49 protein-coding genes and 1 pseudogene are annotated in these 56,982 nt (G+C 70.1%); 32 read left to right on the top strand and 18 right to left on the bottom strand.

Translation table 11 applies throughout. From position 1 onward, the window contains the following. Window positions 1-293 precede the first annotated feature (293 nt). Entirely contained in the window at window positions 294-1,145 is an 852-nt protein-coding gene (locus ACH4DZ_RS10660) for a serine protease (protein ID WP_398286648.1), read from the top strand. Window positions 1,146-1,180: 35 nt separating this feature from the next. On the opposite strand, the gene ACH4DZ_RS10665 is transcribed toward ACH4DZ_RS10660, so the two are convergent. Next, window positions 1,181-2,806: an amidohydrolase family protein gene (locus ACH4DZ_RS10665; RefSeq protein ID WP_398286649.1), complete on the bottom strand. Its 1,626-nt coding sequence runs from the start codon at window positions 2,804-2,806 to the stop codon at window positions 1,181-1,183. A gap of 9 nt (window positions 2,807-2,815) precedes the next feature. Then, window positions 2,816-4,123 (bottom strand): amino acid deaminase, encoded by a 1,308-nt coding sequence (locus tag ACH4DZ_RS10670; protein WP_398286650.1) that lies wholly within the window; start codon window positions 4,121-4,123, stop codon window positions 2,816-2,818. A 221-nt stretch (window positions 4,124-4,344) separates the two neighbouring features. Between ACH4DZ_RS10670 and ACH4DZ_RS10675 the strand changes: the two genes are divergently transcribed. The 5 genes from ACH4DZ_RS10675 to ACH4DZ_RS10695 all read left to right on the top strand — a co-directional run bounded on the left by ACH4DZ_RS10675 (window position 4,345) and on the right by ACH4DZ_RS10695 (window position 9,112). Beyond that, window positions 4,345-5,580: a sugar kinase gene (locus tag ACH4DZ_RS10675; RefSeq protein WP_398287066.1), complete on the top strand. Its 1,236-nt coding sequence runs from the start codon at window positions 4,345-4,347 to the stop codon at window positions 5,578-5,580. Beyond that, complete coding sequence (locus tag ACH4DZ_RS10680) at window positions 5,577-6,341, top strand: IclR family transcriptional regulator (protein ID WP_398286651.1); 765 nt, start codon at window positions 5,577-5,579, stop codon at window positions 6,339-6,341. Before ACH4DZ_RS10675 ends, ACH4DZ_RS10680 begins: the two co-directional genes overlap by 4 nt. Continuing rightward, window positions 6,338-6,751 carry a RidA family protein gene (locus ACH4DZ_RS10685; protein WP_398286653.1) on the top strand — a complete coding sequence of 138 codons (414 nt, stop codon included), beginning with the start codon at window positions 6,338-6,340 and terminating at the stop codon, window positions 6,749-6,751. Before ACH4DZ_RS10680 ends, ACH4DZ_RS10685 begins: the two co-directional genes overlap by 4 nt. A gap of 120 nt (window positions 6,752-6,871) precedes the next feature. Then, window positions 6,872-8,431: a GntP family permease gene (locus tag ACH4DZ_RS10690; RefSeq protein ID WP_398286654.1), complete on the top strand. Its 1,560-nt coding sequence runs from the start codon at window positions 6,872-6,874 to the stop codon at window positions 8,429-8,431. Window positions 8,432-8,497: 66 nt separating this feature from the next. Next, a complete protein-coding gene (locus ACH4DZ_RS10695; protein ID WP_398286655.1) occupies window positions 8,498-9,112 on the top strand; it encodes a hypothetical protein in 615 nt (204 codons plus the stop codon). A 69-nt stretch (window positions 9,113-9,181) separates the two neighbouring features. Here ACH4DZ_RS10695 and ACH4DZ_RS10700 read toward each other — a convergent pair whose 3' ends face one another. Next, window positions 9,182-10,519, bottom strand: a complete 1,338-nt coding sequence (locus ACH4DZ_RS10700; RefSeq protein WP_398286656.1) for a M14 family metallopeptidase — start codon at window positions 10,517-10,519, stop codon at window positions 9,182-9,184. Between the two features lie 321 nt (window positions 10,520-10,840). Between ACH4DZ_RS10700 and ACH4DZ_RS10705 the strand changes: the two genes are divergently transcribed. Then, entirely contained in the window at window positions 10,841-12,265 is a 1,425-nt protein-coding gene (locus ACH4DZ_RS10705; protein WP_398286657.1) for an Nramp family divalent metal transporter, read from the top strand. 70 nt (window positions 12,266-12,335) lie between these two features. On the opposite strand, the gene ACH4DZ_RS10710 is transcribed toward ACH4DZ_RS10705, so the two are convergent. Beyond that, window positions 12,336-14,024, bottom strand: a complete 1,689-nt coding sequence (locus tag ACH4DZ_RS10710) for a chitinase (protein WP_398286658.1) — start codon at window positions 14,022-14,024, stop codon at window positions 12,336-12,338. Between the two features lie 423 nt (window positions 14,025-14,447). Here ACH4DZ_RS10710 and ACH4DZ_RS10715 point away from each other — a divergent pair, with 423 nt between their 5' ends. The 16 genes from ACH4DZ_RS10715 to ACH4DZ_RS10790 all read left to right on the top strand — a co-directional run bounded on the left by ACH4DZ_RS10715 (window position 14,448) and on the right by ACH4DZ_RS10790 (window position 28,380). Then, complete coding sequence (locus tag ACH4DZ_RS10715; RefSeq protein WP_398286659.1) at window positions 14,448-15,326, top strand: hypothetical protein; 879 nt, start codon at window positions 14,448-14,450, stop codon at window positions 15,324-15,326. Window positions 15,327-15,436: 110 nt separating this feature from the next. Then, complete coding sequence (gene cpaB / locus ACH4DZ_RS10720) at window positions 15,437-16,150, top strand: Flp pilus assembly protein CpaB (RefSeq protein ID WP_398286660.1); 714 nt, start codon at window positions 15,437-15,439, stop codon at window positions 16,148-16,150. A gap of 53 nt (window positions 16,151-16,203) precedes the next feature. Then, entirely contained in the window at window positions 16,204-17,826 is a 1,623-nt protein-coding gene (locus tag ACH4DZ_RS10725; RefSeq protein ID WP_398286661.1) for a CpaE family protein, read from the top strand. After that, the gene (locus ACH4DZ_RS10730; RefSeq protein WP_398286662.1) at window positions 17,826-18,206 is read left to right on the top strand and encodes a TadE family protein; all 381 of its coding nucleotides are present in this window, start codon (window positions 17,826-17,828) and stop codon (window positions 18,204-18,206) included. Before ACH4DZ_RS10725 ends, ACH4DZ_RS10730 begins: the two co-directional genes overlap by 1 nt. A 66-nt stretch (window positions 18,207-18,272) precedes the next feature. Beyond that, window positions 18,273-19,619, top strand: coding sequence for a CpaF family protein (locus tag ACH4DZ_RS10735; RefSeq protein ID WP_398286664.1), 1,347 nt, complete (start codon window positions 18,273-18,275; stop codon window positions 19,617-19,619). 154 nt (window positions 19,620-19,773) lie between these two features. After that, a complete protein-coding gene (locus ACH4DZ_RS10740; RefSeq protein ID WP_398287067.1) occupies window positions 19,774-20,679 on the top strand; it encodes a type II secretion system F family protein in 906 nt (301 codons plus the stop codon). 64 nt (window positions 20,680-20,743) lie between these two features. After that, window positions 20,744-21,634 (top strand): DUF5936 domain-containing protein, encoded by an 891-nt coding sequence (locus ACH4DZ_RS10745; protein ID WP_398286665.1) that lies wholly within the window; start codon window positions 20,744-20,746, stop codon window positions 21,632-21,634. 52 nt (window positions 21,635-21,686) lie between these two features. Continuing rightward, window positions 21,687-23,036, top strand: a complete 1,350-nt coding sequence (locus ACH4DZ_RS10750) for a sensor histidine kinase (RefSeq protein WP_398286666.1) — start codon at window positions 21,687-21,689, stop codon at window positions 23,034-23,036. Continuing rightward, on the top strand, window positions 23,029-23,781 hold the full coding sequence (locus ACH4DZ_RS10755; protein ID WP_398286667.1) for a response regulator: 753 nt from the start codon (window positions 23,029-23,031) through the stop codon (window positions 23,779-23,781). Before ACH4DZ_RS10750 ends, ACH4DZ_RS10755 begins: the two co-directional genes overlap by 8 nt. 105 nt (window positions 23,782-23,886) lie before the next feature. Next, window positions 23,887-24,129, top strand: a complete 243-nt coding sequence (locus tag ACH4DZ_RS10760) for a hypothetical protein (protein ID WP_398286668.1) — start codon at window positions 23,887-23,889, stop codon at window positions 24,127-24,129. After that, on the top strand, window positions 24,126-24,731 hold the full coding sequence (locus tag ACH4DZ_RS10765) for a pilus assembly protein TadG-related protein (protein WP_398287068.1): 606 nt from the start codon (window positions 24,126-24,128) through the stop codon (window positions 24,729-24,731). Before ACH4DZ_RS10760 ends, ACH4DZ_RS10765 begins: the two co-directional genes overlap by 4 nt. Before the next feature lie 15 nt (window positions 24,732-24,746). Further along, on the top strand, window positions 24,747-25,340 hold the full coding sequence (locus tag ACH4DZ_RS10770) for a hypothetical protein (RefSeq protein WP_398286669.1): 594 nt from the start codon (window positions 24,747-24,749) through the stop codon (window positions 25,338-25,340). A gap of 2 nt (window positions 25,341-25,342) precedes the next feature. Then, window positions 25,343-25,966 carry an OmpA family protein gene (locus ACH4DZ_RS10775; protein WP_398286670.1) on the top strand — a complete coding sequence of 208 codons (624 nt, stop codon included), beginning with the start codon at window positions 25,343-25,345 and terminating at the stop codon, window positions 25,964-25,966. A 137-nt stretch (window positions 25,967-26,103) separates the two neighbouring features. Further along, entirely contained in the window at window positions 26,104-26,979 is an 876-nt protein-coding gene (locus ACH4DZ_RS10780; RefSeq protein WP_398286671.1) for an LLM class flavin-dependent oxidoreductase, read from the top strand. A gap of 62 nt (window positions 26,980-27,041) precedes the next feature. Then, window positions 27,042-27,566, top strand: coding sequence for a GNAT family N-acetyltransferase (locus ACH4DZ_RS10785; RefSeq protein WP_398286672.1), 525 nt, complete (start codon window positions 27,042-27,044; stop codon window positions 27,564-27,566). A gap of 52 nt (window positions 27,567-27,618) precedes the next feature. Further along, window positions 27,619-28,380, top strand: a complete 762-nt coding sequence (locus tag ACH4DZ_RS10790) for a class I SAM-dependent methyltransferase (RefSeq protein ID WP_398286673.1) — start codon at window positions 27,619-27,621, stop codon at window positions 28,378-28,380. 43 nt (window positions 28,381-28,423) lie between these two features. On the opposite strand, the gene ACH4DZ_RS10795 is transcribed toward ACH4DZ_RS10790, so the two are convergent. Beyond that, window positions 28,424-28,774, bottom strand: coding sequence for an ArsR/SmtB family transcription factor (locus ACH4DZ_RS10795; RefSeq protein ID WP_398286674.1), 351 nt, complete (start codon window positions 28,772-28,774; stop codon window positions 28,424-28,426). A gap of 66 nt (window positions 28,775-28,840) precedes the next feature. Between ACH4DZ_RS10795 and ACH4DZ_RS10800 the strand changes: the two genes are divergently transcribed. Next, on the top strand, window positions 28,841-30,754 hold the full coding sequence (locus ACH4DZ_RS10800; protein ID WP_398286675.1) for a heavy metal translocating P-type ATPase: 1,914 nt from the start codon (window positions 28,841-28,843) through the stop codon (window positions 30,752-30,754). Between the two features lie 47 nt (window positions 30,755-30,801). On the opposite strand, the gene ACH4DZ_RS10805 is transcribed toward ACH4DZ_RS10800, so the two are convergent. Then, entirely contained in the window at window positions 30,802-31,959 is a 1,158-nt protein-coding gene (locus ACH4DZ_RS10805) for a winged helix DNA-binding domain-containing protein (RefSeq protein WP_398286676.1), read from the bottom strand. Window positions 31,960-32,826: 867 nt separating this feature from the next. On the opposite strand from ACH4DZ_RS10805, the gene ACH4DZ_RS10810 reads away from it, so the two are divergent. The 4 genes from ACH4DZ_RS10810 to ACH4DZ_RS10825 all read left to right on the top strand — a co-directional run bounded on the left by ACH4DZ_RS10810 (window position 32,827) and on the right by ACH4DZ_RS10825 (window position 37,869). Further along, complete coding sequence (locus ACH4DZ_RS10810; RefSeq protein WP_398286677.1) at window positions 32,827-33,600, top strand: isoprenyl transferase; 774 nt, start codon at window positions 32,827-32,829, stop codon at window positions 33,598-33,600. 339 nt (window positions 33,601-33,939) lie between these two features. Beyond that, window positions 33,940-35,265, top strand: coding sequence for a PhoH family protein (locus ACH4DZ_RS10815; RefSeq protein ID WP_107020261.1), 1,326 nt, complete (start codon window positions 33,940-33,942; stop codon window positions 35,263-35,265). Between the two features lie 418 nt (window positions 35,266-35,683). Further along, on the top strand, window positions 35,684-36,409 hold the full coding sequence (locus tag ACH4DZ_RS10820) for a lytic transglycosylase domain-containing protein (protein ID WP_398286678.1): 726 nt from the start codon (window positions 35,684-35,686) through the stop codon (window positions 36,407-36,409). A gap of 134 nt (window positions 36,410-36,543) precedes the next feature. Beyond that, a complete protein-coding gene (locus ACH4DZ_RS10825; protein WP_398286679.1) occupies window positions 36,544-37,869 on the top strand; it encodes an AI-2E family transporter in 1,326 nt (441 codons plus the stop codon). A 193-nt stretch (window positions 37,870-38,062) separates the two neighbouring features. Here ACH4DZ_RS10825 and ACH4DZ_RS10830 read toward each other — a convergent pair whose 3' ends face one another. Continuing rightward, window positions 38,063-38,596, bottom strand: a complete 534-nt coding sequence (locus ACH4DZ_RS10830; protein WP_398286680.1) for an alkyl hydroperoxide reductase — start codon at window positions 38,594-38,596, stop codon at window positions 38,063-38,065. A 3-nt stretch (window positions 38,597-38,599) separates the two neighbouring features. Further along, entirely contained in the window at window positions 38,600-38,848 is a 249-nt protein-coding gene (locus ACH4DZ_RS10835; RefSeq protein ID WP_398286681.1) for a hypothetical protein, read from the bottom strand. Between the two features lie 48 nt (window positions 38,849-38,896). On the opposite strand from ACH4DZ_RS10835, the pseudogene ACH4DZ_RS10840 reads away from it, so the two are divergent. Continuing rightward, window positions 38,897-39,067: pseudogene (locus ACH4DZ_RS10840) on the top strand (LysR family transcriptional regulator); the annotation flags it as partial. A 197-nt stretch (window positions 39,068-39,264) separates the two neighbouring features. Here ACH4DZ_RS10840 and ACH4DZ_RS10845 read toward each other — a convergent pair. The 5 genes from ACH4DZ_RS10845 to ACH4DZ_RS10865 all read right to left on the bottom strand — a co-directional run bounded on the left by ACH4DZ_RS10845 (window position 39,265) and on the right by ACH4DZ_RS10865 (window position 44,429). Next, window positions 39,265-41,595: an ABC transporter permease gene (locus ACH4DZ_RS10845; protein ID WP_398287069.1), complete on the bottom strand. Its 2,331-nt coding sequence runs from the start codon at window positions 41,593-41,595 to the stop codon at window positions 39,265-39,267. An 83-nt stretch (window positions 41,596-41,678) separates the two neighbouring features. Next, window positions 41,679-42,365 carry an ABC transporter ATP-binding protein gene (locus ACH4DZ_RS10850; protein ID WP_398286682.1) on the bottom strand — a complete coding sequence of 229 codons (687 nt, stop codon included), beginning with the start codon at window positions 42,363-42,365 and terminating at the stop codon, window positions 41,679-41,681. Continuing rightward, a complete protein-coding gene (locus ACH4DZ_RS10855; RefSeq protein WP_107020256.1) occupies window positions 42,362-42,886 on the bottom strand; it encodes a PadR family transcriptional regulator in 525 nt (174 codons plus the stop codon). The genes ACH4DZ_RS10850 and ACH4DZ_RS10855 overlap by 4 nt, the downstream gene beginning before the upstream one ends. A gap of 314 nt (window positions 42,887-43,200) precedes the next feature. After that, the gene (locus tag ACH4DZ_RS10860; protein WP_398286683.1) at window positions 43,201-43,485 is read right to left on the bottom strand and encodes a hypothetical protein; all 285 of its coding nucleotides are present in this window, start codon (window positions 43,483-43,485) and stop codon (window positions 43,201-43,203) included. Further along, the gene (locus tag ACH4DZ_RS10865) at window positions 43,482-44,429 is read right to left on the bottom strand and encodes an SPFH domain-containing protein (protein WP_398286684.1); all 948 of its coding nucleotides are present in this window, start codon (window positions 44,427-44,429) and stop codon (window positions 43,482-43,484) included. Before ACH4DZ_RS10865 ends, ACH4DZ_RS10860 begins: the two co-directional genes overlap by 4 nt. Before the next feature lie 278 nt (window positions 44,430-44,707). On the opposite strand from ACH4DZ_RS10865, the gene ACH4DZ_RS10870 reads away from it, so the two are divergent. Beyond that, window positions 44,708-46,999, top strand: coding sequence for a transglycosylase domain-containing protein (locus tag ACH4DZ_RS10870; protein ID WP_398286685.1), 2,292 nt, complete (start codon window positions 44,708-44,710; stop codon window positions 46,997-46,999). A 124-nt stretch (window positions 47,000-47,123) separates the two neighbouring features. On the opposite strand, the gene ACH4DZ_RS10875 is transcribed toward ACH4DZ_RS10870, so the two are convergent. From ACH4DZ_RS10875 to ACH4DZ_RS10895, 5 genes are all read right to left on the bottom strand, one after another. Beyond that, a complete protein-coding gene (locus ACH4DZ_RS10875) occupies window positions 47,124-48,587 on the bottom strand; it encodes a catalase (protein ID WP_398286686.1) in 1,464 nt (487 codons plus the stop codon). 169 nt (window positions 48,588-48,756) lie between these two features. After that, window positions 48,757-50,898 (bottom strand): SpoIIE family protein phosphatase, encoded by a 2,142-nt coding sequence (locus ACH4DZ_RS10880; protein ID WP_398286687.1) that lies wholly within the window; start codon window positions 50,896-50,898, stop codon window positions 48,757-48,759. A gap of 375 nt (window positions 50,899-51,273) precedes the next feature. Further along, window positions 51,274-51,966, bottom strand: a complete 693-nt coding sequence (locus ACH4DZ_RS10885; protein ID WP_398286688.1) for a DUF402 domain-containing protein — start codon at window positions 51,964-51,966, stop codon at window positions 51,274-51,276. Between the two features lie 72 nt (window positions 51,967-52,038). After that, entirely contained in the window at window positions 52,039-53,424 is a 1,386-nt protein-coding gene (locus ACH4DZ_RS10890) for a class II fumarate hydratase (RefSeq protein WP_398286689.1), read from the bottom strand. Between the two features lie 189 nt (window positions 53,425-53,613). Further along, entirely contained in the window at window positions 53,614-55,302 is a 1,689-nt protein-coding gene (locus ACH4DZ_RS10895) for a fumarate hydratase (RefSeq protein WP_398286690.1), read from the bottom strand. 154 nt (window positions 55,303-55,456) lie between these two features. Between ACH4DZ_RS10895 and ACH4DZ_RS10900 the strand changes: the two genes are divergently transcribed. Together ACH4DZ_RS10900 and ACH4DZ_RS10905 are read left to right on the top strand one after the other, a co-directional pair. Continuing rightward, entirely contained in the window at window positions 55,457-56,152 is a 696-nt protein-coding gene (locus ACH4DZ_RS10900) for a DUF1707 domain-containing protein (protein WP_398286691.1), read from the top strand. A gap of 172 nt (window positions 56,153-56,324) precedes the next feature. Then, the gene (locus ACH4DZ_RS10905; RefSeq protein ID WP_210880556.1) at window positions 56,325-56,702 is read left to right on the top strand and encodes a WhiB family transcriptional regulator; all 378 of its coding nucleotides are present in this window, start codon (window positions 56,325-56,327) and stop codon (window positions 56,700-56,702) included. Window positions 56,703-56,982: the final 280 nt, after the last annotated feature.

The following is a 56,982-nucleotide window of genomic DNA, read 5'->3' on the forward strand; positions in this document are numbered from 1 at the left end:
CGGCCAGGGAGTATGAACCTCAGCCCGGTGATGGCTGGCGTCAAAGATTGCGCAGTTCCCCGCGCCCCTAAAGGCCGAAAGCCGGCCCCGCCAGGGGCGCGGGGAACTGCGCGGGCAACCCCCACCCGGCCGCAGGCATGCGCACCCCGCACCCCGCCGCCGTCATCGACGTTCGGTGCGGCTGGAAATGGGTTCTTGTCGGGGTGGGGGAGGGGCCTAAGAATGCGCATGACAAAAACGGGAAGTGGCCGGAAGATCTTCGGCCGCTCACGTCACACGAGGGGACCCCCCACATGAAAAAGCCTCTCCTTGCCGCGCTCGGCGCCCTGATGATCACAGGGACGGGCCTGGCAGCACCGGCGGTGGCCGCCACAGAGACGAAGACCGACACCGACGCACCCGCGGCCGTCCAGGCCGTCACCTTCGCCGGCACCGTCTCGCTCAGCAACTGCTCCGGCTCCGTCGTGCGCTTCCCCGACTCCGAGGACGACGACCCGGCGCTGGTGATGTCGAACGGCCACTGCCTCGAAACCGGCTTCCCCGCGGCCGGCGAGGTCATCGTCGACCGGGCCTCCACCCGCACCTTCGGCCTGCTGAACTCCGCCGGCACCCGTGTCGCCACCCTGCGCGCCAGCAAGATCACATACGCCACCATGACCGACACGGACGTCTCGCTCTACCAGCTCACCACCACCTACGGGGCGATCAAGACCTCGTACGGCATCAGCCCGCTGACCCTCAACGACACGCACCCCGTCGCCGGAACCGCCATCACGGTCGTCTCCGGCTACTGGAAGCGCACGTACGCCTGCAACGTCGACGGCTTCGCCTACCGCCTCAAGGAGGGTGCCTGGACCTGGAAGGACTCGGTCCGCTACACCTCCGCCTGCCAGACCATCGGCGGCACCTCGGGCTCACCCGTGATCGACAACGCCACCGGCAACGTCGTCGCCGTCAACAACACCGGCAACGAGGACGGCGGACGCTGCACCGACAACAACCCGTGCGAGGTGGACGCGAACGGCACGGTCACCGTCCGCGCGGGCATCAACTACGGCCAGGAGACCTACCAGATACCCGCCTGCTTCGGCCTCGACAGCAAACTCGACCTGAGCGCCGCCGGCTGCACCCTGCCCAAGCCGTAACCGGCCCAAGCTGTAACCGGTCGGTCGGCGGGCGGTCAGCTGGTGGTCCGGCGGACCGCCCGCCCCGCCAGCACATCCGTCCGCCGCCCGTCCTCGACGACGAACCGCCCGTCGATGAGGACATGCGGGATGCCGGTCGGCAGCGCCCGCGGGACCTCGAAGGTCGAACCGGCGGCCACCGTCCGCGGATCGAAGAGAACCAGGTCCGCCCGGTACCCCTCCCGCACCAGCCCGCGGTCGGCCAGCCGCAGCCGCGCCGCCGGCCGCGACGTCAGATGGGCGACACACTCCTCCAAACTCAGCACACCCAACTCCCGCACATACCGCCCGAGGTACTGCGGAAAGGTGCCGTACGCCCGCGGATGCGGCTTGTCACCCCGCAGAATGCCGTCCGAGCCGCCGGTGTGGACGCGGTGCCGCATGATCGTCTGCACGTTCTCCTCGTGCCCCACGTGCTGCAGGATCGTCGAGCCGAGACCGTCGTCGAGCAGCAGCCGACGCGCCGTGGTCCAAGGCGCCTCGCCACGCGCGTCCGCGGACTCCTGGACCGTCCGCCCCACATAGGACCCGAGCGCCGGATCGGCGACACCGGAAATCTCGATGGTGTCCCATTCGATGGGCACGCCATGACACCCGTCCGACCCCACCACCTCCATGTGGTGGCGGATCCGCCCGGCGTTCTCCTCGTCCCCCAGCCGGGCCAGGGTGGCCTCCGGCCCGCCCTCACTCGCCCAACTGGGCAGCATCGCCACAAGCGTCGTACAACCAGGCGTGTACGGGTACGTATCGAGACTGATGTCCGCCCCACCGGCCAGCGCCTCATCGAGGAGGGTCAACAGCTCGTGGCCCTTCCCCTTGTTCACGCCGAAGTTCATGGTGGCGTGCGCGAGATGGAGTGAGCACCCGGCCTCCCGCGTCAGCTCCACCATCTCCCGGTACGCCTCCAGGGCACCGGCGCCGTACGACCGGTGATGCGGGCAGTAGTAGCCGCCGTACTCGGCCACCACCCGGCACAGTTCGGTCAGCTCGGCGTCCTTGGCGTACATACCGGGGGTGTACGTGAGCCCCGACGACATGCCGACCGCGCCCTCACGCATCCCGTCGGCGACCAACTGCCGCATCCGCCGCAGCTCGTCAGGTGTCGCCTCCCGGTCGTCCCAGCCGACGGCGAGCATCCGCACAGCGCCCTGCGGAATCAGATAGGCGGCGTTGACGGCGATGCCCTCACCACCGAACCCATGGTCCAGACGATCCAGGTACTCACCCACGGACCGCCAGCTGAAGTCGATGTCGTCCCCGCTGCCGTTCCAGCCGGTGATCGCGCGGCGCACCTCGGCCAGCGTGCGGTCGTCCACGGGGGCGTACGACAGCCCGTCCTGCCCGATGACCTCCAGCGTGACCCCCTGGGCCACCTTCGCGCTGTGATCGGGGTCCCGCAAAAGGGCGAGATCGCTGTGCGCGTGCATGTCGATGAACCCGGGAGCCAGCACGAGCCCCTCGGCATCCACCACCCGACGGGCGACGGGCCGCAGACATCCCGCGGCAGCCGCCTCCTGCACCACGGTCGTGATCCTGCCGCCCTCGATACCCACGTCGGCCCGGAAGGACGGATCTCCGCTGCCGTCGACGACGTCCACGTCACGGATGACGAGATCCAGCATGGCGAGCTCCTAGAAATAGGTGCGGACGTAGTCGACGACAGTGCCGTCCTGCTCCACCACGGGGATCAACTGCCACTTGTCGAACGAGGTACAGGGATGAGAGAGCCCCATCCCCACCCAGTCACCGACCTGGAGCTCAACCCCCGCGCCCGTACGAATCCAGGCATGCTGATCGGACAGCGAGCTAATGCTGACGCCATCCGCCCGCAGCTCCCCACCCTCCCCGCCCTCTCCCCGCACCACCTGCACGACGGGCAGATCCAGATCGTAGGCGGCATCGCGCTTGCCGGCGTTGGCGAAGGCCTGCTCGGCCGAGGGCCGGGAGACGATTTGAGCCCAGAGTCGGAAGGCAGGCTGCAGAGCACCCTCCTCCGGAACCCGGACGAAGGGCGTCACCTCCCGGTAGTGCCCGTCGTCATGGGAGACGTAGGCACCCGAGCGCAGCAACTTCAGCGCAGGAAGCGACAGTTCGGGCAGCTCGGCGAACACGTCGGCCACAGCGTCGAACCATGCACTGCCCCCCGCGCTCACCACGATCTCGTCCAGCCCCGCCCCGGCGAACCGCCCCGCCTTGTCGAACTCCACGGCCAGGGCGGTGAGCCGCCGCAGCCAGGCCCGCACCCGCTCGGGGTCGGCGTCCGGCACCTCACCCTCGTACCCCGCGACCCCCACCAGCCGAAGCGTCTCCACACCGGCCACGGCGTCGGCGACGACCCCGCACTCGGCCTCGGTCCGCACCCCGGTCCGAGCACCCTCACCCGCCGCAAGCTCGACGACGACGTCCACGGGCGGCGAGGAGACCCCCCGCAGCGCGGCGTCCATCAGCTCGACACCCCGCACGGAGTCGACATAACAGACGAACCGGAACTCAGGATCGGCGGCCAGCTGGGCGGAAACCCACGCGAGGGCGGCCGAATCGACCAACTCGTTGGCCAGAAAGACACGCTGGACACCGAAAGCGCGGGCCACCCGCACCTGATGCGGCACGGCAAGCGTGATGCCCCAAGCCCCATGCTCGATCTGCCGCCAAAAGAGCTGGGGAGCCATGGACGTCTTGCCGTGCGGAGCGAAAACGAGACCATGACGCTCCGCGTACGTCTCCATGAGCCGCAGATTGTGCTCAAGCCGCTCGGCGGAGAGGGCGAGCAACGGCGTGGTGAACCCACCGCTGAACAGATTGCGGCGCTCGGCGGCCAGCTCACCGACGGTCAGCCCCTCGGCATCGGGCGGCAGACCCTTGAACCGATGGTCGACAGGCTCATCGGCGAGCGAGGCAAGACGTTCCCTGCCACGAGCAGAGACGGAGTCGGCGGCCATAGAGCGAGCCTCCTTCATAGAGGCCATTGCATCCTCCGCAACAGCCATTGCGTATCGCGCTTACTGCTGTCTAACATCTCGGCCAACGCCGGGTCAACGGAGCCGCCCAGACCCACGGCAGAGACAGGAGCCCCGCCGCCGTGACCCGCACCGGACCGCCCGAACACGACGACCCCCAGCGCCCTCCGGCCGCAGCGGAGGTCGTCACCCTCGGCGAGTCCATGGTCACGTTCCTGCCCTCCCGCCCAGGCCGCCTCGCCGACGTACCGTCCTTCGAGCGCGCGATCGGCGGCGCCGAATCCAACGTGGCGTGCGTACTGGCAGCCGCGGGCCACAGCACGCGATGGGTCAGCAGGGTCGGCGCGGACGGCTTCGGCGACCACCTCCTGGAGACGATCGCGTCCTACGGCGTGGACACCTCCGCCGTACAACGCGACCCCACCCGCCCCACCGGCATTTACTTCCGCACGGCCGGCGACAGAGCGACAGACGCCCACGAGGTGGCGTACTACCGCACGGGCTCCGCAGCCTCGGCGATGTCCCCCACCACCGTCGACCTCAAGGCCCTGTACGCGGCGGACATCCTCCACCTCTCCGGCATCACGGCAGCCCTCTCCCCCACCTGCCTCTCCCTCCTGACAACCCTCACAACGCCCCAGCCCCCCCACCAACCCCACCCCACCAGCCCCCGTACTCCCACCCCCACCCCCACGCCCACCCCCACCCGCCCTCCCACCCCCGCCCGCCCCTTGATCTCCTTCGACGTCAACTACCGGGAGGGGCTCTGGCCGGACGCCAGCACGGCGGGTGCCACCCTCCTCACCCTGGCCCGCGGCGCGGACCTGGTCTTCGTGGGCGAGGACGAGGCCGAGGAGGCCTGGGGCATCACAGGCGGCCCGACGGCCATCCGCGCGGCACTCCCGGAACCCCAGGTCCTGGTGATCAAAAACGGCAGCCGAGGCGCCACGGTCTTCGAGTCATCGCCGCACCCGCACCCGCACCCGCGCACGGACGCGAGGGGGCGTACCGGGGGGTGTTCGCCCGCAGGCGCCGGTGCGTCAACCGCCCTCCCCTCCAAAGCCCCCTGTTCCGCACCGGACCGAGGACGGACACCCCCCGGTACGCCCCCGCCCCACCCCGCACGCGAGGGCGACACCGTGACCGCCGCCCCCGCCCTCAACGTGGACGTAGTAGCCCCAGTGGGAGCAGGCGACGCCTTCGCGGCAGGCTTCCTCTCGGCAACCCTCCGCGGCCTCCCGCCCAAACACCGCCTCCGCCACGGCCACCTCATGGCCGCCGCGGCCCTCACCGTCCCCGGAGACCTGGGCACACCCCCCTCCCGCGCCTACGCCGACCGCCTCGCAGCCCTGGACGACACCGCGTGGGGGAGACTTCGTCTCGGCCCCGGCTGGACGAACACCGCAGACCGGGCCCAGGAGGAGGTACCGACCCCATGAGCCAGACAGTCGACCGAGCGCTGAGCATCCTGCCGCTGCTCGCCGAGGGCCCCGCCGACCTGGGCCAGGTCGCCGACCGCCTAGGTGTCCACAAGTCAACCGCCCTGCGACTCCTCCGCACGCTCCACGAACACGGCCTGGTGTACCGCCAGTCCGACCAGCGCTACCGCCTGGGCGCCCGCCTCTTCGCGCTGGCCCAGGAAGCCGTGGAGAACCTGGACGTCCGCGAGATCGCCCACCCCCACCTCGTACGCCTCAACGAGAACTGCGGCCACACCGTCCACCTGGCCGTGCACGAGGACGGCGAAGTCCTCTACATCGACAAGGTTGACAGCCGCTACCCGGTCCGCATGTACTCCCGCATCGGCAAACCGGTCGCCATCACGGTCGCAGCCGTCGCCAAGCTGCTCCTCGCCGACCTCCCCGAACCCGAGCGCCGCACCTTCGCGGAGAAGCTCGACTACCCCATGTACACGTCCCGTTCGACCCCCAGCGCCCCCGCCTTCCTGCGGGAGCTGGACAAGGTCAGGGAACAGGGCTGGGCCACCGACCTCGGAGGCCACGAGGAGTCCATCAACTGCGTGGCCGCCCCCATCCGGGGCACCGACGGACGCGTAACCGCAGCCATGTCCGTCTCCGCCCCGAACGTCGTGGTCACCGCGGACGAACTCCTCACACTGCTCCCCCTGGTCCGCCGCACCGCGGAGGCCATCAGCGCCGAATACTCAGGCAAGAACCCGACGAAGGAACCCAGCTCATGACCGACAAGACCGCCCTCACCCCGAAGACCCACACCACCCCGCCCGCCAAGTTCTCGCACGGCGTCAGGAAGGGCAACATCCTCCAGGTGGCGGGCCAGGTCGGCTTCCTGCCCGCGGTGGAGGGCCAGCCGCCGACCCCCGCGGGCCCCACCCTGCGCGAGCAGACCCTCCAGACGCTCGCCAACGTCAAGGCAATCCTCGAAGAGGGCGGCGCCTCCTGGGACGACGCGATGATGATCCGCGTCTACCTCACGGACGTAGACCACTTCGCCGAGATGAACGCCCTCTACAACGCGTACTTCGAGGAGCAGAACCTCACCGCACCCCCGGCGGCCCGCACCACGGTCTACGTGGGCCTGCCCGCAGGCCTCCTGATCGAAATCGACGCTCTGGCGGTACTGACCGCATAACTCAGCCCACCCCTCCCACCCTCCCCTCCCTCCCCTCCCTCCCCCTCCCAAAAAACCCGCACCACGTACGGCGATACCCCCTGCCCAAAAACAGCATGCTCCGAAATCGAGGCCCTCCCCATGACACCGCTCCTCGCAGCAGCCCCACCAGCCCCGGAAACCCCACCCCACACAGGAGGCCTGCTCCTCCTCCTGGACGGCACGGCAGGACTCCTGACCGTCGCGGCCCTGGGCATCATTCTTCTGCTGGTCCTGATCATCAAGGTCAGACTCCAGCCGTTCGTCGCCCTGCTGGCGGTCTCCATAGCCGTCGGCCTCTCGGCCGGCCTCTCCGTCACGGAACTCTTCGGCACGGTCCAGAGATCGGCCTCCGTCTCGATGATCGAGTCGGGCATGGGCGGCATCCTCGGCCACGTGGCGATCATCATCGGCCTCGGCACGATGCTGGGCGCGATCCTGGAGGTGTCGGGCGGAGCCGAGGCACTCTCCACCCGCCTGCTGAACCTCTTCGGCGAGAAGCGCGCCCCGCTCGCCATGGGCCTCACCGGCCTCATCTTCGGCATCCCGGTCTTCTTCGACGTGGGCATCTTCGTCCTGGCGCCGATCGTCTACGCCGCCGCCAAGCGCTCGGGCAAGTCGATCCTGCTCTACTGCATGCCGCTGCTCGCGGGCCTGTCGATGACGCACGCGTTCCTGCCCCCGCACCCCGGCCCGGTAGCGGCCGCAGGGCTGTTCAAGGTGGACCTCGGCTGGGTCATCCTGATGGGCATCGTCGTAGGCATCCCGGCCGTACTCGCGGCCTGGGCGTACGCGGCCTGGATCGGCAAGCGCCTCTTCGTCCCCGTACCGCAGGACATGCTGGAGGCGGCGGACGAGGCGAAGGCCGCGGTGGCGGAGGAGCGCGCGGCACGCCGAGCGGCAGCGCGCTCCACAGGAGGGCCCGCCAACACAGCAGGCACGGGCGAAGCAGCCGTCGCCGCCACCACGACCCCCGACGACTACGCGGAGGAAGCGGTCCCCCTCCCCACGGTCTTCCTCATCATCGGCACACCCCTGCTGCTGATCCTGGCCGCGACGTTCTCCTCGATCGCGCTGGACCCCTCGACCTTCCGCTCGGTCGTCGAGTTCTTCGGGCACCCCTTCGTCGCGCTGACGATCGCGCTGCTGATGGCGTACTACCTGCTGGGCATCAGGCGAGGCTGGTCCCGCAAGTCCCTGGAAACGGTCTCCACGTCATCCCTCAAGCCGGTGGGCAACATCCTGCTGGTGGTGGGCGCGGGCGGTGTCTTCGGCGCCGTACTCAAGGGCTCGGGCATCGCGGACGCACTCGCGGACACCTTCAACGACGTGGGCCTGCCGGTCATCGTGCTGGCGTACCTGATCTCGGTCGTCCTGCGAGTGGCCCAGGGCTCGGCAACGGTGGCCATCGTCACCACAGCGGGCATCGTGGTCCCGCTGGTCGAGGGCCAGGACCTCTCGCAAGCGCACCTGGCACTGATCATCATGGCGATCTCGGCCGGCTCGATCTTCGCCTCGCACGTCAACGACGGCGGCTTCTGGATCGTCGCCAAGTACTTCGGCATCTCCGAACGCGACACCCTCAAGTCGTGGACGGTCCTGGAGACGGTGCTGTCGGTGGCGGGCTTCGCGATGGCGGCGGCACTGAGCGTCTTCATATAACGATGTAGCGGGACGAACCGGAGTCCGACTGTTCCTGACACAGGATCGTCGACCATACTGCCCGCTGTGGAGCAGCGCATAGGACCCAACATCCAGCCCCTGCAAGGTGCCGCGGTCGACCCGGCGGCCGTGCCCGGCATCACGGGCCCGCGCCCCGCCGAGCCCGCCGCCACCGACCCCGGCACCGCCGGGCCGAAGGCGACGAAGGAGGAACAGGAACCCTCCGACGCGAAGGCCCCCGACGACGGGCCTTCCGCCAAGGACTCCTCGGGCGAGAAGTCCCAGAAGTACCAGGAGTCCCAGGAGCACAGCGAACCCGAGGAACCCGAGGAGCCCGAGGAGCCCGAAGAGGTCCGGGCCCCGGACGGCGCCCCGGTCTTCGAGGCCGCCGACCGCCGCGCGAAGATCGTCGCGGACCACAAGGGCGTACGGCTGACGCTGGACGACCAGGAGGCCGAGTTCCGCTGGGATGAGATCGGCGCGGTGGAGACGGAGACCCCGCGCTTCGGGAAGCGTTTCACCATCACGGTGCACACACCCGACCGCCGCTGGTACCCCCTGGAGATCGAGGCGAAGTCACGTTCCGACTTCAAGGTGTGGGAGGAGGACCTGGACAAGGTCCTGGACACCTACTTCGAGGAGACCGAGGACGAGGAAGCCCCGGAGCCGAGCGTCCCGTAAGGGGAGTGGGGAGCTGCGCGCCCGGCCACGACGGACGCGCAGCTCCCCACCCACTTCAAGTCACCCCGCTCAACTGCAGTACTGCGTCTCCTTACCGATGGACCGATACATGCAGTCGGAGTTCTCCAGGAGCTGCAACACCGCGTCCCGGTTCCGCGAGGTCTCCCGCTCGATGACCTCGTCGGGCGGATAGAACCCGCCCCCGCCACTGGACGACGGATACATCTCGAAGGTGTACGCGAAGATCTTCTGACTGCCCCAGAGGTAGTCGTCGATCGACCCGTCGGTGATGTACAGGTCGCTCGCCTGCTCCGCCGTGTACCCGTTGCTGGCGGCCATCTTCTGCCCGACCGCGGCGAACGCGTTCCGGTCGTCCACCGTCATCCCGGTCGCGGTGTCCGCGGTGGTGTACCCGAAGGGCCACAGCACCAGCTCGCTGTACGTGTGGAAGTCCACGCCGGCCTTGATCTGCTGGGTGCCGCCGACGACCCGGCTGCGGACGAAGTCGGCGACGACCTTCACCTCGGGCGCGGACTCGGGCGAGGCACCCCGGTAGGTCTCGGACGAGGTGGACCCGGACGACCCGCCACAGCACCCCCACCGGTAGTTCCAGTTGCGGTTCAGGTCGGTCCCCACAGCGGAACTGCCGGTGTTGGGCTGCCGATTCTTCCGCCAGGACCGGTACGCGCCGGTGGCGATGTCGTACTCGCCGCCGTCCGGATTGAGATCCGGCACGATCCAGATCTCCCGGTTGTTCACCATGTTCGTGACGCGGGAGTCCGACCCGTACCCGGCACCCAGCTCCCGCAGCAGATAGAGCGCCATCTCCACGGTGAGGTGCTCGCGCGCGTGCTGGTGGTGGGTGAACAGCACCTCGGGCTCGGATTCGTCGGTGGCGACGTTGTCGCTGATCTTGACGGCGATGATGTCCCGGCCCTGGTACGACTTCCCGATCACGCGCTTGCTCATGATGCCCGGGTAGGCCGCCAGCCGCTGGTTGATCTCCGTGTTCATCTCGGCGTAGTTGTGATAGCGCGAGTCGGCGGAGGGGAAGTCGAGGACGCCGACATCGGCGGCGCCGGACCGGTCCGGGGCGGCGCCGAGCGAGGTGACCTCGTACCCCAGCCGCCGCAGTTCCTTCGCCTGGGACGCGCGACCCGAGACGACGACCGTCTCCTCATCGGCCTCGTCGATCGAGACGCCCGTCCGCGCGATCGCCGTACGGACGGCGGAGGTGCTGCCGTGCACATGGATCTCGTACTGGCGGATCTCGTCCGTGTCGGAGGCGGGAGCCCTGCCGGGGGCGGCTCCCGCGTCGGTCATGGCGGCGACGGGCGCCGCGAGAGCCAGCGCGAGGAGCGTGGCGAGAGCAGCACTGCGCCGCCCACGTCTGTCACGAAATCGCATGGATCCTCCTGTTGTCTCCAGATCCGGGATCACCGGAAATGTGGGGATTGGAGCGGGGGATGGCTGTGCGGTGTGGCGCTCATCGTGGAGCCATGGCATGTTCGGGTCAAGGTAATCCCGGAAGCCGACACCGGAATCAGGCCGAAATCGAACCCCTCCCACCGCTGGACCGCACCTCGACCACCGCTGGACCGCCCCTCGACCCGCCCCTGGACCACTCTTCGACCACCCCTCGAACAGGCGGTTCACGCTGTGCACATCAGGTGGGAATCGGCGCACGCCCCCTTGTGCCCCGGATCTCTTTACGCTTTCTTGATCGGCATGGCGGACACCTCGGGACACGCGGACACCAGGGGCTCGGGCGGCACGGCGGGACCCCCGGGAGGAACAACGGCACCAGGGCCATCGGGAAAAGACGGGGCCGTCCCTCGTAGATCCAGTTGGAAGTACATCGGCCCCGGCATCGTGGTCGCCGCGACCGGCGTGGGCGCGGGCGACCTCGTCGCCACCCTGATCGCGGGCTCGAACTTCGGCTACACCCTCCTGTGGGCCGCCGTGATCGGCTGCCTCGTCAAGATCTCGCTCGCCGAGGCGGCGGGCCGCTGGCACCTGTCCACCGGCCGGACGCTCTTCGACGGCTGGGCGAGCCTCGGCCGCTGGACGTCATGGTTCTTCGTCGGGTACGTCGTGATCTGGGGCTTCGTCTACGGGGCGGCGGCCATGTCCTCGTCGGGCCTGCCCCTGCAGGCGCTGTTCCCGGACGTCATGGACCTCAAGTGGTGGGCGATCCTGACCGGCCTGGTGGGCCTGGTCTTCGTCTGGTTCAACAAGTACGCGGTCTTCGAGAAGGTCATGACCGTCCTGGTGGGCGTCATGTTCGTCGTCACGGTCTATCTGGCGATCCGCGTCACCCCCCACCTGGGCGAGGCGTTCGCGGGCCTGCTGCCGGTCCTGCCCGACGAGAAGGACTCGATCCTCAACACGCTCGGCCTGATCGGCGGAGTCGGCGGCACGATCACGCTCGCCGCGTACGGCTACTGGGTCAACGCGAAGGGCTGGACGAACACCGGCTGGATGAAGGTGATGCGGCTCGACAACCGCGTCGCCTACATCACCACGGGCATCTTCGTCATCGCCATGCTGTTCGTGGGCGCGGAGATCCTGCACTCCTCCAACATCGCGATCGCGAGCGGCGACAAGGGCCTGATCCAGCTCGGGGACATCCTGGAGGACGAGTACGGCACGGCGACCGCCAAGTTCTTCCTCATCGGCTTCTTCGCCACGTCCTTCACCTCACTGATCGGCGTCTGGCACGGCGTGAGCCTGATGTTCGCGGACTTCGTGGAACGCTTCCGCAAGGACAGGGCCGCGGCAAGGACCGCGAACGCCGACGCGCCCCCGAACCAGGCCCCGGCCCCGGCCTCCGCCTCGGGCGAGGAAGTGGCATCCGGCACCCACGAGAAGTCCTGGCCGTTCCGCGCGTACCTCCTCTGGCTGACCTTCCCACCCATGGTCCTGCTCTTCGAGGGCCAGCCCTTCCGCCTGATCATCCTGTACGGGGTCCTGGGCGCGGCCTTCCTCCCCTTCCTGGCCCTCACCCTGGTCTGGCTCCTCAACTCCTCCCGCACACCACCCGAGTGGCGCAACGGCCTCCTGAGCAACGCCATGCTGACGATCGCGGGCCTGCTCTTCGTCGTCCTGTGCGTGAAGCAGATCTGGGACCAGCCGTGGGCGGACTTCTTCTAGTGCCGAAGGCGCCGCACCGGTGCGTACACACCGGTGCGGCGCCAAAAGGTGAAGGTGCGGGTGCCCGCCGCTACGGCAGCGCGTGCACGTGCGGCCCCACCGCGTTCGACCACGCGTTGCCCGCCGTGGCGTCCCAGTTCGTGGACCAGGTCATCGCGCCGCGCAGGTCCGGGTAGGTCCTGGACGGCTTGAAGGAGCCGCAGTTCGTGCCCTTGGCGAGGCAGTCCAGGGCGTTGTTCACGACGGTCGGGGATACGTATCCGCTGCCCGCGCCGCGCGTCGACGCCGGGACGCCGAGGCCGACCTGGGACGGCGCGAGACCGCCCTCCAGCTGGATGCAGGCGAGGGCGGTCAGGAAGTCCACCGAGCCCTGCGAGTACACCTTGCCGTCGCAGCCGAGCATCGAACCGCTGTTGTAGTACTGCATGTTGACGACCGTGAGGATGTCCTTGATGTTCAGGGCCGTCTGGAAGTACGTGTTCGACGTGGACTGCATGTCGATGGTCTGCGGTGCCATCGTGATGATCAGCGAGGCGCCCGCCTTCGCCGACAGGGACCGCAGCGCCTGCGTCATGTACGTGGCGTTGAGACCGTTCTCCAGGTCGATGTCGACGCCGTCGAAGCCGTACGTCTGCATCAGGGAGTGGACGGAGTTGGCGAAGTTCGCCGCGGACGCGGAGTCGTTCACCGCGACCGTGCCGCGCTCGCCGCCGATCGAGATGATCACCTTCTTGCCCGCGGCCTTCTTGGCCTGGACGTCCGCCTTGAACTGGTCGACGGTGTAGCCGCCGAGCCCGGCCGAGTCGAGGTTGAAGGTCACGGCGCCCGGCGTGGAGGTGGCGTCCGCGAAGGACACCGCGATGATGTCGTACTGGGACGGGACGTCGGAGATCTTCTGGACGGCCGCACCGTTGTTGAAGTTCTGCCAGTAGCCGGTCACGGCGTGCTTGGGCAGGGTGCCCCCGCCGCCCGAGGACGCCTTGGTGGTCCCGGTGACCGCGGTCGACCTCGCGGACTCACCGGCCGTGTTCGTCGCGGTGACCTGGAAGGAGTAGGCGGTGGAGGCGGCCAGCCCGGTGACCGTGGCCGAAGTGCCGGTCACCGCCGCGACCTTCGTACCGCTGCGGTAGACGGTGTAACCGCTCGCGCCCGACACCGGGTTCCAGGCCAGGGAGACGGAGGAGGAGGTCGTGGAGGCCACGTTCAGGCCGGCGGGTGTCGCGGGGACCACCGGGTCGGGGTCGCCACCGCCGCCCCCGTCGGGTCCGAACACGGACACGTCGTCGGCGAAGTAGGCCGCCTGCCCGTACCAGCCGTGGGTGTAGACCGTCACGGACGTGGTGTTCGCGCCTGTCGTGAAGGAGGTCGTCAGCTGCTTCCAGGACGAGGAGTCCGGGGTCCACGTCGACACGTCGGTCGTGCCCGTGCCGCTCGCGCCGAGGTACGCGTACCCGCCCTGCACCCAGGCGCTCAGCGTGTACGTCGAGTTGGCCTTCACCGCGACGGTCTGGCTGCAGCGGGCGTTGTCCTGCCCGGCCGGGGTGGCCTTCAGGGCCGCCGCACCCCCGTGCACGGGGGAGGAGACGGTGGCACCGCTGGCCGCCGAACAGGTCCAGCCGGAGAGCCCCGACTCGTAGCCGGCGTTCTTGGTGTTGTTGACGTCCGCGGCCGAGGCCTGGCCGGCACCGGCGAGGGAGAGGGCGGACGCGGCGAGTACGGCGGCGAGGGCGCCGGCCCATGTCCGTCTGCGTCTGGGCATGCCTGCTACGCGGTCCACTGGGGCCTCCGGTGGGGGAGTGGGGGTGGGGGAGCGAGGGAGGGGACAAGGGCCTGTTGGGCAGGTCCTGACACGGTGGCCACCGTCGCCTCTCCAAGCTGGTCCAGACCAATCAGGTTGTCAAGACCTTTGGCGAGGCCAACGCCTCTGCGGGGGCGCAGAGTTGAGGTATGCGTGGATCACTCTGTGTGGATCACGTCGCACGTTGCGTGAATTGATCTCAAGGATCCGGTGTTGAGCGGCGCATGCCGTGGATAAGGTGCAGTTGCGGAAGGGCGCCACAGTGGCAAGTTGTGTCCGTCCGTGAGGGATTGATGGCGACATCCACGACAACAATCAGGCGATACAGGGGCGATCTGGGACGCGGTTGACCACCCCGTCCCAGTGAACGGGGTGGTGTGCAGCGTGCCGACCGCGATAGCCGTCACCAGTTCCGATCTGGTGCTCCCGCCGCACGACCGGCAGACCCCGCCCGCCGTCGTCCAGCCCCTCGACACCCTCGAAGCCTCCCTCACGGCCATGCACGCGCTCATCGAGCAGCACGGCTATGTGATCGCGCTCTACCCGTCCTCCGCGCCGGCCGGCGTGATCCGGCGGCTGCACGCCGTGCGGTCCGTCCTGGAGAGCGACCGCATCGCGCTGCTCGCCCTCGACCTGCCGCCGCTCGGTCTCGCCCTGCTCGCCCAGCAGCTGCGCCAGCTCTCCGTCTGCGACTTCAGCCCCGGAGTGCTGGCCTCCTCCGCGCGGCTGCTCGCCCACTACATCTACTCGGGCGCCCTGCTGAACTCGGTCGCCAGGCTGGACCGGATCCCGGTCTCGCTCAAGTCCCACGCCAAGTCGTGGGTGCCGGGAGCCCAGTTCGCCGTACTGGCCACTCCGCGGCCCCAGTTGGTGCGCGTCGGGCAGGAGGAGCTGGCCGGGCCCGAGTTCGGGACGCGGATGCTCGTCGCGGCCGGGCAGCTGCCCGCCGACTGGCTCACCGGGACGCTCGCCCCCGCCTGGCACGTACAGGGGGTCGCGACCGTGCCGCTGCCCGCCGAGTCGGCCCGCTGGTGGGGCACGGGCAAGGTCGCCGAGTTCGCCGCGGGCCTCTACGACGTGTCCGTGCTCTACCAACTGGTCTCGTCCGTACGGCGCGAGGAATGCCACTGGTGCGGTCTCGAACTCATCGGGGACCGCTGCGGTTTCTGTGCGGCGCCGTTGCCGGCCTCGTCGAACGAGCTTCCGACGGCCGTCGCGCGGGCAGCCTCTTCGGTACGCGCCCTGCCCCGAGGGGCTACGTGAACCCCGCACGTCAGGCGCGTACACCTGAATAACGGTGAATATCTTGCAGTACCCCCTGCTACCGGTGAATACCCCTTGAACTCGGCACCGCCCCCACGAGGTGAGATGTAGTGAACTCGCGCCAGCGCCGCGGCGTCATCCTGCTGGTCCTCTCGGTCCTGTGCGCCGTGGGCGCCTTCGCCGGAGTGCTCTCGGTGATCCGCGACGTGAACTCGAAGGTCGGCCCCGAGGTCACGGCATACCGCCTGAAGGACGACATCGCGCCCTACAAGGAGCTGTCGGCCGACCAGTTCGAGAAGGTGTCGATGCCCGAGCGGTGGCTGTCGTCCACCGCGGTCACCCGCCTCTCCCAGGTCCGCGGCAAGATCGCCGTCACGCAGCTGAAGAAGGGCTCGCTGCTCCAGACGGACATGATCGTCGACCGGCCCTCGCTGCAGGCGGGCCAGCAGGAGATCGCGATCCTGATCGACGCGGCGACCGGTGTGGCGGGCAAGATCAACCCGGGCTCGCGGGTCAACATCTACGCCACGTTCAAGGACGAGAGCGACAACGGCAAGGACCAGTCGAAGGTCATCGTGCAGAACGCCCGCGTCATCGACGTCGGCAAACTGACCGCGCTCGACCCCGGCCAGTCCAGCAACGACCGCCGCCGCACCGCCAACGAGGCCGTCCCCATCACGTTCGCCCTCGACACCGCCGACGCCCAGCGCGTCGCGTACGCCGAGTCGTTCGCCGAACACGTCCGCCTCGCCCTGATCGCGGGCGGCGCCGACGCCACCGTCGCCCCCGGCGACCGCTCGTACACCCTCGACGAGGACAAGTAGGAGGCCGTGATGCGCTCAGTCCCTCCGAGGCCGCGCCGCGCGAGGTCACGCCGATGACCATCCGCATCCTGCCCGCCGTCGGCGACATCGACTCGGCCCGCGCCCTCAGCACCCTCCTGAGCCAGCTCGCCGACACCGAACCCGCCCCGCCGGTCCCGGACACCACGGCCCTGCTGGACACCCTCGCCCGGCTGGCCGCCGAGTCCCTCGACGAACTGCCCGAAGTCGTCCTGGTCCACGAGCGGATCGGCCCGGTCCCCGCGCTCGACGTCATCCGCGACCTGGTCATGCGCTTTCCGGCCGTCGGCGTCGTCCTCATCACCGCCGACACCAGCACCGGCGTACTGACCGCCGCCATGGACTGCGGGGCGCGCGGCATCGTCGGCCTGCCGCTCGGCTACGACGCCCTTGCCGAACGCGTCCAGGCCGCCGCCGCCTGGTCCACCGGCATGCGCCGCCACCTGGGCAGCGCGGCCCCCGAGCTGTACACCGGACCGGGCGGTTCGATCGTCACGGTGACCGGCGCGAAGGGCGGCGTCGGCGCGACGGTCACGGCCGTCCAGCTCGCCCTGGCCGCCCAGGCCTCCGGCCGCTCGGTCGCCCTGCTCGACCTGGACCTCCAGTCCGGCGACGTGGCCTCGTACCTGGACGTGCAGTTCCGCCGCTCCATCGCCGACCTCGCCGCGATCAGCGACATCAACCCGCGTGTCCTCCAGGACGCCGTCTTCGCCCACGACACCGGGCTCGGCCTGCTCCTCGCCCCCGCCGAGGGCGAACGCGGCGAGGAGATCACCGACCGGGTCGCCCGGCAGGTCCTGGGCGCCCTGCGCTCCCGCTACGACCTCGTGGTCGTCGACTGCGGCGCCCAGCTGAACGCCGCGAACGCCGCCGCCGTCGAACTCGCCGACCAGGCCCTGCTCCTGGTCACCCCCGACGTCGTCGCCGTCCGCGCCGCCAAACGCATGGTCCGCATGTGGGACCGCCTGCAGATCCGCAAGGCCGAGGAGACCCGCACGGTCGTCAACCGCTTCTCCCGCGGTACGGAGATACAGCCGTCCCTGGTCGAACGCGTCACCGGCACCAAGGTCGTCCGCACCACGGTCCCCGCGGCCTTCAAGGAACTCCAGTCCGTCGTGGACGCGGGCCGCATGCAGGACCTGGACGCCCGCTCCACGGTCAAGCAGGCACTGTGGGCCCTGGCGGGCGAGCTGGGACTGATGGCCGAGCAGCCCGCGGGCGGTGGTGGCGGCCGTCGCCGTAAAGCCTCCCCGGACAAGGACAGGGGCTCCCTCTCCCTGCGCCGCAAGGGCGGTGACCGGGGCGCGGTCACCCTCGAATTCGCCGGCATGTTCCCGATCCTGCTGGTCCTGATGACGATCCTGTGGCAGTGCGCGCTGTACGGCTACACGTACTCCCTGGCCGGGAATGCGGCGGACGAGGCGGCACGGGCGGCGACCGCGGCGTACGCGGTGGACGGGGACGTCGGCGGTGCCTGCGGCGCCGCGGGCGCGGAGCACCTGCCGGGCGCCTGGGACGGCGCCGGGATCGACTGCGGCGTCGAGGGGCCGGTCATGAAGGCCACGGTCACCGCTCAGGTGCCCCTGTTCTTCCCCGGGTTCGACGCGGGCTGGACGGTCGAGGGCACGGCCGGAGCCGCACTGGAGGGGGACGACTGATGAAGCGCCTTCCGCGGCTCTTTCGGAAGCGGTTACGGGACGGCCGGGGCGACCGGGGCGTATCCATGCTGGAGTTCGCCGGATTCCTGCCGATCCTGCTGCTGGTCGGGATGGCCGCCATCCAGCTCGGCCTGATCGGCTACGGCATCAACCAGGCCGGTTCGGCGGCGCGGGCCGCGGCGCGGGCCGCCTCGCAGGGGGAGGACGGGGGAGCGGCGGGCGCGGCCTCGGTGAGCGGATGGCTCGACCCGCAGGTGAACGCCCCCGAGGGCACCGGCGACCTCACCACCGCGACGGTCACGCTCCAGGTCCCCGCCGTCATCCCCCTCCTGCCGAGCGTGACGGTGGAACGCCACGCCACGATGCCCACCGACGACTGACCGCACGACCGCACAGCCGACCGACCGCTTGACCGCTTGACCGCTTGACCGAGAGGAGTTGAAGACATGAGCCTGCGAGCCCGTATCGCCGCCCCCGAAGAGGGCGGAGCCGGTCGCGAGGACGGACACCTCGTCGCCGTCTACCGTGCCAAGCTGCTGGAGGAGATCGACCTCGCGGAGATGTCGAGCCTCGCGGCCGCCGAACGGCGCATACGCCTGGAGCGCGTCCTCGGGCACATCATCAGCCGCGAGGGCCCGGTCCTGTCGACCACCGAGCGCTCCCAGCTGATCCGCAGGGTCGTCGACGAGGCCCTCGGCCTCGGCGTCCTGGAACCCCTCCTCGCCGACGTGTCGATCACCGAGATCATGGTCAACGGCCCGGACTCCATCTTCGTGGAGCGCGCCGGACGCGTGGAACAGCTCCCGCTCCGCTTCGCCTCGAACGAGCAGCTGATGCAGACCATCGAGCGCATCGTCTCCACGGTCAACCGCCGCGTGGACGAGTCGAACCCGATGGTCGACGCCCGCCTCCCCACCGGAGAGCGCGTCAACGTCATCATCCCGCCGCTCTCCCTCACCGGCCCCACCCTCACGATCCGCCGCTTCCCGCGCGCGTACACGCTCCCCGAACTCATCGGCCTCGGCTCGCTCGACGAGCAGATGCTGTTGCTGCTGGCCGCGTTCGTCCGGGCCCGTTTCAACGTCATCGTCAGCGGCGGTACGGGCTCGGGCAAGACCACCCTCCTCAACGCGCTCTCCGGGCTCGTCCCGTCCCACGAGCGCATCATCACCATCGAGGACTCCGCGGAACTGCAACTCCAGCAGGAGCACGTGATCCGCCTGGAGTCCCGCCCCCCGAACGTGGAGGGCAAGGGCCAGATCACCATCCGCGACCTGGTCCGCAACTCCCTGCGCATGCGGCCCGACCGGATCATCGTCGGTGAGGTCCGCGGCGGCGAGACCCTCGACATGCTCCAGGCCATGTCGACGGGCCACGACGGCTCCCTCGCGACCGTCCACTCGAACTCCGCCGAGGACGCCCTGATGCGCCTGCAGACCCTCGGCTCGATGTCCGAGGTGCAGATCCCCTTCGAGGCGCTCAAGGACCAGATCAACTCCGCGGTCGACGTCGTCGTCCAGCTCACCCGGCACGCCGACGGCTCCCGCAAGGTCACCGAGATCGCGCTGCTGGTCTCGCACGGCCGCGAACAGTTCCGCATCGTGCCCGTGACCCGCTTCGTCCCGCGCCCCACCGGCCCCGACCGGGTCGTCCACGGCCGCTTCGAACACCTCCCGCTGCCGCGCTCGGTCGCGGAGAAGCTGTACGTGGCCAACGAGCCGCTGCCGCCCGCTTTCGGGGTGGCGGAGGCGGGGGCGACAGACGTCCTCAACACCCGGCAGGCGATCGGATGACACCCACAGGAGCCCCTGCCACCACCGGAACCACTGGTACCACCGGGACGACCGGAACCACTGGATCCACCTGCGTCAGTTCAGCCGTCACAGTCCCGACGACCGAGAGGAGCGAGCCGTGAACAACGCGGTCCCCCTCGCCCTCGGCGCCACCATGCTGTGCGGCACGCTGGCGGTCGCGGGCGTGCACACGTACGCGTCCGGCCGCGCCCAGCGCCAGGCCCTCGTCGACCGCCTCTCCGGCGGCGGCCCCCTGCGCACCGCCGCCGGCCGGGCCCGCCGCTTCGCCGCCGTCGACCGCCGGCTGCGCCGCACCGGTCTGGGCCGCACGATCCAGCTGCGCCTGTCGGCGACGGGACTCGACGTGACGGCGGGCGAGTTCTTCACGTACGTGGCCGCCGTGGTCGTCGCGCTCTGGCTGATCGCGGCCGCGGCCCTGGCCCCGTTCTTCGGCCCCATCGCGGGCCTGGTCGGCGTGTGGAGCGCCGCGATCTTCCTCAACTGGCAGCGCCAGAAGCGCATCGAGGCCTTCATCAACCAGCTCCCGGACGTGGCCCGCCTGCTGGCCAACGCGGCGGCGGCGGGCCTCGCCCTGCGTACGGCCCTGGCGATGGCGGCGGAGGAGCTGGAGGCTCCGGCGGGGGAGGAGCTGGCCCGGGTCGCGGACCAGCTGACCCTGGGCCGCTCGGTGGACGACGCGCTCGGCGAACTGGCCGAACGCCTCCCCTCCCGCGAACTCGTCGTCCTGGTCACCACCCTGGTCCTGTCCAACAAGGCGGGCGGCACGGTCGTCAACTCCCTGCGGAACCTCACCAAGACCCTGGAGGACCGCAAGGAGACCCGCCGCGAGGTCCGCACGATGCTCTCCGAGGTCAACGCGACGGCCTTCACCGTGCCCCTCCTCGGCCTCGGCTCGCTCCTCCTCGTCAACTCGTCGAACGAGGGCGCCCTGGCGAAGGTGACCGGCTCCCCACTGGGCCAGACCCTGGTGCTGATCGCCATGGGCCTCTACACGATCGGCTTCTTCGTGATCCGCCGCCTGGGCAGGATCGAAGTATGAGGAGGGGACGAAGTATGAGGGGCAGACGAGGGATGAGGAGCGGACGGACGAGGAGGGCATCAGGATGATCGCTGTGCTGCTCGCCGCGCTGATGGGACTGGCCGTCGGAGGCCTCCTCCTCGGCATCCGCATGTACCGCGCGGAGGCCAAGCTCCCCGGCGACATGGCCCTCGCGCTGGAGGTCGGCGGCACCCGCGTCTCGAAGGCGGAATCGGCCGTCGACCGCCTCGGCATGCGCTTCGCCCCGCTCGTACTGCGCCTGATGGGCCCCCGCCGCGTCGACGCCAAACGGCGCCGCATAGACATGGCGGGCAACCCCGGCGGCCTGACCCTGAACCGCTACGCGGCCCGCCGGGCGGTGTACGGCGTCTTCGGCGCCCTGCTCTTCCTGGTCTTCCTCGGCAACGGCCGGACGCTTTTCGCCCTGATGGCCCTGGCGTTCGGCCTGCTGGCCGCCGACGCCCTGATCTGGCAGGCGATCCGCGAACGCAAGGAGGTCATCGACCGCACCCTCCCCGACTTCCTCGACGTCCTGGCGGTCGTGGTGTCGGCCGGCCTCGGCTTCCGCCAGGCCCTGGAGCGGGTCGCGGACCACTACGAGGGCCCATGGGCGGACGAACTGCGCATCACCCTGCGCCAGATGGACATGGGGGTGAGCCGCCGCCAGGCCTTCGACGAACTGCGCAGGCGCAACTCCTCCGAGCAGGTCGCCCAGTTCGTCTCGGCACTGCAGCAGGGCGAGGAACTGGGCTCCCCGATCGCGGACACCCTGATCCAGCTCGCCACGGACATGCGCCGCACCGACGCCCAGAACTCCCGCCGCCGGGCGGCGAAGACGATCCCCAAGGCAACGATGGTCACCCTGGTCTTCATGCTCCCGGCCACGATGATCCTCATCGCCACGGGCATGTTCCTCGGCTCGGGAACGAACTTCGGCTCGATCCTGGGACGCTGAGATGAGGGCCGGCAGCTGGAAGCAGGGGTGGCCCCGTAAGGGGCGTGGGGAGTTGCGCGCCCAGCCACATCCGGCCCGCAGCCGACGAACCCCCCTCCCCGCCGGAGGCACCGGCTACTTCGCAGAGGACGCCGCGGCTCCCACCGGCGTCCGCCTCCAACTCAACGCCCTCCAGGCCCTGTGCCGTCAGGCATTCGCGATCCGCCTCACCCTCATCGCCATAGGCGCCCCCTTCGCAACGGCGAACGCCGCCGACGGCTTCCCCCGGCACGCCGTCGTCACCGCCGCGGTCCTCGGCGTGATGGGCTCGTACGCCATGCTCCGGGACTGGGACAGATGCGCGCCCCAGCTCCTCGCCCACCCCACCCTCATGGCGGTGGACCTGGTCTTCGGCGCGATACTCCTGCTCACGGCGTCCCCCGCGTCCCCCCTCGCCTACGCGGCGGTCTGCACCCCGCTCCTCTCGGGCCTGCTGTACGGCTGGCGGGGCTCCGGGGTGTTCACGGGGCTGCAACTGGTGGTCCTGCTCACGGTGTTCAGGGCGTGGGAACACCGCCCGGGCGCCGGCGCGAGCACCCTCCTGATCGCGGGCTTCTGCGTCGCGGCGGGCGTCATCGGCGTCACCCTGCGAAACCTGATGTTCCGCTTCGGCACGGCCAGCCAGGCACTCGCGGAGGCGAACTCCCGCCTGGCGGTCGCGGAAGCCGTGGAATCGGAACGCGCCCGCCTGGCCCGGGAGATGCACGACTCCGTGGCGAAGACCCTCCACGGCCTCGCCCTGTCGGCGGAGGCCCTGGCGGTGGCGGCGGACAACGGGACGAACCCCCGGACCCTGAAGTCCCAGGCGACCGCGGTGGCGGGGGCGGCACGCAGGGCGGCGACGGAGTCCAGAGAACTCCTGGCGGACCTACGGGCCCACACGGCCATGTCCAGCCCGCCGATGGACATGGTGACGGAACTGGCCGCGAGAGTGGCGGACTTCGAGTCCCGTACGGGCATCGAGGCAACCTTCGCCCACCGGCCGGGCCCGGCCCTCGCCCTCCCCCCGGGGGCATCCCGCCAACTCCTGGCGATCGCCTCGGAGGCGCTGGAGAACACCCACCGCCACGCGAACGCCACGCACGTACGCGTGACGCTGGAGTTTGCGCGGTCCGCCCTGCGCCTGACGGTGCGGGACGACGGCACGGGCACGGCCGTCTCCCTGGACGACGTACACGTCCTGGCGAATACCGGCCATTTCGGTGTGCTGGGAATGCTGGAGCGCGCGGCATCGGTGGCCGCGGAGCTCCGGCTGCGCAGCACCGCACACGGAGGTACGGAGGTCACGCTGACCCTCCCTTGCGCCTCCACCGTCCCCGAACCCCTCTCACACTCCCCCCACGAGGAGGCCGCACATGCCTGACCAGGCACTTCCCGGCCCGCTCCTGCGAGTGCTGGTGGCCGACGACAACCCGGTCGTCCGGGCCGGTCTCGCGGCCCTGCTGAACGCCCACCCGGACATCCGGGTCGTGGCACAGGCGGCCGACGGCGCGGAGGCGATCGCCGCCGCGACCTGTCACCGCCCCGACGTGATCCTCCTGGACGTCCGCATGCCCGGCACCGACGGTCTGACCGCGCTTCCCCGGCTGGCCCGGCTGGCACCGGTGATGATGCTGACGTACAGCCGTGAACCCGAGGTGGTGGCCGAGGCGTTGCGCCGGGGCGCGGTCGGCTATCTGGTGCACGGGGAGTTCACCGCGGACGAACTGATCACCGCGGTACGGGACCTGGGCGACGGGACGGCGACCTTCACCTCGTCCGCCGTCGATGTCTCGGATTCGCTCGGTGTTTCGTACGAACCGAACCAAAACTCTTCGCACCTGCAATCAGTTGTGACACAGTCGTGGAAGGCTCGCCCCGCCTACGCGACGGGACTCCACCGCCGCGGCCACAACCGCCTGGATCACGACCTGAGTTCACGGGAGGTGGAGGTCATGGATCTCATCGCGGCCGGCATGAGCAACCAGCAGATCGCCGCCACGTGCTTCATCAGCGAGAAGACGGTGAAGAATCACATCAACCGCATCTTCGCGAAGCTGCACAGTTCTTCGCGCAGCGAAGCGATCGCCTGTTGGTTGGGCACGGCCCACGGGGGGTGGAACCGGTGACTCCGACAGGCAGAAGTTGGGCCCCTGGACCCACCCGCAGTAGGCGGGTTCTCACGTACGGTGCGCGGGACGGTAGTGGTTTTGGGTGGGAGGGAAGGGGACGTGATGGCGAGGAACTGGACGCTGAGGGCGACAGTGGGCGTGGAGCAGGCGTTGGCGACCTGGGCGCGGACCGTCTCCGCCCGGATGCACGGCCGGGACCGGGACGCGGGAGCGGGGTTCGTCGAGTACGCGGGCCTGATGATCCTCATCGCCGGAATCTTCACGCTGATCGACGGGCTCGGGCTCGACGGCCAGATCTCGGGAGCGATCGGCGACGCGGTCGCGGATGTCGTCGGCGGTGGCTGACCCGACCCGGCTTCCGCGGTGACCGGGGGTCGACACTCCCCATCTCCATCTGGCTGACGGGGATCCTGCTCTTCGCCGCGTTCGCCTTCTTCGCGTTCGCCCAGGCGGCGTCCGCCCGGAATGGAGCACAGTCCGCGGCGGACGCCGCTGCGTTGGCTGCCGCGCAGGACTCCAGGGACGAGCTGGTGGAAGGCCTGGAGGGCGCCATCGGCGTGGAGGACGACTGGCTGGACTGGCTCGACGGCGATGGATTCGACGGCGCCGGAGCCGCAGCCGCGGCCGGCCAGTTGGCCGCCGAGAACGACGCGACCGTCACGGGGTTCGGGAACTACACGGCGGCCGGCTACCCCGGTTACCAGGTGGAGATCCAGACCAACTACACGGTCGGGGACTCGATCATCCCCGGCACGGAGGGCATGCGGGCGAACGCCGATGCCGCGGCCGTCATCAAACCCCGCTGCGACTTCGACGTGCCCGACGATCCGAAGGACGTCGTCGAACTGGATTGTGGCGGCGACATTTTGGATATCGACCCCGAAGATTTCGATTTGGACGACCTTCCCGACGCGTCCGTGCTGTTCTCTGTGCAACTGGCCGAGTGAAAGGAAGCCGTACCGATGAACATTCGGCGCACCACGAAGGGCCGCACGGTACTGACCGCCGTGGCGATCACGACTGGGCTGGTCCTCACGGTGGCCGGCTGCGGTGGTGGTGGCGACGACGACAAGCCCGACAAGGCCGCGTCATCGTCCACGTCCGGCAAGAGCGACGACGACGGCAAGGACGAGGAGTCGAAGGCACCGGCGGAGAACGAGGTGCTGGCAGAGTCCAAGCAGGGGGACATCTCGCTCACCATCACGTCGGCGGTGCGTGACGAGGGGGGCTTCCTGACCGTGTCCGGCACGGTCACCAACAACGGTTCGAGGCTGTTCGTGGCGGCGGACTGGCGCGGCGACGAGAACGAGTTGCGGCAGAACGCCTCATCCGTCGCCGGGGCGAGCCTGGTCGACCAGACGGGAAAGAAGAAGTACCTCATCCTCCGCGACACCGAGGGCCGGTGCCTCTGCACGCGCTTCGTCGGCGGCGTGAAGTCGGGAGAAACGGCCGAGTGGTACGCCCAGTTCCCCGCCCCCCCCGAAGACAGCTCCAAGGTCTCCTTCCAGGTCGGGTCGATGCCCCCCGCCTCCGTACAGATCTCCGAGGGCGAGTGACCATGCCCCTCAGCCTCCGCACCACGTCGATCACCCTCACCGCCCTCACGACCCTCGTCTTCATGACGCCGCTGACCTCGGCCCACGCGGACGACGAGGACCCGAGCGCCCCGCCGGGCAGCGTCACCACGTCGCCGCCACCGGAGGTGGACGCGAACAGCCCGGGGCTCAAGCTGGCCGACGGCGCGACGCTCGCCGCCGCGCGGGTGCTCGACATCAAGTCGGTCGTCGAGGACCTCGGCGGGGAGGAGCGGCGCGAGGACACGAACGAGAAGGTGACGTTCGCGCTCCAGGCGGAGGTCCTCTTCCCGAAGGACAGCTCGAAGCTCAACCCGGAGGGGAACGCCCGCATCGCGGCGATCGCGAACGAGATCAAGTCCCAGAAGGCCACGAACGTCCGCGTCTTCGGCTTCACGGACAACCTCGGCTCGTACGCCCACGGCCTCACCCTCTCCAAGCGACGGGCGGAGGTCGTCCACGAGGAACTGGCCTCGAACCTCGGCGGAATGAACGTCACCTTCGTGGTCCGCGGCTACAGCGAGGACTACCCGATCGCGGACAACACCTCGGAACAGGGCCGCAGAAAGAACCGCCGAGTGGAGGTCACGTTCCCGAAGGAGGGCTGAGCGGGCTCGAAGGGAAGCCTGCCTCCGGTGCTGCGGGCGCTGGGCGAACCGGACACCGGACGCCTGTGACGACGCACCGGCTGAGTGATCGCAACAAACAGGTTGAGCCCCTCCCACCTCCCGGGTAGGAACAGGCCATGACCTCACTCGGTGCTGTCTTTCGGCCTCAACTGCCACCAGAACGTCTGCGAGAGCTGGCCCGCGCGGCGGACGACGCCGGGTTGGAGGAGCTCTGGCTGTGGGAGGACTGCTTCCTCGAAGGGGGCATCTCCGCCGCGGCGGCGGCCCTCGCCTGGACCGACCGGCTCCGCGTCGGAGTCGGCCTCCTCCCCGTGCCGCTGCGCAACGTGGCCGTCACCGCCATGGAGGCCGCCACCCTGCACCGGCTCTTCCCGGGCCGACCCGTGCTCGGCGTCGGCCACGGCGTACAGGACTGGATGGGGCAGGTCGGCGCACGGGCCGAGTCCCCCGTGACGCTCCTGCGCGAGTACCTCGCCGCCCTGCGCGCCCTGCTGGCCGGTGAGCGCGTCACCACGGACGGCCGGTACGTGAAGCTCGACGACGTCGCCCTCGACTGGCCCCCGCCCGCACCCGTGCCGATTCTCGCCGGAGCCACCGGCCCCCGCTCGCTCAAGCTCACCGGAGAGGCCGCGGACGGCACGATCCTCACCGCCGGCACACCCCCCGACGGCGTACGCAAGGCCCGGCAACTCATCGACGAAGGGCGCGCGTCGGCCTCCCGTACCGACGCCCCGCACTCCGTCGTCGTCTACCTCCTCACCGCCACCGGCCCCGGCGCCGCCGCCCGGCTCCACGCCGAACTGGAGGCCGAGGGCGTGGCGTCGGTCCCGGACCTCGGCGTCGCCGGGGACGCCGGCGCCGTCGCCAAGGCCGTCCAGCGCCTCACGGAGGCGGGCGCCGACACCGTCATCCTCCAGCCCACCGCCGACGAACCCGACCCCGAGGGCTTCATCCGCTTCACCGCCGAAGAGGTACGCCCCCTGGTGCCCTGAGCGACGGCTACGACGGCAACGGCCCGGCGATATGTCAGTGCCCGCTGCCAGACTCCCTCGGTATGAGCGACCACGCGCACGCACAAGCGGACGTACGGCTGAGAAACGTGGCGGAGGCCGACCTGGAGGCGTTCTTCGCGCAGGAGCAGGACACCGAGGCGACCCGCCGGTCGAGGTTCACCGCCCGGCCGCGCGGGCGCTTCATGACCCACTGGGCCACCCGCATCCTCGGCGACGACACCGTCCTCGTACGGACGGTCGACGTGGACGGCGCCCCGGCCGGCCACCTCGTCGCCTGGTGGGAGGGGAGTGGAGACGGAGACGGAGACGGCGACGGTGAGGAGGACCGGCGCTTCATCGGGTACTGGCTCGGTCGCCCCTACTGGGGCAGAGGCATCGGCACCGAGGCCCTCGCGCTCTTTCTCCGCGAGGAGAGCACCCGGCCCCTCTACGCCGACCCGTTCGCGGGGAACACCGCCTCGGTGCGCCTCCTGGAACGGCACGGCTTCCGCCACGCAGGCACGGTCCGGCACGGCGACGACGTCCACACCCTCCTCGTACTCGACCAGGCCCCGGTACAGGAGTAGCCCGGCAGGAAACCTGTCGCGACACGCACGCACCTCCTGTCACCATCGCCCGATGAGGCCCTTCCAAGAACTCGTCGCCGAAGCCGAGGCCGTCCCCACCGACGGATGGGACTTCTCGTGGTTCGAGGGACGGGCCACCGAGGAACGCCCCTCCTGGGGCTACGCGCGCGCCATGGGAGAGCGCCTCGCCGAGGCGGACGCGGCTCTCGACATCCAGACCGGCGGCGGCGAAGTGCTGGCCTCCGCGCCGAAGTTGCCTAGGCTCACCGTCGCCACCGAGGGCTGGCCCCCGAACGTCGCCAAGGCCACCGCCCTGCTCCATCCGCTCGGCGCGGTCGTCGTCGCCGCCCCGGAGGACGCCCCGCTGCCGTTCGGCGACCAGGCCTTCGACCTCGTCGTGAGCCGGCACCCGGTGACGCCGCACTGGACGGAGATCGCCCGCGTCCTCAAGCCGGGCGGTACGTACTTCGCCCAGCACGTGGGCCCCGGCAGCGTCTTCGAGATCATCGAGTACTTCCTCGGCCCGCAGCCGGAAGCCGGGCGCGACGACCGCCGGCCCGACCGCGAGCGCGCCGACGCCGAGGCGGCCGGCCTGCGGATCGTCGACCTGCGGGCGGCGCGGCTGAGGATGGAGTTCCACGACATCGGGGCCGTCGTGCACTTCCTGCGGAAGGTGGTGTGGATGGTGCCCGGCTTCACCGTGGACCGGTACCGGGCCCGGCTGCTGAGCCTGCATGAACGGATCGAAACCGAGGGCCCGTTCGTGGCCCACAGCACCCGCCACCTCTTCGAGGCCCGCAAGCCCCCTGCCTGACCGCTAACCGTTCACCGCCGACCGCCGCACCCTCAGAAGGCGGTCACGCCTCGTCCCGCAGCCCCAGCCGCAGATGCTCCACGTGATGCAGCGCCTGCTCCAGCAGCTCCGCCACATGGTGGTCGTACAGCGCGTACACGATCGACCGTCCGCGCCGCTCTCCCGTGACGAGCCCCAGATTCCGCAGCAGCCGCAGCTGGTGGGAGCACGCCGACTGCTCCAGGTCCGCCGCCTCGGCGAGTTCGCCGACCGCGCACGGACCCTCCCGCAGACGCGCCAGGATGCGCAGCCGGGAAGGCGTGGCCAGGGCCTGGAGCGTCGCCGCGACGTCCGCGGCGCCCACGGCGTCCAGACGGTCGCGGATGCTGCTCTGCGCATCCACTCCATGACCCATGCCGCCATCGTAGCGAGACGACCGCCCCAGCCATCGAAATCCATCGGCATAAATGAAGACGTATTCATGTGTTCCTGTATGGTGGCGCTCGTGCAGCCCGCCGACACCCGCCTCCTCGCCCTGCCCGAAGCCCGCTGGGCCGCCGTCTCCACGGCGGCCTTCCTGCTCGCGCTCCCGCTCCAACTGCTCGGCGGAACCGCCTGGCTGTGGGGCCCGCTGTACGCCGCCGCCTACCTGGCCGGCGGCTGGGAACCCGCGCTCGAAGGGCTCAGGGCGCTGCGCGGGAAGACCCTCGACGTCGATCTGCTGATGATCGTCGCGGCGCTCGGCGCGGCCTCGATCGGCCAGGTCATGGACGGCGCGCTGCTCATCGTCATCTTCGCCACCTCGGGCGCGATGGAGGCCCTGGCCACCGCCCGCACCGAGGACAGCGTCCGCGGCCTCCTCGGTCTGGCACCCCCGACGGCCACCCAGCTGCACCCCGTGAGGGGCGCGGAGGGAGAGGGGGAGAGGGAGGAGACCGTCGAGGCGGGCGCGCTCGCCATCGGGGACGTGATCCTCGTACGCCCCGGTGAGCGCGTCGGAGCCGACGGCCGCGTCCTCGACGGCGCGAGCGACATCGACCAGGCGACCATCACCGGCGAACCCCTGCCCGTACCGAAGGCGGTCGGCGACGAGGTCTTCGCCGGGACCCTGAACGGGACCGGCGCCCTGCGCGTCCGCGTCGAGCGCGACCCCTCCGACACGGTCATCGCGCGGGTCGTCGCCCTCGTCGAGGAGGCGTCCCGCACGAAGGCCCCCACCCAGCTCTTCGTCGAGCGGATCGAACACCGCTACGCGCTCGGCATGGTGGCCGCGACCGTCCTCGTCTTCGCCGTCCCGCTCGCCTTCGGCGCCGACCTCACCGGGGCGCTCCTGCGCGCCATGACCTTCATGATCGTCGCGTCCCCGTGCGCGGTGGTCCTGGCGACGATGCCGCCGCTCCTGTCGGCCATCGCCAACGCGGGCCGCCACGGAGTGCTCATCAAGTCCGCCGTCGTGATGGAACGCCTCGGGCAGACCGACCGGATCGCCTACGACAAGACCGGCACGCTGACCGAAGGCACGCCCCACCTCACCAAGATCCTCCCCGAACCCGGCTTCTCGGAGAACGAGCTGCTCCTCCTCGCGGCAGCCGCCGAGCACCGCAGCGAGCACCCGCTGGCCCGCGCGATCGTGGCCGCCGCGCGCGAACTCCCGCGCGGCGAGAGCCCAGGTCAGGCGTACGACTTCCGGTCCGCGCCCGGATGCGGAGTCACCGCGACCGTCGCCGGACGCGAGGTGGCGGTCGGTTCGCCCGAGCGTCTCGGCGAGGGGGCGGCGGTCCCCGACACCGACGGCACGGCGGTCGTGGTGCGCGTGGACGGCGTACGCGCCGGCTGGCTGCTCCTCGCCGACCGGCTCCGCCCCGGCGCCCCCGCCGCCGTCACCGCGCTGAACCGCCTCACCACCGCCCCGCCCGTCCTCCTCACCGGCGACAACCCCCGGGCGGCCCACGCGGTGGCCGAGCGGACCGGCATCCCCTCCGACGGCGTACGTGCCGGCCTGCTCCCGCACGAGAAGGCCGAAGCGGTACGGGACCTGGGCGGCCGGGTGCTCCTTGTCGGCGACGGGGTGAACGACGCCCCCGCCCTGGCCGCCGCCCACACCGGCATCGCGATGGGCCGGGCGGGTTCGGACCTGGCCCTGGAGACCGCGGACGGCGTGCTCGTCCACGACGACCTCACCGCCGTCCCCAAGGCGGTGGCCCTCTCCCGCCGCGCCCGGCGCCTGGTCGTCCAGAACCTGTGCCTGGCGGGGGCGTTCATCGGGGTCCTGGTGGTCTGGGACCTGGCCGGCCACCTGCCGCTGCCCCTCGGCGTCGCGGGCCACGAGGGCTCCACGATCCTGGTCGGGCTCAACGGCCTGCGTCTGCTGCGGGAGAGCGCCTGGCGCGAGTAGGCCCCCGACCGGCTGCCCGAGCTGTCCGCCGTGGGCTCCTCAGCCGGTCAGGCGTGCGCCCCGGCCGTCACCTTTCCCACCACCAGTTCCGGCTCCGCCTCCAGGATCCGGCCCACCCGCTCGACCTGCTCGCCCAGCTCACTCTCCTGCGCGCCGGTCAGCCGCTGCAGCGGCTCCACCGTCACCGTCGTCCGCCTCCCGCGCCGCCGCTGGTGCCAGACCCCCGCGACCACCCCGTCGACGAGAAGCACGGGGAAGTTTCCCGCCTGCCCGCCGGCCAGGGCCCGCTGGTAGGCGGCGCCGGGGAACATCCGCTCACGCGGCTGGGCGGCGACGGCGTACGCGTCGAAGTAGGGGAGGAGCCGCACGCCCCGTACGGCGCCGGTGGGGAAGGCGGTGTCGCCCGCCACCACCCAGGCGGGCGTCCCCTCGAAGTCGACCTCCTCGATCCCGCCGGACGCGGCCAGCGACGAGAAGAGGGTGGCGGCCCAACCCCGGGGCGCGGCGGCCCACTTGGCGAAGTGCTGCGGCGTCGCGGGACCGTACGCGCGCAGATAGTGGCGTACGAGGGTGGCGAGAGCCTCGTCGGCGGGGAGCGGGTCGAAGTGCGGCGGGCGGGTGTAGGTGGCCTTGCGGCCCCGGTCGGGGGCGAAGCACAGGGCGCCGGACTGGCCCGCGCGGTGCATCACCTGGCGCCAGCGCGGCCACTTTCCCTGGAACGCCTCCATCACCGGATCCCCGGCCCACGGCCCGGTGCGGGCCACGACCTCCTCGGACAGCTCGTCGATGGTCAGCCGTCGTCCGTCGAGGGCGTCGCCGACCGCGGCGACGACCTGCTCCTCCTGTGCGGCGGTCATGCGCACCGCCGGGTTCGGGCTCTTACCGCGCGGCACGGCGGTCAGGGCGGCGGTCCAGAAGGGGAGTTCGTCGGCGGCGAGGAGATGGATCGTGCCCCGCGGGCCGTACGTCTTCACCAGGCTCAGGTCGTCCCACAGCGCCGACCGCACGTCCTGGCGGGTCGCGCCGTCGAGCCGCAGGGCCAGGGAGAGCTCGGCCGCCGACAGGACCTGCGCGTGCACGGCGAGCAGCGTGGACGCGACCGCGGCGACGGGTGTCCCGGACCGCGCGGACAGGTGCAGCAGCTGACGCCCGTGGCGCCGCGCGCTCGCCTCGTCCCAGCTGACCTTCGTGATCCTCGATGTCATGGCGGCGACGCTAGAGGGGAATTAGGCCAGATCCTGGCCGCTGTAGCCGGTGGTCGGCACAGCCCACCGTCCGTATACGGGCGAATGGAGGCAATCAGCCCATGGCGGAAATTACCTGCTGTAAACACTCAAGAAACAGCAAAGAGTGCCATTTTCCCCTCGGGGCCAGAAGGGGGCCGGCTGCAAAAACCCCTGAAACACTCACAGAGTTTCCACATCGTTATGCCGATTGGCTCATTCTGCTCTGCGGGGTCCCGTAAGTTCGGTCCAAGACGATTCGCGCCAGCAAAGCCGCGCGGGCGGGCACCGCGCTGCGGAGGGGGCTGCGCGGTGCCCGCCCCTCCCCTTGTCCACCGCGGGCGGGGGTGGTCGTCGCCCGGCCGCGTCACTCTTGGGGCGTACGTCCGAGGCGGATGGGTCAACGCCTCATATCCTCGTGCGAACCCCCTGGTTCTCTTCGAATTCTCCTCGTTCTCCTTCGAATTCGCTGTGAATCGGCCATGATCTGCCACTGAATGAACGCTTCCACTCCCACTCAGGCGTTGTCGGCCGACTCCGGAGAGTAGTTGTGGCACGCCGATGCGCGCGACATCACTTACGAAGGGTTATGGTGGAAACCCCCCCTCGGGCCGGTCCGTCTCCCCCCCACGGACCGGCCCGTTTTTTTGTGCGCCGACACGCGCCGGGCGTACGCCCCACAGTCGCCGTCGTGCCGAACCGCCCGCCCCGCCCGCGGCCCGCGCCCGCCCCCGCTCCCGGTCCGCCCATCGGCCGGGAGGCCTTGTACCCCTAGGGGGAGGGGCGCTCCGGCGGGGGTAGGGTGTCGCCCTCGGGGACTGCCATCTGCACGGAGGGGCTGACGAAAACGTGAACCTGCGCGACAACCTGCGCCGCTTGCTGGTCAGGTTCTATGCACGCAGGGTGGAAGGCCACCTTGACCACGACCAGGTGCCCAAGCACATCGGGGTCATCATGGACGGCAACCGGCGCTGGGCGAAGGCCGCCGGCAGCACCGCCGCCCAGGGGCACCGGGCCGGAGCCCACAAGATCGAGGAATTCCTCGGCTGGTGCTCCGAGACCGACGTCGAGGTCGTCACCCTCTGGCTGTTGTCCACGGACAACTTCGACCGCCCGGAGGAAGAACTCGTACCGCTGCTCGGCATCATCGAGAACGTCGTGAGCTCCCTCGCCGCCGACGGCCGCTGGCGCGTGCACCACGTCGGCACGCCCGACATCCTGCCCGCGCGGATGCAGACCGTCCTGAAGGAGGCCGAGGAGTCCACCGCGCACGTCGGCGGAATACTCGTCAACGTCGCCATCGGCTACGGCGGCCGGCAGGAGATCGCCGACGCCGTGCGCTCGATGATCCTCGACCACGCCGACAAGGGCACCTCCTTGGAGAAACTCGCCGAGGACGTCAGCGTCGACATGATCGGCAAGCACCTCTACACCAGCGACCAGCCCGACCCCGACCTCGTGATCCGTACGAGCGGCGAGCAGCGGCTGTCCGGATTCATGCTCTGGCAGACGGCCCACTCCGAGTACTACTTCTGCGAGGTCTTCTGGCCGGCCTTCCGCAAGGTCGACTTCCTGCGCGCCCTGCGCGACTACGCGGCCCGCCACCGGCGCTACGGCGGATGAGGGACTGAGGCGGCCCCGCCGCCGGGGGCTGCCGCGGGACCGGGAATTGGTCCTTTGGGGTGGAAGTAATGAGGAGTTCACCAGGGCGCCGCCATGTGTGCTGGCATGGCATGGCTCGTTCGAGGGCATAAAGCCTCCAGGTCGACGCCCGAATCACGGGTGTCGGATCTCAGCGGACGGCACGGGGCCGTCCGCCCGGGAGGCCCTTTGCACCAGCGCGACCGTGCGGTCAGTACGGACGAGGCGGAGGGCCGGTTCACGGCCCGTGCATCGGTGCCGGAAACCGGTCCACCTCTCCTCCGTCGCTCCCCGACCTCATCCGAGGGGGTACGTCCTTCCGTGGTGACCAGCACAAAGCGCCGTATGCCAGACCGGCGCACCTATGTTCTCGACACCAGCGTCCTGCTGGCCGACCCGCACGCCATGAACCGCTTCGACGAGCACGAAGTAGTGCTGCCGATCGTCGTGGTCACGGAATTGGAGGCCAAGCGGCACCATCCCGAACTCGGCTACTTCGCCCGGCAGGCCCTGCGTCTGCTCGACGAGTTCCGGGTGAAATATGGCCGTCTCGACGCCCCGATCCCCACGGGGGAGTTGGGCGGAACGGTCCGTGTCGAGCTCAATCACTCGGACCCCAGCGTGCTGCCGAGCGGCTATCGCCTGGGGGACAACGACTCCCGCATCCTCGCGGTCGCCCGCAATCTGCAGGCGGAAGGTTTCGACGTCACGGTCGTGTCGAAGGACCTCCCGCTGAGGATCAAGGCCTCCTCGGTCGGGCTCCTCGCCGAGGAGTACCGGGCGGAACTCGCCATCACGGGCTCCTCCGGCTGGACCGGAATGTCCGAACTGACGCTCTCCGGCGAGCAGGTGGACCTCCTCTTCGACCAGGAGAGCCTGTACGTCCCCGAGGCGTCGGACTTCCCCGTCCACACGGGTCTGATGATCCAGTCCGAGCGCGGCAAGGCGCTGGGACGTGTGACGGCCGAGGGCAACGTCCGGCTCGTACGCGGCGACAGGGAGGCCTTCGGTATCAAGGGCCGCAGCGCGGAGCAGCGCATCGCGCTGGATCTGCTGCTGGACCCGGACATCGGGATCGTGTCGATGGGTGGCCGGGCCGGCACCGGAAAGTCGGCGCTCGCCCTGTGCGCGGGCCTGGAGGCCGTGCTCGAACGGCGCCAGCACCAGAAGGTGATGGTCTTCCGGCCGCTGTACGCGGTCGGCGGGCAGGAGCTGGGCTATCTGCCCGGTTCCGAGTCCGAGAAGATGGGCCCCTGGGCGCAGGCGGTCTTCGACACGCTGTCCGCGGTCACCAGCCGCGAGGTCATCGAGGAGATCACCGCGCGCGGCATGCTGGAGGTCCTGCCGCTCACGCACATCCGAGGCCGCTCCCTCCACGACGCGTTCGTGATCGTGGACGAGGCGCAATCCCTGGAACGGAACGTCCTGCTGACCGTTCTGTCCCGAATCGGCTCGAATTCACGGGTGATCCTGACCCATGACGTGGCCCAGCGGGACAACCTCAGGGTCGGGCGGTACGACGGAGTGGTGGCCGTCGTCGAGAAACTGAAGGGGCATCCGCTCTTCGCGCACGTCACACTCACCCGGTCCGAGCGGTCCCAGATTGCCGCCCTTGTGACCGAAATGCTGGAGGACGGACAGATCTGATACCGGCTGCCCCCACCCGTCCGGGTCTGTCCGACGGGTGGTGGCTGCACGGTAGTTGGCGCCGTCCGGCAAAGGCGAAGAGCCTAGCCGGGCGGCGTCGTCGTGCGCCCTCGTTTCCGAAAAACTTCTGAGGCAAACGAGGTGTGAGCTTTCACACCCGGCACAGAATTGCCTCCCGGCGCCGGGGTGCGGCAGAGTCTCATTCCTGTCAGGCCCCGCATACGACACAGCTGTACCCCCAGCGGCACAGCACAGCAAGAACCTCAGAACTCCATAACGCCGTCGTATGCCGCCCGCGCACCAAGCGGCGCTCCCCGCAAGGGAGTTGCCCACCGGGCCCGTGCCTCCCGTGACCCCGCAGTTGGGAGGCCAGTGCCAGGGGCAAGATTGCGTCCGCGAGGGTCACCTGTAGCGGTCGATGCTGGAAGGAAACCGTGTGAGCCGGATTTCGGTCCGTGGGCTCGCAGTGGCCTCGGCCACCGCAGTCACCGCCGTCGGCGCTGTTACCGGTGTTGCCTCGGGCAGCACCGCACCGGCGAGCGATGACGCCGAGGCAACGGCGAGCGGCGCCACGCTCCTCGCGGACATCCCCGCGGGCGCGCAGGCGCAGGTGCAGACCGCCTCTCTGACTCAGCAGGCCGACTCCCAGGCCATCGCGGCTGACGCGACAGCCAAGAAGGACGCCGAGGCAGCCGCGCGCAAGCAGGCGGCCAAGGACGCGGTCGCCAAGCAGAAGGCCGCGGAAGCCGCTGAGAAGGCCGAGAAGGAGGCGAAGGAGCGCAAGGAGACCGAGAAGGTCGCCAGCCGCTCCGCCACGCGTGACGCCTCCAGCTTCACGGTCAAGGCGTCGTACACCGCCGCCGAGGTCCAGGAGATGGCCCGCCAGCTCGTCCCGGCGGACCAGTTCGCGTGCTTCAGCCGGATCGTCGACCACGAGTCCAGCTGGAACTACCAGGCGGACAATCCCACCTCCGACGCGTACGGCCTCATGCAGGCCCTGCCGGGTTCGAAGATGTCCTCGGCCGGTGCCGACTGGGCGACCAACCCGGCGACGCAGATCAAGTGGGGCCTGAGCTACATGGACGGCCGCTACGGCAGCCCGTGCGGCGCCTGGGACTTCTGGCAGGCCAACAACTACTACTGAGTCGTCTGCGGCTCAACCTCGCGGAGCCCTTCACCGTCCTACGGTGAGGGGCTTCTGCCATGTACGGTCGATGCCGACGACTCCAGGGACTCCAGGGAGGAGTGGTGGGGAGCAACGGGGGAAGAGGACGGGTCATGTCGCGAGTGCCAGGTTGGTTCGGCCGGATCGGTGCCGGCCTCACCGAAGTGGGAGAGCGGCTGGACGCGCGCCGCGCGGCAGCCGAGAAGGACGACGAGATCGACAAGGACGAAGCGGTCGGTACGGATTCCTCGTCCTCGTCCCTGTCGGGGTCGTCCCCCGCGGGCACGGTCGCCCACGTCCGCCCGGATCCCGCCACCGCCGTCCCGTGGGGGATGCGGGTCGCCGCCGAGGCCGGCTGGCGGCTGCTCGTCCTCGCGGGCACCGTCTGGGTGCTGATGCGCGTCATCAGCGCCGTACAACTGGTCGTCCTGGCCTTCGTCTCCGCGCTGCTCATCACGGCCCTGCTCCAGCCCACGGTCGCCCGGCTGCGCAGATACGGGTTCCCGCGCGGCCTCGCCACCGCGCTCACCGCGATCCTCGGCTTCGTCGTCATGGGGCTGGTCGGATGGTTCGTGGTCTGGCAGGTCATGGAGAACATCAACAACCTCGCCGACCAGATCCAGGACGGCATCGACGAGCTGCAGCGCTGGCTGCTGAACAGCCCGTTCCACGTCACCGAGGACCAGATCAAGGACATCGCCAAGAGCCTGCGCGAGGCGGTCGGGGCGAACACCGAGGAGATCACGTCCGCGGGGCTCGAAGGCGTCACCGTCATCGTCGAGGCGCTCACCGGCATCCTCCTGACGATGTTCTCCACGCTCTTCCTCCTCTACGACGGCAAGCGCATCTGGGAGTGGACGCTCAAGCTGGTCCCGGCGGCGGCGCGTCCAGGAGTGGCGGGAGCGGGACCGCGGGCCTGGCGCACCCTCACCGCGTACGTCCGCGGCACGGTGATAGTCGCCCTGATCGACGCCACCTTCATCGGTCTCGGCATCTTCTTCCTCGACGTCCCGATGGCCGTCCCGCTCGCCGTCTTCATCTTCCTCGGCGCCTTCATCCCGCTCGTCGGCGCCGTCATCTCCGGGGCGCTGGCGGTGGTCGTCGCCCTCGTGACCCAGGGCGTCTTCACTGCGGTCATGACCCTGGCCGTGGTGCTGGCCGTCCAGCAGATCGAGGGGCACATCCTGCAGCCGTTCATCCTCGGGCGGGCGGTGCGGGTGCATCCGCTGGCCGTCGTCCTGTCCGTGGCGGCGGGGGGGATGGTCGCGGGGATCGGCGGCGCGGTGGTCGCCGTGCCGCTCGTCGCGGTCACCAACACGGTGGTGGGGTACTTGCGTTCCCACTCGCGTGAGGCGGCGCTGCGGCACTCGCCGGGGCCGCACGGTTCCACGGCGACGTCCGAAACCCCGCCCCCGACGGACGCGCCACCGCTGGTGTAGGACCTTTCTCCGCCCTTACCTGACTCGGGGGCGCTGCCCCCGAACCCCCGGTCCTCAAACGCCGGACGGGCTGAGATGTCCCCGGACCGGCGGACACCATCCAGCCCGTCCGGCGTTTGAGGACAAAGGGGGGCGAGGGGGCGCAGCCCCCATCCAGTGACGGGAAGGGTAGGGGCGGCGGGGGCGGAACAAACTACTGCGTCAGGATCGCCTCGGCGTCCAGCGTGACCCCCACCGCCTGCACCACCGCCGCGATCTTGAACGCCTCCTGGATCGTCTCCCGGTCGACACCCGCCTTACGAAGAACCCGCTCATGCGAGTCAAGACACTGCCCGCACGCATTGATCGCGGACACGGCGAGCGACCACAGCTCGAAGTCGACCTTCTCCACACCCGGGTTACCGATGACGTTCATCCGGAGCCCGGCCGGCAGCGTCCCGTACTCCGGGTCGGACAGCAGATGCCGCGTGCGGTGGAAGACGTTGTTCATCGCCATGACCGCCGCGGCGGACTTCGCCGCCGTGTACGCCTCGGGCGAGAGCTTCGCGTTCGCCTCCTCCTCCAGTTCCCGCAGCACCCGCGGCGACCGCGAGGCGATGGCGCACACGAGCACCGTGCCCCACAACTGCTGCCGCGTAAGGTCGGAGTCGCCGATGACCGAACCGAGGTTCAGCCGGAGGTCCTTGGCGTAGTCCGGAATCGCGGACTTCAGCGCGTCGAGGGACATGGGTCACTCACCGGCCGGCAGCTCGACCGGGTCGAGAGTGGTCTCGCCCTTGGTCCGGTCGCACGGGCACAGCTCGTCGGTCCGCAGCGCGTCCAGGCCCCGCAGGACCTCCATGGGGGCGGCACGCTCGGCGAAGCCGTCGTCGAGCTTCCCGAAGGCCGCGATCTCTGTCAGGACGAACTCCTCGCTCTTCGCCGGCGAGACACAGGCAGTCAGATCGAACTCGGGGAACCTGTCACCGAAAGTGAGCACGCGCTCTCCTCGTAACGGAGAAAACCCCCTTATTGGGGGGACTTTCCCATGGGCTGGACGCCCTCGATCGTGGCACAGAGTGCATGGAAAAGGCAGCCCAGCCTCTCGCAGCTGCGCGCCTTCGCCGCGGTGGCAGAGCATCTGCACTTCAGGGACGCGGCCACCGCCCTCGGCATGAGCCGGCCCGCGCTGCCCGGCGCGGTCTCGGCGCTGGAGGAGACCCTGGGCATTGCGCGCGAGGCGCTGCGCGAGCGGGGGAGTACGGGGAGTTGGCGGGGCGCTGGGGGCGGTGCGGCGCCGTCGTGGCTGGCCGCGCCGTTCCCCGCGCCCCTAAAAGATTGCGCCGTTCCCCGCGCCCCTGAAGACGAAAGACTGCGCCGTTCCCCGCGCCCCTGTGTGGGGCACCCCCCTCGGGGTTACTCCGTGCGCAAGCCGTCCGGGCGCATCAGGCGTAGGAGCGGGGGGACGCTCAGGGCCGTTACCGCCAGGACCACCGCCGCGCCGATGCCCGTCATGGCCAGGACGCTCAGCCAGTCCACCGTCACCGTCGTGCCCGTCATCTTCAGCAGGACCGCGCCCAGCGTGAGGCCCACCACCGAGGCGAGGAGCAGGCCCAGCGCGACCGGGATCGCGGTCTGCCACAGCACCGACAGGCTCAGTGTGCGGCGCCGGGTGCCGAAGGCGACCAACGCTGAGAGCAGCTTCTTGCGCTCGCGCAGCTGCTCCAGCTGGGAGACCAGCAGGCTCGCCCCGATCAGTGCGAGGACGCAGGCCGAGCCGACGAACAGCCCGGTGCGGATGGAGTCGAAGCGGTCCGACCGCTCACTGCTCGTGTACGTCATGGGGTCCGCGAGCGGGTTGATCTCCGCGGCGGTGTTGCGTACGAGTTCCTGCCCGTCCGGGACCGTCGCGTCGAGCTTGAGGTAGACCACCCCGCTGGTGGCCGGGACCGCGGCGGCGGGCAGCGCGCTCGTGGTGAACAGGAAACCGCCGCGCTCCCAGCCCGTCGGGTCCTTGCGCGGATCAGCCTTCTTGATGTCCCGCGGCACGGTCCAGGCCACCTCCGCGCCCTGCACGACGTCGTCGTAGGAGGGGTCGACGACGAGCTTGCGGCCGGGCTTCGCGAACTTCGCGGTCTCCGAGTCGTACTCGGCCCCCTGCACGGCGAACACATCGCCCTCGCGGCACGAGGACAGCTTCGCCACCTCGCGCAGGGCGGCACAGTCGCCGACCGTGATCAGCGAGGACGTGTCGGGGTTCTTCGCCCGCTCGCTCAGCGTGGTGTCGGACAGCGCGACGGCGCCGCGTACCCCGCGGGTGTCCGCGAGCTTGTTCCGGGCGTCCGCCAGGGAGACGGCCTTCGGTACGGATATCTCCATCTGGGCCCGCGAGAGATCCTGCCCGGTGGACTTCGTGAAGTCGTCCTCGACACCGGCGAACAGCATCTGCAGGGCGATCGCGCCGGCCACCGCCACCGCGATGCCGTTGACCATGCGGGCCGCGGTGCCGCTGCTCAACTGCAGCCTCCGAATGGCCAGTTGCCAGGAGACCGAGCCCGAGTTGAGGCGGGCGACGACGGCTTCCACGACCCACGGCAGCAGCGCGGTGATGCCGACGAGGAGCAGGATGACACCGCCGGTCACCATGTACTCGTTGAAGTCGCCGTTGTTGTTGCCCTTGCCGATCATCGGGGCGAGCAGGCCGAGACCGCCCAGCGGCAGCAGCAGCCGCCACCACAGCCGGCGCCGCGCGGGCCTGGCCGTACGCACCACGCCGAGCGGCTCGATGACCACGCCGCGCAGGGCGAGGAGCGTCACCGCCACCGCGGCGGCCGGGACCGCGACGGCGATCAGGACGGCGAGTACGGGCGTCGGGTCGAGGTAGCTCGGGAAGACGCTGATCCCGAAGAGCTCCAGGGAACCGGCGATCTGGCGGCCGATCAGGAAGAAGCCGACGCCGAAGAGCAGTCCGAGGAAGGCTCCGGCGAGCGCCTCGCCCGCGGCGATCCGGCGGGTCATCCGGCCGTCGGCGCCGACCAGCCGCAGCGCGGCGAGCCTGCGGTCGCGCCGTTCGCCGCCGAAGCGTACGGCCGCGGCGATGAAGACGCCGACCGGCATCAGCAGCACCACGAAGACCGTGAGGACGAGCAGGAGGAGGACCGGGTCCATCTCCTCCGAGGGCCCCTTCGTCGCGCCGAAGGTGCTGAGGCGCGTGATGCGTGAGCCTTCGTCGAACTCGGCCAGGTTCCGGCCGCCCGTGTAGTAGGCGAGTTCGGCCGAGCCGATCAGGCCGCTCTCACCGATGGTCCCGGTGACGCGGTACGGCAGCCGGTCGCGCAGCAGCCCGGCGTCCTTGAAGTCCAGCAGTTCCTTCAGCGCGGGGGACACGACCATCTCGCCCGGTGCGGGGAACTTCTCGATCCCGGGCGGCAGCGGCGCCCGCAGGCCCTCGGGCTCCAGCTGACGGCCGCGCACGTCCAGGCCGCGGAACTCGGTGTCGACGTTCGCGACGAGCACGGTTTTGTCGGACTTGGCAGGTTCGGCAGCGTTCATCACCAGGTCCATCCGCGCGTACTCACGGTCGGACCGTGCCTGCAGCGCGCTGGGGATCGCGGTGGTGAGCAGCAGCAGCGCCACGCCGAGCCCCACGCCGACACCGGTGAGCAGGACCCGTACCCAGCCCTCGCGACCGCCGGTGAACGCGAACTTGATCCCCATGGCGAGGTCTCTGGACCACTGCCGCAACATGGGGGTCGCACGGCGCGGATCGTCCCAGGCGGGCGGCTCCGGGGAGGCCTCGGGCGGGGCGGCGGCGGTGGACGCGCGGGCGCTCATACGACGCGCTCCATGTCGCGGGACTTCCCGTCGCGTACGACGATCTCGCGGTCCGAGTACGCGGCCACCCGGGTCTCGTGCGTGACGAGGACGACGGCGGCGTTGGCGGACCGGGCGGCGTCCGTGAGCAGCTCCATCACGCGCTCGCCGTTGAGCGAGTCGAGGGCGCCGGTGGGCTCGTCCGCGAACAGCACCCGGGGGCTGGTGACCAGGGAGCGGGCCACGGCGACGCGCTGGCCCTGGCCGCCGGAGACCTCGCCGGGCCGCTTGCCCGCCAGGTCGTCGACCTCCAGGCGCTCCATCCAGGACAGGGCGGTGCGCTCGGCCTCCTTGCGGGAGGTGCCGTTGAGGCGCAGCGGCAGGGCCACGTTCTCGACGCAGGTCAGTTCCGGCACCAGCTGGCCGAACTGGAAGACGAACCCGAACTGGGAGCGCCGCAGCGCGCTGCGCTGGGAGTCGTTCATGGTCGCCATCTCACGGCCGCTGTACGTGATCGAGCCCGAGTCGGGCGTCACGATGCCGGCGAGGCAGTGCAGGAGGGTCGACTTGCCGGAGCCCGAGGGGCCCATCACGGCGACGACCTCGCCCGGGTGGATGGAGAACTCGGCGCCGTCGAGGGCGTTGGTGGGGCCGTACGCCTTGCGCAGGTCGTGGGCCACGAGCAGGGAGCCTGCGGGGGTCATCGGGTCACCGCCTCAGCGAGTTTGCCGAGGCGGGCCGCGGTGAGTTCGAGCCACCGCAGGTCGGCCTCAAGATGGAAGAGGGCGTGGTCGCAGATCAGCTGGTCGGCGAGATCGCCCTTGCGTTTGCGGTCGGTGAGGATGCGCATCATGCGCAGGTGTTCCGAGCGCTGGGTGTCGAGGATCTCGGACGCGTCGCGGTGCGTCAGGAGGGCGAGGACGACCTTCGTGTAGAGGGTCGACTGGAGATACGGCTCGGGCTTCTCCGGCGTCGCGAGCCACCGCTGGACGTCGGTGACGCCGGCCTCGGTGATCGCGTACCGCTTGCGCTCGGGGCCTTCGCCCGCCTCTATCCCGTCGACCTCCACAAGGCCGTTCTTCAGCAGCCGGGACATCGTCGAATAGACCTGGCCGTAGTGGAGCGGCCGGTCGTGACCGAACTTCTCGTCGAAGGCCCGCTTCAGGTCGTAACCGTGACGGGGGCCGGACTCCAGGAGCCCTAGGAGCGTGTGACCGATGGACATGCGGAGCACTCTACACAGTGCGTATACACGGCGTGTATACGCACTGTGTAGACCTGTGCCCGGGGTGTGTGTCCCCGCAGGTCGGACCCGATTGTCACGGTTCTGCGACTGCCTGGAGGGGGCCGGATCTTGGGTAGGTGGGTGCGGGCCCGGTGGGGGTTGCCCGCGCAGTTTCCCGCGCCCCTAAAAGATTGCGCCGTTCCCCGCGCCCCTGAAGGGCGAAAGGCTGGGGCGCAGCCCCGCCTTTCAGGGGCGCGGGGAACGGCGCGAGCAACCCCCACCGGCCCCGCACCCGAACGCGGTGGCGCCGGCGCCTACTCCTCCCCCTCCTCGGAGAGGGCAGGCCGCCCCCGCCGGGGGATGGGGCCGGCCCCACCGGGCAGGCGACCCGCCTCCCCCAGCGCGCGCCGCAACAGAAACTCGATCTGCGCGTTGGCCGAGCGCAGCTCATCCCCGGCCCACCGGGCCAACGCCTCGTACACCAGCGGATCCAGCCGCAACAGCACCTGCTTGCGCTGCTGCTGCGCCCGCCGCCGAGGCGGATCCGGGGGAGTCGGATCCGGGGGAGTCGGAGGGGCCCCCTCCGGAGATGAACTCACTGGTAGAGGGATCCCGCGTTCACGACGGGCTGCGGCGCCCGGTCCCCGCACAGAACCACCAGCAGGTTCGACACCATCGCCGCCTTCCGCTCGGAGTCCAGCTCGACGATGTCCCGCTCGGAGAGCTGGGCGAGCGCGGCCTCGACCATGCCGACCGCCCCGTCCACGATCTGGCGCCGCGCGGCCACGACCGCACCCGCCTGCTGCCGCTGGAGCATCGCCGAGGCGATCTCGGGCGCGTACGCGAGATGCGTGAAGCGCGACTCGATGATCTGCACGCCCGCCGCGTCCACCCGCGCCCGCAGCTCGACCGCGAGCTTCTCGGTGATCTCCTCCGCATTGCCCCGCAGCGACAGACCTTCCTCGTCATGGGCGTCGTACGGGTACTCGATGGCGATGTGCCGCACGGCCGCCTCGGTCTGGGTGGCGACGAACTCCAGGAAGTCGTCCACCTCGAAGCTCGCCTGCGCGGTGTCCTCGACCCGCCACACCACGACGGCGGCCAGCTCGATCGGGTTGCCGTAGGCGTCGTTGACCTTGAGGACGGCCGTCTCGTGATTGCGTACCCGCGTCGAGATCTTCGTACGGGACGTGAGCGGGTTGACCCAGCGCAGCCCGTCCTCGCGGATCGTGCCGCGGTAGCGGCCGAAGAGCTGGACGACGCGGGCCTCGCCGGGCGCCACCATGTTCAGGCCGCACATGGCGACGAAGGCGGCGAGGCCGATCAGGATGCCGGCCACGATGAGCGCGGCCTTGCCGCCGGTGGCGTCCACCGCGGTGGCGGAGACGATCAGTGCGGCCCCCAGCAGCAGTCCGACGAGCCCGAGCAGCAGCGCGAGCCCGCCGCCGATGCTGTGCGCGGAGACCTCCCGTACGCGCGGAGCGGGCATCTCGGGTACGTCGGCGATGTCCTGGGCATGGCCCGGAGAGTCGTGTGCGGACATGAGTGGTCCCCCGTTTCCTGGTGCTTTCGTGGTGCGTTCGGCGCCGGCGCCCCGTGTGCGGACGCCCGGCTCGATCTATCTAAGTGATATCACTTTACCCGCCACGGCAACCTTCCACTCCCGTGAATCGTCGGTTCCATAGGGGTGGGTGCTGATTCTCACGTCCGTAAAAGGCCGGATCGACAGGCGTTTGTCCTCAGCTGCGGTGTTAGTTTGCTGAGCTGACCTGAGCGATGAACCTGTGAGACACGAGAGACGGAAGCGGAGCGGACGTATCCATGGGACGAGCGGATGAGAGACGAGCGCGGCAGCGCGGTGGACACCGCGGCGCGCCGAAACGCTCGTCCAAGGCGGAGGGCAAGGCCGGCAAGAGCGGTATACGCCGTTTCTTCACCTGGAAGAAGATCCTCGGCACGTTCTTCGGTCTCTGCCTGCTCGTGATGGCCGCCTTCATCGGTCTCTACCTGATGATCGACGTTCCCAAGGGGAACGCGGCGGCGGTGCAGCAGAGCAACATCTACAAGTACTCCAACGGCGACACGCTGGCCCGCGACGGTGAGGTCAACCGCGAGCTGGTCGATCTGGAGCAGGTCTCCGAGGGCGTCCGGATGACCTTCGTCGCCGCCGAGAACAAGTCCTTCTACAAGGACTCCGGCGTCGACCTGAGGGGCACGGCCCGCGGTCTGCTGAACACCCTGTCCGGCAAGGGCAAGCAGGGCGGTTCGACGATCACCCAGCAGTACGTCAAGAACTACTACCTCACGCAGGACCAGACCGTCACGCGCAAGCTGAAGGAACTGGTCATCTCGCTGAAGGTGGACCGCCAGCAGTCCAAGGACGCCATCCTCGCGGGCTACATCAACACCAGCTACTACGGCCGCAACGCCTGGGGCATCCAGGCCGCAGCGCAGGCGTACTACCGGGTCGACGCGGACAAGCTCAGCGTCGCCCAGAGCGCGTATCTCGCCGCCCTGCTCCAGGCCCCGAGCCAGTACGACTGGGCGGTGGCGAGCGACACCAGCAAGGAACTCGTCAAGAACCGCTGGAACTACGTCCTGGACAACATGGTCGAGGAGAACTGGCTGGACTCGGCCAAGCGCGACGCCATGACGTTTCCCGTGCCGAAGGACCCCAAGGGCGCACCCGGCTTGGAGGGCCAGGCGGGCTACCTGGTGGAGGCCGCCAACTCGACGCTGGAGAAGCAGCTTGTCGAGGAGGGCACGGCCTCCGACATGGACGAGGCCGCGACGCTGGTCAAGGCGGGTGGCTGGACCATCACGCTGAACATCGACAAGAAGAAGCAGGCCCAGCTGGAGAAGGCCGTCAAGGCCAAGCTGACCAGCAAGCTCGACGGGAAGAAGCGGGACGTGGACGCCGACATCCAGGCCGGCGCCGCCTCCGTCGACCCGAAGACGGGCCGGGTCCTCGCGATGTACGGCGGCGTGGACTACGTGAAGCACTTCACGAACAACGCGACGCGCCGCGACTACCAGCCCGCCTCCACCTTCAAGCCCGTCATCCTGGCCGCGGCCGTCGACAAGGACGCCACGACCCAGGACGGCGACCCGATCGCGGCGAACACGATCTACGACGGCACCAGCAAGCGTCCCGTCCTCGACGACGGCACGAAGGTCGGCTTCTCCCCGCCGAACGAGGACGACGTCGACTACGGGGACGTCGACGTCCAGACCGCGATGAACAAGTCCATCAACTCCGTCTTCGCGCAGATGGGCGTCGATGTGGGCATGGACCAGGTCATCAAGACCGCGGGCGAGCTGGGCATGGACGTCGAGGGCGTCAAGTCGGTGCCCGCCCAGACCCTCGGCACGATGGGCGCGAGCCCGCTGGAGATGGCCGGGGTCTACGCGACCCTCGACAACCACGGCAAGAAGGTCACCCCGGCCGTCATCAAGTCGGTCGAGCACAAGGACCGCGCGGTCAAGTTCCCGGACGCGATCGGCGAGCAGGTCGTCAGCCGCGAGGCCGCCGACACCGTCACCTCGATCCTGACGGGCGTGGTCGACGACGGTACGGCCCGGACGTCGGTACGTGACAACCCGGCCCGGGACGGCCAGCAGGTCGCCGGCAAGACCGGTACGTCCGACTTCAACAGGTCGGCCTGGTTCACCGGTTACACCCCCGACCTGGTCACCTCGGTGGGGATGTTCGGCGAGGACGCGAAGACCCACGCGCAGGTGACGATGCAGGGCGCCACCGGCCTCCTGCCGGGCAAGGGCCGCGTCAACGGCGGTGGCTATCCCGCGCAGATCTGGGCGTCGTACACCTTCGACGCGATGGGTGACGTGACCAGGTTCGACCTGGACACGAAGCAGGGCGCGGCCGTCAGGCCCACCCCGACGCCGACGGTCACCCCCACGCCGACGACCCCGTCCGCGGAACCGTCCACCGAGGACCCGACGACGCGACCGCCGACGAGCACCTCACCACCGGAGTCCTCTCCGGAGGTGACCCCGTCGGAGGAGGAACCCACCCCGACGACGAGCGCCCCGTCGTCCCCGGGCGGCATAGAACTCCCCCCGGACCCGGACGACCCCCAGTCGGACGACTGACCGGGGACCGCCCCCTTCCGGGGCGCCCCTGAAGGGGCGCGGGGAACTGCGCGACCAGCCACGACGGGCCCGCAGTTCCCCACCGACGCGAGCAAGAACGGCGCTCAGACCGAAACCGCGGCACTCATCCCTTCCTGACCGCGTGGGCGATCCGGTCACCGATCCCCTTGTCGATGTTGCGCCAGTACTGGAAGGCCCGTTCCAGCACAGGCGGCGACACATCGGCCGACAGATGCCCGCTGACGTTCGTCACGAGCCGCTCACGCTGAGCATCGTCGAGCACCTGCCGGACCATCGTCCCGGCCTGCCCGAAGTCGTCGTCCTCGCGATGCCGGCGGGTGGCCTCCCGCACCAGCTCACCGGCGGTCTGCCAGCTCGCCGGCTCGCCGAACCGCCCGAAGTCGGCCGCGGGCCCGCCGTAGGAGTTGGGCGCGTACGGCCGCGCCGCGTTCGACGGCACGTACCGCATCGGACCGTCCTTGGCGTACGAGTTGACCGCCGAGTGCGGCCGGTTGGGCGGCAGCTGCGCGTAGTTCGGGCCGATCCGGTACCGGTGGGTGTCCGGGTACGAGAAGAGCCGGCCGAGCAGCATCTTGTCCGGCGAGGGGCCGATGCCCGGCACCAGGTTGGACGGCTCGAAGGCGGCCTGCTCGATGTGGACGAAGTAGTCCTCGGGGTTCTTGTCGAGGACCATCCGGCCGACGTCGATCAGCGGGTAGTCGCCGTGCGGCCACACCTTCGTCAGATCGAAGGGGTTGAAGCGGTAGTCCGCCGCGTCCTCGAACGGCATGACCTGGACCTTGAGGGTCCAGCTCGGCGCGTTCCCCGCCTCGATCGACTCGTACAGGTCACGGCGGTGCTTGTCCGCGTCCGAACCGGCCAGCTCGTCGGCCTCGGCCTGGGTGAGGTAGTCGATGCCCTGATCGGTCTTGAAGTGGTACTTCACCCAGAACCGCTCACCGGCGCCGTTGATCCACATGTAGGTGTGGGACGAGTACCCGTTCATGTGGCGGTACGTCTTCGGGACGCCCCGGTCGCCCATCAGCCAGGTCACCTGGTGCGCGGACTCGGGCGAGAGAGTCCAGAAGTCCCACTGCATGTCGTTGCTGCGCAGCCCGGTCACCGGGTGGCGCTTCTGCGAGCGGATGAAGTCCTGGAACTTGATCGTGTCACGGACGAAGAAGACCGGGGTGTTGTTGCCGACCATGTCGTAGTTGCCGTGCTCGGTGTAGAACTTCAGGGCGAAACCGCGCGGGTCGCGCCAGGTGTCGGGGGAGCCCTGCTCACCCGCGACGGTCGAGAAGCGCGCCAGCATGTCCGTGCGCTTCCCCGGCTGGAAGAGGTCGGCCCGGGTGAACTGGCTGACGTCGTTGGTGACTTCGAAGAAGCCGTACGCGCCGCTGCCCTTGGCGTGCACCACCCGCTCCGGGACCCGCTCCCGGTTGAACTGGGCCATCTTCTCGATGAGGTAGTGATCCTGGAGCAGGATCGGGCCGTCGGGGCCGACGGTGAGCGAGTGTTCGTCGCTCTCCACCGGAATTCCGACGTTGTTCGTGGTGTACGGAGCCTGGTCGGGTGCCTGCGTCACGCGCGTCCTCCCGTTCGAGAAGAGTCGATCGATCGCTTCGCTCACCCAGCAGTCAACTCCGCCGACGGGATGTCGGCAACATGTGGACGGGGTCCGATGCCGGTGCTGTTCCAGCTTGCTTCGGGGGTCGCCGAGTCACTGCCGGGAGGCGTGCCGCAGGGGTACCCCCTCAGCTGTGGTTCAACTCGAACCAGACGACCTTTCCCGTACTGAGCCGGGTCGCGCCCCACCGCCTGGCCAGCTTGTTCACCAGGTAGAGGCCGCGTCCGCCCTCGTCCGTGGCGCGCGCCTGCCGCAGCCGCGGCAGCTGCGGGACGTCGTCGCCGACCTCGCAGCGCAGCACGTCGGTACGGAGCAGACGCAGCGTGACGGGCTTGGTGGCATACCGCACGGCGTTGGTGACGACCTCGCTGACGAGCAGCTCCACGGAGTCCGTGAGCTCCTCCAGGTCCCAGCGGGACAGCGCCTTGCGGGCCAGCCGGCGGGCCCGGCCGGGCGCCGAGTCCTCGGGGTCCAGGTGCCACAGCGCGACATCGCTCGGCGCGATCCCGTCGAAGCGGGCGGCGAGCAGCGCGATGTCGTCGTCCCGGTCACCCGGACCGAGCATGTCGAGCACCTCGTCGCACAGCGCCTCCAGGGGCGGCGGATGGTCCGGGCCGGTCAGCTGGGCGGTGGCGGCGATCCGCTCGCGCAGTTGCTCTATCCCGGTCCACACGTCACGCAGCCGCGACTCGACCAGCCCGTCGGTGTACAGCAGCAGCGTGGCGCCCGCGGGCGCGTCCAGCTCGACCGCCTCGAAGTCCACGCCCCCTACGCCGATGGGAGCACCCGGCGGTACGCGCAGTACCTCGGCACGCCCGCCCAGATGCAGCAGTACGGGCGGGGGATGGCCCGCGTTGGCGATGGTGATGCGGTGCGCGACCGGGTCGTACACCGCGTACAGGCAGGTCGCCATGCGGTCGGTGCCCAGGCGCTGGGCCTGCTCGTCCAGGTGGTGCAGGACCTCCTGCGGCGGCAGGTCGAGCCCGGCGAGGGTCTGCGCGGTCGTGCGCAGCTGGCCCATGATCGCCGCCGAGGTCATGGAGTGGCCCATGACGTCACCGACGACGAGGGCGACCCGGCTGCCGGGCAGCGGGATCGCGTCGTACCAGTCGCCGCCGACCCGCGCGGTCTCGGCGGCCGGCAGATACCGGGACGCCAGCCGCACACCGGTCGGCCGGGGCAGTGTCTCGGGAAGCATCGTGCGCTGCAGTTCGTCGGCGATGTACGCCTCGCGCCCGTACAGCACCGCCTTGTCGATGCCGAGCGCGCTGTGCGTGGCGAGCTGCGCCGCGACCAGCAGGTCATCGGTCTCGAAGGCGGGCCGGTCGGGGCGGCGCAGGAACAGCGCGGCACCGATCACCCGCCGCCGGCCGCGCAGCGGCGCGAGGATCGCGCGCTGGCCGCCGGGCACGGTCAGGTCGTCGCCGATCAGCTCGGGCAGGGCGGCCCGGGCGGCGGGCGCGTCCGCGAAGACGGGCCGCACCCCGCGCAGCACCTCGTTCAGCGCGCCCCCGGGCCGTACGGTGCACAGCTCGGCGGTGATGCCGACGTCGGGCTCGGGCTGCAGCGCGGGCAGCAGGAAGCCCTCGGTGTCGCGGTCCTCGGGGATCCGGTCCGTACGCCGCAGCCGCAGCACGACGGGGCCGGTGGGCCGCTCGTCGCCCACCGGCAGCGGGTCGCGCAGATAGACGAGGATCGCGTCCGAGAAGGTCGGCACGGTGGCCCGGCACAGCCCCATCACGATCTCGTCGAGGTCGATGCCGCGGGCGATCCGCCGGGTGGCGGCGCCCACGAAGCGCAACCGGTCGCCGTCCCGGCGCATGGGCATGGGCGCGCCGGGCGCCGGGCTCTGTCCCGTACGACGGTCCTTGCCGCCCAGCTGGACGGCAGGCTCCGCGCCGGACCCGGCGCCCAGGGACTGGGGCCGCGGCCGGTGCGGATCGGGTTCGTCGGCCGGTCCGGTGGCCGACGGCTGGGAGTGCTCGGGCCCGGAACCGGTGGGCGCACCTGTTGCGGCGGCCTGCGCGTCCGCGGTCACGGGCGTGCCGACCGGGTCCTGGCCGTCGGGAACGGGCATGCCGACGGCCCCCGAGGAATCGGGGGTGTCGTCAGGCCGTCCCTGCGCCGGTAAACCGGGTGAGCCCTGTGGTGGCGGCTCCGGGGTACGCAGAAGCGCCCCGCGAGGGTCCGCGGGGGCCGTGGGCCTGGCAGCGCTGGGCTGTCGGCGCTCATGGGAGGTGGGGTGCTCCGTCACGCGTGTCGAATCCATCCGTCCGGTGCTGCGCGCCGTGCGTGCAGTTCGTCCCGCAGAGAGCCCGATACCCGGAATGCGTGTCCCAGGAACAGAATCCCCGCGTGATCAGACAGCCTCTCAGAAGAATGACCTTCGGACACCGGCGGGAACAGCCTGATTCGCCGGCTCCGGGTCGTACCGCTGTGACCCTCGTACCCCACGCTCACGTCCTGCCGCCCCTCGGTGACGTTCGGTCAAGCACAGTGCCTTGTGCGGGAGTTGCCGTGGCGCACCCGCCCACCACCCGACCACCACTCCTCAACGACGGTGTCGCGCACCGACCCTGACTGTTCGTTCTTTCCGTTGCGGAGGACGATCCTACGGTTCTACCACGGGGGCGCATCAAGGGTCTCATGTGGACACGTGCGCGGGCGTGCGATCCCAGTCGTCGGGCAGGGACGGTACGGACCAGGCCGGATCGGGGCGCCAATGCTGCCAGCCGTCCGAGAACGGCGGACCCCAGCGGTGGATCACGTCGACCGCCGCGCGCCCCGCGTCCGCCACGCGCGCGGCCAGCCCTTCGTCCATCAGGCCGTCCCGCTGGGCCTGCGCGAACTCGTCCTCGTCGCGCCAGCCCCAAGTCCGGTCCGGGTGCACCGAGATGTCGAGGAAGTGGTCCTCGGAGTCGACCCCGCCGGCCCATCTGGCCAGCGGCTCCTCCAAGTTGACGTACCAGTTCTTGAACTGCCAGCCCGGGTCCCAGAACAGCCACACCGACCAGGGTTCGCCGGGCCGCGCCAGTTTCAGGACACCCGTGCCGAACCAGCGGTCGCGCTGCACCGTCCGCGGCTTGGTGTAGCGGGACTCCAGCGGCTCCGCGTGCACCGGGGTGCCGTCCGTGAGGACGGGCTTCACGCACTCCGTCCCCGGGGCCAGCCACACGGCGAGCAGGTCGCCGTCGTCCCGCACGACGGTCACGGGGCGCGCGATGTGGAAGCGATCGCCGGCGTTCTCCCGGTAACGCCACAGGATCCGACTCCCGGGGTTCCAGTACGCCGCCGAACCGCCCGCTTCCACGTGTGTCACCGCTCCACCCTCTGCCATGGACAGATATTAGGTGCCCGGGGCATACGACGCGGCGGTAAGCGCCATGGTTCGCCTGCTCGCCGGACGACGTTACGGCCTTGTCATCCGCAGGACATCCAGGGCCTCGTCCAGCTGCTCCCGGGTGAGGTCGCCACGCTCGACGTACCCCGAGTCCAGGACTACCTCGCGGATGGTCCTCCGCTCGGCCAGGGCCTTCTTGGCGACCTTGGCGGCCTCCTCGTACCCGATGTACTTGTTCAGCGGTGTCACGACCGACGGCGACGACTCGGCGTACTCGCGGGCCCGCTCGCGGTTGGCCGTGATGCCGTCCACGGTCCGGTCGGCGAGCAGCCGGGAGACGTTGGCGAGCAGCCGCACGGACTCCAGCACGTTCTTCGCGATGACCGGCAGCATGACGTTCAGCTCGAAGTTGCCGGAGGCGCCGGCGACGCCGATCGTGGCGTCGTTCCCGACCACCTGCGCGGCCACCATCAGCACGGCCTCGGGGATGACCGGATTCACCTTGCCGGGCATGATCGAGGAACCCGGCTGCAGATCGGGCAGATTGATCTCCGCGAGTCCCGTACGCGGCCCGGAGGCCATCCACCGCAGATCGTTCGCGATCTTGGTGAGGCCCACGGCGATGGTCCGCAGCTGCCCGCTGGTCTCGACGATCCCGTCCCGCGCGCCCTGCGCCTCGAAGTGGTCGCGTGCCTCGGTGAGCGGCAGCCCGGTGGTGCGCGCGACCTCGGCGATCACGGCTCCGGAGAACCCGGGGGGTGTGTTGATCCCGGTTCCGACGGCCGTCCCCCCGAGCGGCAGCTCGGCGAGCCGCGGCAGCGAGGCCTCCAGCCGCTCGATCCCGTACCGCACCTGGGCCGCGTACCCGCCGAACTCCTGGCCGAGGGTCACCGGCGTGGCGTCCATGAGATGGGTCCGCCCGGACTTCACCACATCGGCGAACTCCTCGGACTTACGGCTCAGGGAGGCGGCGAGGTGGTCGAGCGCCGGGACGAGATCGCGGGTGACGGCGGCGGTCGCGGCGATGTGGAGGGAGGAGGGGAAGACGTCGTTGCTGGACTGCGAGGCGTTCACGTGGTCGTTCGGGTGTACGTCCCGGCCGAGCCGTTCCGTCGCCAGCGTGGCGACGACCTCGTTCGTGTTCATGTTGGACGACGTGCCGGAACCGGTCTGGAAGACGTCCACGGGGAAGTGCGCGTCCCACTTCCCGTCCGCGACCTCGGCCGCCGCTTCCTGGATGGCCTCCGCGATGTCCTTGTCCAGCACACCGAGGCCCGCGTTCACCTTGGCCGCGGCCGCCTTGATCCTGGCCAGGGCCTCGATGTGGGCGCGCTCCAGATGCTGCCCGGAGATCGGGAAGTTCTCGACGGCGCGCTGGGTCTGGGCCCGCCACTTCGCGTCCGCGGGGACGCGGACCTCGCCCATGGAGTCGTGTTCGATGCGGTAGTCGGTCATAGCAGGTATATCGCCCCCGCCGCCCCTGCCCATTCCCGTCCCTGCCTCGGGGGCGCCGCCCCCGAACCCCCGGTCCTCAAACGCCGGACGGGCTGAAAGACACCTTCCAGCCCGTCCGTGAATCTTTCAGCCCGTCCGGCGTTTGAGGACACAGTGACGGGACGGGTAGGGGCGGCGGGGGCGAAAACCCTAGAGCCCGGGCCCCCGCACGGGAATCGACGTGAACGTAGGCGCCGGCGCCGGGTCCTTGAAGAAGTCGTTGCCCTTGTCGTCGACCACGACGAACGCCGGGAAGTCCTCCACCTCGATCCTCCACACGGCCTCCATCCCGAGCTCCTCGTACTCGACGACCTCGACCTTCTTGATGCAGTCCTGCGCCAGCCGCGCGGCGGGCCCGCCGATGGAGCCCAGGTAGAACCCCCCGTGCGAGCCGCACGCGTCGGTGACCTGCTGCGACCGGTTCCCCTTCGCCAACATCACCTTCGACCCGCCCGCGGCCTGGAACTGCTCCACGTACGAGTCCATGCGCCCGGCCGTGGTCGGCCCGAACGACCCGGACGCGTACCCCTCGGGGGTCTTCGCGGGCCCCGCGTAGTACACGGGGTGGTCCTTCAGGTACTGCGGCATCTCCTCGCCCGCGTCGAGCCGCTCCTTGATCTTCGCGTGCGCGATGTCACGCGCCACGACGAGCGGCCCGGAGAGCGACAGCCTGGTCTTCACCGGGTACTTCGTCAGCTCGGCGAGGATGTCGTCCATCGGCCGGTTCAGGTCAATGCGCACGACGTCACCGGCCTCGTCGAGATGCTCGTCCGTGGTGTCGGGCAGGAACCGCGCCGGGTCCGTCTCCAGCTGCTCCAGGAAGACGCCCTCCGCGGTGATCTTCGCGACGGCCTGGCGGTCGGCCGAGCAGGAGACGGCGAGGGCGACCGGGCAGGACGCGCCGTGCCGGGGCAGCCGCACCACCCGCACGTCGTGGCAGAAGTACTTGCCGCCGAACTGCGCGCCGATCCCGATCCGCTGCGTCAGCTCGAAGACCTTCTCCTCCAGGTCCTTGTCCCGGAAGCCGTGGCCCAGCTCGGAACCCTCGGCCGGAATCTCGTCCAGGTAGTGCGCGGACGCGTATTTCGCGGTCTTCAGGGCGTACTCCGCGCTCGTGCCGCCGACGACGATGGCGAGGTGGTACGGCGGGCAGGCGGCCGTACCGAGCGAGCGGATCTTCTCCTCCAGGAACTTCATCATGGAGGCCTCGTTCAGGACGGCCTTCGTCTCCTGGTAGAGGAACGACTTGTTGGCCGAGCCGCCGCCCTTGGCCATGAAGAGGAACTTGTAGGCGCCGCCGTCGGCCGCGTACAGCTCGATCTGGGCGGGGAGGTTCGAGCCGGTGTTCTTCTCGTCCCACATGGTCAGCGGGGCCATCTGCGAGTAGCGCAGATTCAGGTTCAGGTACGCGTCGTGGATGCCGTGGGACAGGGCGGCCTCGTCGCCTCCTGCCGTGAGCACGTGCTGGCCGCGCTTGCCCATCACGATCGCGGTGCCGGTGTCCTGGCACATGGGCAGCACGCCGGCGGCCGCGATGTTCGCGTTCTTCAGGAGGTCCAGCGCGACGAACTTGTCGTTGCCCGACGCCTCGGGGTCGTCGATGATGCGCCGCAGCTGGGCGAGGTGCGCGGGCCGCAGATAGTGCTGGATGTCGTGGATCGCCTCGGCCGCGAGCGTGCGCAGCGCCTCCGGCTCGACCTTGAGGAACGTGCGCCCGTCGGCCTCGAAGGTGGACACACCCTCGGACGTCACCAGCCGGTACGGGGTGGTGTCCTCTCCCTGGGGGAGCAGATCGGTGTACGCGAACGCCGGGCTGGGCGGGGGGGAATTATGCGGCATCTCGCCAAATCCTTCGTCGACAGACAGCGGCCGGCCTCCGTTGGCGGCGCCACCAGCGTAGAACCTGCCTCGGACATCGAGCTTGTGAGGTAAGGCTCAGTTCGTCATCCACACCCTCTAGTCGCGATCTATCGCGTTTGGGTACGCTGCTGCGGTGGACCTTCAGAAGCACACCGAGCCCGACCTTCGGAAGCACACCGACCTCCGCGCGTCCGACGCGGACCGCGACCGCATCGCGGACATGCTGCGCGACGCCCATGCCGAGGGCCGCCTCACCGCGGAGGAGCACGCGGAGCGGGTCGAGGAGGTCTTCCGCGCGAAGACCGTGGGCGAGCTGGAACCGCTGGTGCGGGACCTGCCCGCGGCCCACCGCCCCCGCCCGTCGGGGGCGTTCGCGACGGCCCCCAACCGGCCCGCCCCGGGCGCGATCCCCCCGGTCGCCGACGAGAACGTGGTGGCGGTGTTCAGCGCGGCCGTGCGCAGAGGCCGCTGGCGCGTGGGCCGCCGCACGCACGCGTACGCGATCTTCGGCAGCGTGGAGATAGACCTCAGCGAGGCGATCTTCGAGCACCAGCAGGTCGTGATCAAGGCGATATCGGTGTTCGGCAGCGTCGAGGTCCGCGTCCCGGAGAACGTGTCGTTGCGCGGCAGCGGCGGCGGAGTCCTCGGCAGCTTCGAGGTGGACACGCTGGACTCCGGCGAACAGGACGCCCCTGTGGTGTACGTGGACGGGCTGGCGGTGCTGGGGAGCATCGAGGCCAAGCCCAAGCGGGGCAAGCTGATCGAGGACATCCTCGACCGGGTCGGCGCCAAGGTGAACGCCAAGTTGCGCAAACATCTGGGACATTGACGGTCGCGAATCCACGACGGCCGGAAGGATGCGGTCCGGGGCGAGGGCTCGTGCCCGGCCCGGTACCGGCCGGGATCTTCGGCGCTTGCGAACCGAGTGCATAGGCGCGCGTACAGCGGGTAGGCCTTGCTGCATCGTCTCTCGCTCGCGAAGCCGTCGTCAGGAGTAGACCGTGCTGCATCCGCCGCATCAGTCCCTGCAGGTCGCTGCCGTTCCGCCCCAGCCGGTGCCGGTGCGCGAGAGGGACCAGGACGCCCCCTGGCACACGGAGGCCGTGTGCCGCCGCGACGAGGCCGGGCTGTTCTTCGCACCCTCGAAGGAACCCACCGCGGCCCGGCTGTCCCGCGAGGAAGCGGCGAAGCGGGTCTGCGCGCGCTGTCCGGTGATGATCGAGTGCCGGGAACACGCACTGCTGCAACCCGAGCCGTACGGCGTCTGGGGCGGTCTCACCGCCGCCGAGCGCCGCGTGGTCCTGGCCCGACGCCGACGCCGCGACCTGGACCTCCAGAAGACAGCCCGAACCCCGGGCCCGATAGCCGCGGCCGGCTAGCCCGACACGAGCGACGGGCCGCCCCTCCACCCAGGGGCGCCCCCACGACGTCAAAAGGGGCGCGGGGAACGGCGCGCCAAGCCCCCACGACCCCGCAGATGCCCACGGCCTCAAAGGGGCGCGGGGAACTGCGCGCTCAACCACGACGCACCCGCGGGCATCGACCGGCCGTGGAAGGGGCGCGCCAAACCCCGACGACCCCGCAGATGCCCACGGCCTAAAAAGGGGCGCGGGGAACCGCGCGACCAGCCACGACGCACCCGCAGACACCCACCGGCCG

It is taken from the genome of Streptomyces sp. NPDC017991 (assembly GCF_044328075.1).
GTDB lineage: Bacteria > Actinomycetota > Actinomycetes > Streptomycetales > Streptomycetaceae > Streptomyces.

What these genes read in the sequence shown, in the direction of transcription:
- ACH4DZ_RS10660 (WP_398286648.1), top strand. Translation starts at nt 294, where the DNA reads ATGAAAAAGCCTCTCCTTGCCGCGCTCGGCGCCCTGATGATCACAGGG.
- ACH4DZ_RS10665 (WP_398286649.1), bottom strand. Translation starts at nt 2,806, where the DNA reads ATGCTGGATCTCGTCATCCGTGACGTGGACGTCGTCGACGGCAGCGGA.
- ACH4DZ_RS10670 (WP_398286650.1), bottom strand. Translation starts at nt 4,123, where the DNA reads ATGGCCGCCGACTCCGTCTCTGCTCGTGGCAGGGAACGTCTTGCCTCG.
- ACH4DZ_RS10675 (WP_398287066.1), top strand. Translation starts at nt 4,345, where the DNA reads ATGGTCACGTTCCTGCCCTCCCGCCCAGGCCGCCTCGCCGACGTACCG.
- ACH4DZ_RS10680 (WP_398286651.1), top strand. Translation starts at nt 5,577, where the DNA reads ATGAGCCAGACAGTCGACCGAGCGCTGAGCATCCTGCCGCTGCTCGCC.
- ACH4DZ_RS10685 (WP_398286653.1), top strand. Translation starts at nt 6,338, where the DNA reads ATGACCGACAAGACCGCCCTCACCCCGAAGACCCACACCACCCCGCCC.
- ACH4DZ_RS10690 (WP_398286654.1), top strand. Translation starts at nt 6,872, where the DNA reads ATGACACCGCTCCTCGCAGCAGCCCCACCAGCCCCGGAAACCCCACCC.
- ACH4DZ_RS10700 (WP_398286656.1), bottom strand. Translation starts at nt 10,519, where the DNA reads ATGCGATTTCGTGACAGACGTGGGCGGCGCAGTGCTGCTCTCGCCACG.
- ACH4DZ_RS10705 (WP_398286657.1), top strand. Translation starts at nt 10,841, where the DNA reads ATGGCGGACACCTCGGGACACGCGGACACCAGGGGCTCGGGCGGCACG.
- ACH4DZ_RS10710 (WP_398286658.1), bottom strand. Translation starts at nt 14,024, where the DNA reads ATGCCCAGACGCAGACGGACATGGGCCGGCGCCCTCGCCGCCGTACTC.
- ACH4DZ_RS10725 (WP_398286661.1), top strand. Translation starts at nt 16,204, where the DNA reads ATGACCATCCGCATCCTGCCCGCCGTCGGCGACATCGACTCGGCCCGC.
- ACH4DZ_RS10730 (WP_398286662.1), top strand. Translation starts at nt 17,826, where the DNA reads ATGAAGCGCCTTCCGCGGCTCTTTCGGAAGCGGTTACGGGACGGCCGG.
- ACH4DZ_RS10735 (WP_398286664.1), top strand. Translation starts at nt 18,273, where the DNA reads ATGAGCCTGCGAGCCCGTATCGCCGCCCCCGAAGAGGGCGGAGCCGGT.
- ACH4DZ_RS10740 (WP_398287067.1), top strand. Translation starts at nt 19,774, where the DNA reads ATGCTGTGCGGCACGCTGGCGGTCGCGGGCGTGCACACGTACGCGTCC.
- ACH4DZ_RS10745 (WP_398286665.1), top strand. Translation starts at nt 20,744, where the DNA reads ATGATCGCTGTGCTGCTCGCCGCGCTGATGGGACTGGCCGTCGGAGGC.
- ACH4DZ_RS10755 (WP_398286667.1), top strand. Translation starts at nt 23,029, where the DNA reads ATGCCTGACCAGGCACTTCCCGGCCCGCTCCTGCGAGTGCTGGTGGCC.
- ACH4DZ_RS10760 (WP_398286668.1), top strand. Translation starts at nt 23,887, where the DNA reads ATGGCGAGGAACTGGACGCTGAGGGCGACAGTGGGCGTGGAGCAGGCG.
- ACH4DZ_RS10770 (WP_398286669.1), top strand. Translation starts at nt 24,747, where the DNA reads ATGAACATTCGGCGCACCACGAAGGGCCGCACGGTACTGACCGCCGTG.
- ACH4DZ_RS10775 (WP_398286670.1), top strand. Translation starts at nt 25,343, where the DNA reads ATGCCCCTCAGCCTCCGCACCACGTCGATCACCCTCACCGCCCTCACG.
- ACH4DZ_RS10780 (WP_398286671.1), top strand. Translation starts at nt 26,104, where the DNA reads ATGACCTCACTCGGTGCTGTCTTTCGGCCTCAACTGCCACCAGAACGT.
- ACH4DZ_RS10785 (WP_398286672.1), top strand. Translation starts at nt 27,042, where the DNA reads ATGAGCGACCACGCGCACGCACAAGCGGACGTACGGCTGAGAAACGTG.
- ACH4DZ_RS10790 (WP_398286673.1), top strand. Translation starts at nt 27,619, where the DNA reads ATGAGGCCCTTCCAAGAACTCGTCGCCGAAGCCGAGGCCGTCCCCACC.
- ACH4DZ_RS10795 (WP_398286674.1), bottom strand. Translation starts at nt 28,774, where the DNA reads ATGGGTCATGGAGTGGATGCGCAGAGCAGCATCCGCGACCGTCTGGAC.
- ACH4DZ_RS10800 (WP_398286675.1), top strand. Translation starts at nt 28,841, where the DNA reads ATGTGTTCCTGTATGGTGGCGCTCGTGCAGCCCGCCGACACCCGCCTC.
- ACH4DZ_RS10805 (WP_398286676.1), bottom strand. Translation starts at nt 31,959, where the DNA reads ATGACATCGAGGATCACGAAGGTCAGCTGGGACGAGGCGAGCGCGCGG.
- ACH4DZ_RS10820 (WP_398286678.1), top strand. Translation starts at nt 35,684, where the DNA reads ATGCTGGAAGGAAACCGTGTGAGCCGGATTTCGGTCCGTGGGCTCGCA.
- ACH4DZ_RS10825 (WP_398286679.1), top strand. Translation starts at nt 36,544, where the DNA reads ATGTCGCGAGTGCCAGGTTGGTTCGGCCGGATCGGTGCCGGCCTCACC.
- ACH4DZ_RS10830 (WP_398286680.1), bottom strand. Translation starts at nt 38,596, where the DNA reads ATGTCCCTCGACGCGCTGAAGTCCGCGATTCCGGACTACGCCAAGGAC.
- ACH4DZ_RS10845 (WP_398287069.1), bottom strand. Translation starts at nt 41,595, where the DNA reads ATGTTGCGGCAGTGGTCCAGAGACCTCGCCATGGGGATCAAGTTCGCG.
- ACH4DZ_RS10850 (WP_398286682.1), bottom strand. Translation starts at nt 42,365, where the DNA reads ATGACCCCCGCAGGCTCCCTGCTCGTGGCCCACGACCTGCGCAAGGCG.
- ACH4DZ_RS10855 (WP_107020256.1), bottom strand. Translation starts at nt 42,886, where the DNA reads ATGTCCATCGGTCACACGCTCCTAGGGCTCCTGGAGTCCGGCCCCCGT.
- ACH4DZ_RS10865 (WP_398286684.1), bottom strand. Translation starts at nt 44,429, where the DNA reads ATGTCCGCACACGACTCTCCGGGCCATGCCCAGGACATCGCCGACGTA.
- ACH4DZ_RS10870 (WP_398286685.1), top strand. Translation starts at nt 44,708, where the DNA reads ATGGGACGAGCGGATGAGAGACGAGCGCGGCAGCGCGGTGGACACCGC.
- ACH4DZ_RS10880 (WP_398286687.1), bottom strand. Translation starts at nt 50,898, where the DNA reads ATGGATTCGACACGCGTGACGGAGCACCCCACCTCCCATGAGCGCCGA.
- ACH4DZ_RS10885 (WP_398286688.1), bottom strand. Translation starts at nt 51,966, where the DNA reads ATGGCAGAGGGTGGAGCGGTGACACACGTGGAAGCGGGCGGTTCGGCG.
- ACH4DZ_RS10890 (WP_398286689.1), bottom strand. Translation starts at nt 53,424, where the DNA reads ATGACCGACTACCGCATCGAACACGACTCCATGGGCGAGGTCCGCGTC.
- ACH4DZ_RS10895 (WP_398286690.1), bottom strand. Translation starts at nt 55,302, where the DNA reads ATGCCGCATAATTCCCCCCCGCCCAGCCCGGCGTTCGCGTACACCGAT.